The sequence below is a fragment of the Pseudomonas flexibilis genome (assembly GCF_000802425.1).
GTDB lineage: Bacteria > Pseudomonadota > Gammaproteobacteria > Pseudomonadales > Pseudomonadaceae > Serpens > Serpens flexibilis.
Map to the genome: position 1 here is coordinate 227,254 of NZ_JRUD01000007.1, position 55,978 is coordinate 283,231.

The window sequence follows — 55,978 nt, forward strand, 5'->3', positions numbered from 1 at the left end:
GGCGCACCTGGCCGAACGCCGCCAGCGCTTCGCCACCGACCCGCTGGGTAGGCGACTCGGGAGTGACCAGCTCGGGGTGTTCGGCCTCCAGGGCCTGGAGTTCGCGGAAAAGCCGGTCGTACTCCGCATCGGGAACCGTCGGCTCGTCGAGCACGTAGTAGCGGTAGTTGTGGGCGTCGATCTCGCTGCGCAGGGCGGCAAGACGTTCGGCGGCGGTCTGGGCGTCGGTCATTGAAGAGCCTCAAGCTGCACACGACAAGCCGCAAGCTCCAGGCTTACCGCGTGAGGCTTGCAGCTTGCAGCTGTCTTCAGCGTTGTTTGGTCAGGTGCCGGCGCTCGAAGTCGGTGATGCGCTGGCGGTAGTGTTCGATGGTCTGCGCGGTCATCACGCTGCGCTGGTCATCCTTGAGCTCACCGTCCAGCTCGTGGGCGAGCTTGCGGGCGGCGGCGATCATCACATCAAAGGCCTGCTTGGGATGGCGCGGCCCCGGCAGGCCGAGGAAGAAGCTCACCGCACGGGTGGTGAACAGGTCGATGTCATCCAGGTCGAAAGTGCCCGGCTTGACGCCGTTGGCCATGGAGAACAGCACTTCGCCGTGGCCGGCCATGCTCTCGTGGCGATGGAAGATGTCCATGTCGCCGAAGCGCAGGCCGCTTTCCAGGATGCTCTGCAGCAGCTCGGGACCCTTGAAGCCCTGCGGGTCACGGCAGACGACGTTGATCACCAGCAGTTCTTCCATCGGTGCGCCCCCGGACTCGCCGCGTTGCGCATAGGCGTCGCCTTCGTCCAGCGGGTTGAGCAGCGTCGGCACCGGCTCGTCGAACTCCAGATCACGCTGACGGGCACTCGCCCTGGCGCTGCGTGCTGTCGAGGGGGTGGCGCGACGCGGCAGGTCGCCCAGCGCGGGTTCGGCCGGGCGAACCACCCGGGCCGGGCCGAGCACTTCGCCATCGTCGCCGCCGTCAGCCAGGGAGTCGGCCAGACGACGGTCCAGCTTGAACTTCAGGGTGCCCTTGCCGCCGCGCATGCGCCGCCAGCCATCGAAGAGAATGCCGGCGATGACGATGATGCCGATGATGATCAGCCATTCCCGCAGACCAAAATCCATAAAAAACCATGACCTCTGAAGATGAAGAACGGGCATCCGGACGAGACCGCTTCGACAAGCTCCCTGCCGTCCGGTTTCCGGCCCGTGAATAAAAACGGTCGTTTGCTAACTGTCTGTTCCCGCTGGAGTTTCCGGCGGGGTGAAAAAGTGCCCATAAACTAGCATGGCATTCCGCCGTTTTGCACCGATCGGTTCCCCTTTCCCGCCAAAGCGCCGAGTGCCACTCAGGCCTCGGCCAGGGCCACGGCTTCCTCGACATCCACCGCCACCAGTCGCGAGCAGCCAGGCTCGTGCATGGTCACGCCCATCAGTTGATCGGCCATCTCCATGGCGATCTTGTTGTGGGTGATGTAGATGAACTGCACCTTCTCCGACATGTCCTTCACCAGCCGGGCGTAGCGGCCCACGTTGGCATCGTCCAGAGGGGCGTCCACCTCATCGAGCATGCAGAACGGCGCCGGATTGAGCTGGAAGATGGCGAACACCAGAGCCAGGGCGGTCAGCGCCTTCTCGCCGCCGGACAACAGATGGATGGTGCTGTTCTTCTTGCCCGGCGGCCGGGCCATGATCGCCACCCCTGTATCGAGTAGATCCTCCCCGGTTAGTTCCAGATAGGCGTGGCCACCCCCGAACACCTTGGGGAACAGCGTCTGCAGGCCGCTGTTGATCTGGTCGAAGGTGTCCTTGAAGCGGGTGCGGGTTTCCTTGTCGATCTTGCGGATGACGTTTTCCAGGGTGTCCAGCGCCTCCACCAGATCGTCGTTCTGCGCGTCCAGGTAGCGCTTGCGCTCGGACTGCTGCTGGTATTCGTCGATGGCCGCCAGGTTGATCGGCCCCAGCCGCTGAATGCGCCCCGCCAGCTGTTCCAGCGCCGCTTCCCAGGCGTTGTCGCTGGCGTCGTTCGGCAGCATGGACAGCACCGCGTGCAGCTCGTAGCCGTCTTCCTGCAGCTGATCCTGCAGCGCCTTGCTGCGCACGCTCAGGGTCTGCCAGTCGAGGCGCTGCTGCTCCATCTGCCCGCGCAGCAGTTGCGCCTGCTGCTCGGCCTGGCTACGGCGCTTCTCGGCGTCGCGCAGCTCGCGGTCGGCATCTTCCAGGGCCAGGCGGGCGTGCTGCAGTTCTTCTTCCACGGCCATGCGCTGGTCGAGCAGCTCTTCCAGCTTCATGCGCAGCTCTTCCAGCGGTGCCGCGCCCTCTTCCAGATTCAGCGACAGCTGTTCGCGGCGTTCCTGGGCACGCTCGAACTGCAGGCTCAGGCGTTCCAGCGCCTGGCGGGTGGATTCGTGCTGGGCGCGCAGCGAGCCGATGCGCACTGCTAGCTGGTGGGCGTGGTCCTTGTGGCGCGTGGCATCCTGGCGGGCACGTTCCAGCGACTCGCGCAGGGCCTCGCGCCTGGCGAGCAGCTCCTCGCGGCGACTGCCGTCCTGCTCCATGGCCTCCAGGGCATCCTGCAGATGCAGGCGGGCTTCGCCGAGCTGCTCCTGCTCGATGGCTGCCTGCTCGGTCGCCTCGACCAGTTCCTCATCCAGCCGGCGCCGGCGCAGGGCCAGTTGCTCCACCTTCGCCTGCTGGGCGGACAGCCGGGCCTTGAACTCGCCCAGGCGCCGCGTCTCGTCCTGGCTGCGGCGGCGCACCTGCTCGCGCTGCGACTCCAGCTCGCGTTGCTCGTCGCGCAACAGCTGCAGACGGGCGTCCAGGGTTTCCAGCTCGGCGGCGTGCTCGTCGCGCTCGGCCTGCAGCGCCTCCAGCTCCTGGGCGCGGGCCAGTACGCCGGATTCCGCTTCGCCGGCACGCCGCACGCGCAGGAAATGCCGGCCGACCCAGTAGCCGTCGCGACTGATCAGGCTCTCGCCATCCTGCAGGCGGGCGCGTTGCAGCAGCGCGTCGTCGAGGCTTTCCACCGGGCGCACGCGACCGAGCCAGGGCGCCAGATCGACCGGCGATTCCACCAGCTCCAGCAGGCTGCCCGGCAGGCGCGCGGCGTTATCGGCCGGGCTGAACAGGCGCAGCTCGCCCTGGCCGAAGGCGGACAGATTGCAGCCATCGAAATCTTCCAGCAGCACGGCCTGCAAGTCGGCGCCGAGCACGGTTTCCACCGCCAGCTCCCAGCCTGTACGCACCCGCAGGCCGTCGGCCAGCCGCGGCTGACGTTCCAGCAACTGGCTCTTCAGCCAGTCGGCGACGCCCTGGCCGGGGTTCAGCGCGGCCTGTTGCAAGGCTTCCAGCGAGGCGATGCGCCCGTTGAGGCGCTGCAGGTCGCCCTGCGCCTGCTGCTGGGCCTGGGTGGCCTGCTGCAGTTCATTGCGCAGCGCTTCCAGGCGCTCCTGCTGGGCGCCCTCTTCCAGGTGCAGCTCTTCCAGCTGCAGCTCGCTGGCGGCCAACTGTTCGTTCAGCTCGAGGATGGCGGCGTCCTGCGGATCGGCGGCCAGTTGGGCATGTTCGTCACGCAACCGGCGCTCGCGTTCGGCCAGACGTTCCAGGCTCTGTTCCAGTTGCACGATGCGCGCTTGCTGCACCTCGGCGGCGCGGCGCGGCTCGGCGCTCAGCTGGTTGAAGGCATCCCACTGCTCCTGCCAGCCGCGCATGCCCTCCTCGGCTTCCTCCAGCACGGCCTGCGCCTCCTCGGCGGACAGCAGACTGGCTTCCTGCTCGGGCTCGAGCATGGCCAGCTCTTCGGTCAGGGATTCCAGACGGGCACGGTCCTGCCCCAGGTGCTGTTCGGTTTCCTGGCGCTGCCGCTCGGCGTCGCGCAGATCGTCCTGCAACTGGCGCAGGCGCTGCTGGCCGTGGGTGATGCTCTGCTCGACCCGGGCGATGTCGCCGCCCACTGAATAGAAGCGCGCCTGTACCTGGTTGAAGCGTTCGGACAGTTCGTGGTGGCCGTCGCGCAAGCGTTCGATGCTGGCGTCGGCGTTGCGCTGCTCGGCGACCAGCGCCTCGAAGGCGACTTCCTGGTCGGCGATGATCTTTTCCCGCTGGCCGGCCTGTTCGTTCAGCGTCTGCCAGCGCATGGCGGTGAGCTGGGCCTTGAGCTCGCGTTCCTCGGCCTTGTAGGCCTGGTACTTCTCGGCGGCCTGGGCCTGGCGATGCAAGCGCTCGAGCTGGCGTTCCAGCTCCTCGCGCAGGTCGGACAGGCGTGCCAGGTTTTCCTGGGTGCGACGAATGCGGTTTTCGGTCTCGCGGCGGCGCTCCTTGTACTTGGAGATGCCCGCGGCTTCCTCGATGTAGTTGCGCAGGTCCTCGGGCTTGGCCTCGATCAGCTTGGAGATCATGCCCTGCTCGATGATCGAATAGCTGCGCGGCCCCAGGCCGGTGCCGAGGAAGATGTCGGTGATGTCGCGCCGGCGGCACTTCACGCCGTTGAGGAAGTAGGTGTTCTGGCTGTCGCGGGTCACCCGGCGGCGGATGGAGATTTCCGCGTAGGCGGCGTACTCGCCCACCAGGCTGCCGTCGGAGTTGTCGAAGATCAGCTCGATGCTGGCCTGGGTCACGGGTTTGCGGGTGTTGGAGCCGTTGAAGATGACGTCGGTCATCGACTCGCCGCGCAAGTTCTTCGCCGAGCTTTCGCCCATCACCCAGCGCACGGCGTCGATGATGTTCGACTTGCCGCAGCCATTGGGGCCGACCACCGCCGCCATGTTGCTGGGGAAGTGCACCGTGGTGGGATCGACGAAGGACTTGAAGCCGGCCAGCTTGATGCACTTCAGGCGCATGAACGTTCCCCGTTCGCGATAGCGGACCCCGCCCGGAGGCCGGAGGTGTGAGCCAGGGGGTGACGGCACCTGCGCCGGACCCGATCGTTCGACCCCTTCAACGTCATGGGTTTCCTTGTAGCTGGACTGCGCACTCGCGAAAGCAGCCCGGCGGACCTGAAACGACCCGGGCAGACGGCGGCGGCGACTCTGCAAAGCGGCGGAGTGTATCACAGGGCCAGCAGCGGAAAAGGTGACCTCCGCCGGCGGATCGCGCGGGTTGCAGCCGAATCGCGAGCCCTCCTCCAACCCCTGTTGAACCGAGATGCACGGAGGTTGCGGTCACTCTCCAAGCCGCACATCAGGGGTGGTATTAACCGACCACTCTTCCCATCCACCACCACTGGAGTATGCTCGCTCGCCCCTTCCCCCTCCCGCCGCTGCCTGCCACCCCTCTCCATGCCGACTTCCGCCGTTCCGTTCAGCCGCCCGACCGCCGTGCTGATCCTTGCCTGCCTGGCCTGCACCTTCGCCTCCAACCACATTGCAGCACGCCTGGCGTTCGACGCCGGTGCCGGTGTGCTGCTGGCGATCCTGTTCCGCTCCGGGCTGGCCCTGCTGGTGCTCACCACCCTGCTGCTGGTGCAGCGGCAACGCTGGCGGCTGCCCGCCGGCAGCGCAGGCTGGCAACTGTTGCTGGGCCTGCTGATCGCGGCGCAGAGCCTGTGCCTCTATTCGGCGGTGGCGCGTATTCCGGTCGCCCTGGCGCTGCTGGTGGCCAATGCCTTCCCGATCCTGCTGGCCCTGCTCACCTGGCTGCTGGGCGGGCCGGCGCCGGGCCGGCGCACACTTTTGTTGATGGGCGTGATCCTGTTCGGCCTGGTGCTGGCACTGAACGTGCCCGTGCTGCTGAGCGGCGCACCGGTGGACGGCGACTGGCTGCTGGGCGTGACCCTCGCCTTCTGCGGTGCCTGCGCCTTCGCCGGCGCGCTGTGGATCACCGACCACAAGCTCGGCGCGGTGCCTGGTGCGCTGCGCAGTCTGCTGACCATGCTGGTGGTGTTCCTGGCCACCGCGCTGATCGGTGCCGGCGGCCTGATGCCCGACGGGCTGACTCAACCCGCCAGCACCTCCGGCTGGTTCGCGCTGGCCGCCCTGGCGGTGCTGTATGGCAGCGCGTTCAGCCTGCTGTTCGTGCTGTTTCCGCGCCTGGACATGGCCCACAACACGCCGGTGCTGAACATCGAACCGGTGGCCAGCCTGCTGCTCGGCTGGCTGATCCTCGACCAGATGCTCGCCGGCATCCAGTTGCTGGGCGGCGCCCTGGTTCTGACCGGCATTGTGCTGTTGAGCCTGCGGCGCAGCTAAGCGCCGCCCGCCCCCGCACGGGGGTTGCGGATAACCACCAGGCGATATGTAGGGGTGGTATTAACTCGGCGCCCGGCAGCGACCTTCGGCCACTGGACGCACCCCGGCGCGGGGTCAACACTCTCTGGCAATTGCCGCCGTGCCGCAGAAGGAACCGCCGATGACCCCGTCGCACCCGCTGGAAACCCGCAACGAATTCATCGCCCGCCATGTCGGCCCGCGTGAAGCCGAACTCGGCGCCATGCTTGAGACGCTGGGGTACGCCTCGCTGGAGGCACTGACCGACGCCGTGGTGCCGCCCGGCATCCGCCTGGAGAAACCCTTGCCGCTGGACGAGGGATTGGGCGAGGCCGAGGCGCTGGCCGAGCTGCATGCGATCGCCACTCGCAACCGGGTGTTCACAAGTTGCATCGGCCAGGGCTACTACGGCACCCACACGCCGGCGCCAATCCTGCGTAACCTGCTGGAAAACCCCGCCTGGTACACCGCCTACACGCCCTATCAGCCGGAAATCTCCCAGGGTCGCCTGGAGGCGCTGCTGAATTTCCAGACCCTGGTCAGCGACCTCACCGGCCTGCCGGTGGCCAACGCCTCGCTGCTCGACGAAGCCACCGCTGCCGCCGAGGCCATGACCTTCTGCCGGCGCCTGTCGAAGAACCGCGCCAGCAACCGCTTCTTCGCCTCCCGCCGCTGCCATCCGCAGACCCTCGACCTGTTGCGCACGCGCGCCGCGCCGCTGGGCATCGAGGTGGTGGTGGATGACGAACTGGCCCTGGACGACCCGTCGACCTTCTTCGGCGCACTGCTGCAATACCCCGCCAGCCACGGCGATATCCATGACTACCGCGAGTGGATCGAGCGCCTGCACGCCGCCAATGCCCTGGTGGCGGTGGCCACCGACCTGCTGGCCCTGACTTTGCTCACCCCGCCCGGCGAGTTCGGCGCCGACGTGGCCATCGGCAGCGCCCAGCGCTTTGGCGTGCCGCTGGGCTTCGGCGGCCCCCATGCGGCCTTCTTCGCCACCCGCGAAGCCTTCAAGCGCGACATTCCCGGCCGCCTGGTCGGCGTGTCGGTAGACCGCCACGGCCAGCCGGCGCTGCGCCTGGCGATGCAGACCCGCGAGCAGCACATCCGCCGCGAGAAGGCCACCAGCAACATCTGCACCGCCCAGGTGCTGCTGGCCAACATGGCCAGCATGTACGCGGTCTACCACGGACCGCAGGGCCTGAAGGCCATCGCCCGACGGGTTCACCGGCTGACCGCCATCCTCGCTGCCGGCCTGCGCGAGCTGGGCCACAGCGTGGAGCAGCAGCACTTCTTCGACAGCCTCAGCCTGGCCAGCGGCGATGACACCGCCGTGCTGCTCGAGCGCGCCCGCGAGGAAGAGATCAACCTGCGCGAGATCGACGACCAGCATTTGGGCATCGCCCTGGACGAAACCAGCACGCCGGCGCTGGTGCAGCACCTGTGGGCGGTGTTCGCCCACGGCGGCCAGCGCCTGCCGGACTTTGCCGCACTGGCCGACACGCCGGACGCCCTGCCCGCCGGTCTGCTGCGCCACACGCCGTTCCTGGAACACCCGGTGTTCAACCGCTACCACTCGGAAACCGAGCTGATGCGCTACCTGCGACGTCTGGCCGACAAGGACCTGGCGCTGGACCGCGCCATGATCCCGCTGGGTTCCTGCACCATGAAGCTCAACGCCGCCAGCGAGATGCTGCCGATCACCTGGCGCGAGTTCACCGGCCTGCACCCCTTCGCCCCGGCCGAGCAGAGCGAGGGCTACCGGCAGCTCACCGCCGAGCTGGAGGCGCTGCTGTGCACGGTCAGCGGCTACGATGCCGTCTCTCTGCAGCCCAACGCCGGCTCCCAGGGCGAATACGCCGGCCTGCTGGCGATCCGCGCCTATCACCAGAGTCGCGGCGAGCCGCAGCGCGACCTGTGCCTGATTCCCGCCTCGGCCCACGGCACCAACCCGGCCACCGCCAGCATGGCCGGCATGCAGGTGCTGGTGGTGGCCTGCGACGCCAGCGGCAACGTGGACATCGACGACCTGCGCGCCAAGGCCGAGGCGCATCACCAGCGCCTCGCCGCGCTGATGATCACCTACCCCTCCACCCATGGCGTGTTCGAGGCAGGCATCCGCGAGATCTGCGAGATCGTCCACCAGCACGGCGGCCAGGTGTACATCGACGGCGCCAACCTCAACGCCATGGTCGGCCTGTGCGCGCCGGGGCGCTTCGGCGGCGACGTCTCGCACTTCAACCTGCACAAGACCTTCTGCATTCCGCACGGCGGTGGCGGTCCCGGTGTCGGTCCGATCGGCGTCAAGGCGCACCTGGCGCCCTTCCTGCCCGGACACCGTTGCCTGGAACGCCGCGACGGCGCGGTCAGCGCCTCACCCTACGGCAGCGCCAGCATCCTGCCGATCTCCTGGATGTACCTGAAGATGATGGGCGGCGAGGGCCTGACCCGCGCCTCCCAGGTGGCCATCCTCAACGCCAACTACATCGCCCGGCGCCTGGCGCCCCATTACCCGGTGCTCTACACCGGCAGCCACGGGCTGGTGGCCCACGAGTGCATCCTCGACCTGCGGCCGCTCAAGGACAGCAGCGGCATCAGCGTCGACGACGTGGCCAAGCGGCTGATCGACTTCGGTTTCCACGCGCCGACCATGTCCTTCCCGGTGCCCGGCACGCTGATGATCGAGCCCACCGAGAGCGAGTCGAAGGCCGAGCTGGACCGCTTCTGCGAGGCGATGATCCGCATCCGCGAGGAAATCGCCGCCGTCGAACGCGGCGACCTGGATGCCGAGGACAATCCCCTGAAGAACGCGCCGCACACCGCCGCCGAACTGGCCGGCGACTGGCCGCACCCCTACGAGCGCCGCCAGGCCGTCTACCCGGTGGCGCAGCTGGCGGAACACAAGTACTGGCCGCCGGTGGCGCGCGTCGACAACGCGTACGGCGACCGCAACCTGGTGTGCAGCTGCCCGCCGGTGGAGGCTTACCAGTAGCGTGGCCCTACACTGAAAACAGTCCCTTGCCCGGGTAACGTCCATGGCCCTCAGCGTGCTCGATCTGTTCAAGATCGGTATCGGTCCCTCCAGCTCGCATACCGTGGGGCCGATGCGCGCCGCCGCGCGCTTCGCCGAGGGGCTGCGTGACGACGGCCTGCTGGGCGCCACGGCGTCGCTGCAGGTCGAACTCTACGGCTCGCTGGGCGCCACCGGACGGGGCCACGGCACCGACAAGGCGGTGCTGCTCGGTCTGGAAGGCGAGCAGCCGGAACGCATCGACACCGCCAGCATTCCCGACCGGCTGGAGCACATCCGCAGCCGTGGCGAACTGCGCCTGCTGGGCGCTCACCCGCTGCCCTTCGACGAACGCGAACAGCTGAAATTCATCCGCAAGCCGCTGCCCTACCACCCCAACGGGCTGATCTTCCGCGCCTTCGACGCCAGTGGCCTGCAACTGCGCGAGCGCGCGTTCTACTCGGTGGGTGGCGGCTTCGTGGTGGATGAAAGCGCCGCCGGCGCCGGGCGCATCGTCGAGGACCGCACCGAGCTGCCCTACCCCTTCCACAGTGGCCGCGAGCTGATGGAACTCTGTGCCCGACACGCGCAGCCGATCAGCGCGCTGGTGGCCGCCAACGAGGCCGTCTGGCGATCCGACGCCGAGACCCGCACGGCGCTGCTGGAGATCTGGCAGGTGATGCAGGCCTGCGTGGCCGCCGGCTGTCGTCACGAGGGCATCCTGCCCGGGGGCCTCAAGGTGCGCCGCCGCGCCGCCGCCCTGTACCGTCAGCTCAGCGAGACCGCCGAGCCGCAGCTGCGCGACCCGCTCAACGCGCTGGACTGGGTGGACCTCTGGGCGCTGGCGGTCAACGAGGAAAACGCCGCCGGCGGCCGGGTGGTGACCGCACCCACCAATGGCGCAGCCGGCATCGTGCCGGCGGTGCTGCACTACTACATGCGCTTCGCCCAGTCGCCCAGCGAGGATGGCGTGGTGCGCTTCCTGCTCACCGCCGCCGCCATCGGCATGCTCTACAAGGAAAACGCCTCGATCTCCGGCGCCGAGGTGGGCTGCCAGGGCGAGGTCGGCGTGGCCTGCTCGATGGCCGCCGGCGCGCTGTGCGAGGTGCTCGGGGGCAGCCCGCAGCAGGTGGAGAACGCCGCCGAGATCGGCATGGAACACAACCTGGGCCTGACCTGCGACCCCGTGGGCGGGCTGGTGCAGATTCCCTGCATCGAACGCAACGCCATGGGCGCGGTCAAGGCGATCAACGCTGCGCGGCTGGCCTTGCGTGGCGACGGGCGCCATTACGTATCACTGGACAAGGTGATCGCCACCATGCGCCAGACCGGCGCCGACATGAAGAGCAAGTACAAGGAAACCGCCCGGGGCGGCCTGGCGGTGAACATCATCGAGTGTTGATGGCGCTCGGTGCGGGTTGCTGGGTGGTCAACGCACGCGTTGACCACCCTGAGTCCGGTTACGTGCCGTTACGTACCGTCCACCACGCCGTTACGCAGGGCGGTCGGCGCTTTCCCGGCCGCCGAATGCGCCTCGTGCAGGCCACCCTACTCAAGGAGAATCGCATGACCCTGGCTTACACCCCGCTGCACGCGCTGCATCAGGAACTCGGCGCCCGACTGGTGCCGTTCGCCGGCTACGAAATGCCGCTGCACTACCCCGCCGGCATCCTCAAGGAACACCTGCACACCCGCGCACAAGCCGGGCTGTTCGATGTCTCGCACATGGGGCAGATCGTGCTGCACGGCGCTCAGGCCGCCGCCGCGCTGGAAACCCTGGTACCGGTGGACATCCTCGATCTGCCGGTGGGCCAGCAGCGCTACGCGCTGTTTACCGATGAGAACGGCGGCATCCTCGACGACCTGATGGTGGCCAACCTGGGCGACCAGCGCCTGCTGCTGGTGGTCAACGCCGCCTGCAAGCAGCAGGACCTGGAACACCTGCAGCGCCACCTTTCCGAGCGCTGCATGATCGAGGCGCTATTCGACAGCCGCGCCCTGCTCGCCCTTCAGGGACCGCGGGCCGCCGCGGTGCTGAGCCGTCTGGCGCCGAGCGTGGCGGGCATGACCTTCATGCAGATCGCCCGCGTCGAGCTGCTCGGCCATGCCTGCTTCGTCAGCCGCTCGGGCTATACCGGCGAGGACGGTTTCGAGATCTCCGTGCCGGCCGCCCATGCCGAAGCGCTGGCACGCCGGCTACTGGACGAAGCGGAGGTGCAGCCCATCGGCCTGGGCGCCCGCGATTCGCTGCGCCTGGAAGCCGGCCTGTGCCTGTACGGCCATGACATGGACACCCAGACCACCCCGGTGGAGGCCAGCCTGAGCTGGGCGATCTCCAAGGCCCGCCGTCCGGATGGCGCACGCGCCGGCGGCTTCCCGGGCGCCGAGCGCATCTTCCAGCAACTGCGCGACGGCGTGGCGCAGCGGCGCGTCGGCCTGCTGCCGGCCGAACGCATTCCCGTGCGGGAAGGCACCCGGCTGGTGGATGATCAGGAACAGTCGATCGGTCGCATCACCAGCGGCGGCTTCGGCCCCAGCCTCGGCGCGCCCGTGGCGATGGGCTATGTGGAAAGCCACCTGGCGGGCCTGGGCACCTCCGTCCAGGCGCTGGTGCGCGGCAAGCCGGTGGCCATGACCGTCAGCAAGATGCCCTTCGTTGCGCCGCGCTATTACCGGGGTTGAAGGGAACATGCCCGCCACCAAACGGGCATGTCCGGCGTGCTACCCTCGCGCCTCGTCTTTTCAGAGCTGTTGTATATGAGCGTTACCCAAAGCCTCCTGCTGCTGGCGGGCATCATCCTGGCCAGCGCCTTCTTCTCCATCGCCGAAATCGCCCTGGCCGCCGCGCGCCCCCTGAAACTGCGCCAGCTGGTCGACGAGGGCAACCACAACGCGCAGCGCGTCATCCATGTGCAGACGGCGCCCGGCCATTACCTGACCGTGGTGCAGATCGGCATGAACGCCCTGGCGATCCTCGGCGGTATCGTCGGCCAGGGCTTCCTCACCCCGGTCTTCACCCGGCTGCTGGAAAACCACCTGGCGGCCGACCAGGCGGTCGCCATCGGCTTCACGGTTTCCTTCGTGCTCACCACCTCGCTGTTCATCGTCTTCACCGACCTGATTCCCAAGCAGGTGGCCATGGCGATTCCCGAGCGCCTGGCGACCCTGGTGATCGGCCCGATGCAGGTGCTCAACACCCTGTTCAAACCCCTGGTGGTGTTCTATGCGTGGGTGGTCAGCGGGCTGATCGCGCTGTTCAACCTGCCACGCCAGCGCGACGAAAGCGTCACCCCCGACGACATCCTCGCCCTGACCCAGGCCGGGGCCCTGTCCGGTTCGCTGGCCGCCAGCGAGCAGCAGGTGATCGAGAATGTCTTCGAGCTGGAGACCCGCACCCTGCCCAGCGCCATGGCGCACCGCGACGGCATCCTCTACTTCCTGCTGGACGACACCGAGGAGCACATCCGTACCCGCATCGCCAGCGAGCCCCACTCCCACTATCCGGTCTGCGATGGCGACATCGACCACATCGTCGGCTACGTGACCGTGAAGGAGCTGTTCCAGCGCGTGCTGAACAACCAGCCCATCGCCTTCAACGATCCGTCACTGGTGCACAAGCCGCTGGTGGTGCCGGACCGCCTGACCCTCGCGGAAATGCTCCGCCAGTTCCGCCAGACCGGCGAAACCTTCGCGCTGATCGTCAACGAATACAGCCTGGTGGTCGGGCTGATCACCCTCAAGGACGTGATGAGCATCGTCATGGGCGACCTGGTGTCGCCCTGGTACGAGGAGCAGATCGTGCGCCGCGACGACCACTCCTGGCTGATCGACGGCGTCACCGCCATGCAGGATGTGAAGCGCGCCCTGGACATCGACAGCACGCCCCACGAAGAGGAATATGAAACCCTCGCCGGCTTCCTGATGACCATGCTGCGCCGGGTGCCCAAGCGCACCGACAGCGTGACCTGGGGCGGCTACACCTTCGAGGTGGTCGACGTGGACAGCTACCGGATCGACCAGGTGCTGGTCACGCGGGCCGGCGACGGCCCCACAGCCGCCAAACCCCCTGTGGATAACCCTGTGGATCCGCGTGGATAACCGCTCTACTGCCGGGTCCGCCGCCACAGATGGCGGGCCCCTTCCAGCACCAATACCAGCACCGCTGCCCAGATCGGGATATAGGTGAGCCATTCGCCCGGCTGGATGCGCTCACCCAGCAGCAGCGACACCACCACCAGCAGCACCGGCTCCACATAACCGAGCAGGCCGAACAGGCCGAGTGTCAGGTAGCGGCTGGCCAGCAGGTAGCTGATCAGCGCCCAGGCGCTCAGCGCGCCCATCAGCGGCACCAGCAGGAACAGGCGCGGCGCCTCGGCGAAATGCCCCGGCAGCTGCCCGCCCGCCCAGGCGAACCACAGCGCCACCGGCAGCATCAGCAGCATGTCGAACAGCATGCCGCCCAGGTGATCGGTGCCCAGTCGCCGGCGCAGGGCGAAATAGGCTGGATAACCCAGCGCCACCAGCCAGGTTTCCCAGGCTAGCCCGCCGACATTCACCAGCTGGTTGCCCACCCCGAGCACAGCAAACAGCGTGGCCAGCTGCTGCAGGCGACTGAGGCGTTCGGCGAACAGCACGCGCCCGGTGAGGATCATGGTCAGCGGCAGCAGGAAGTAGCCGAGCGAGACATTCAGGCCGCGCCCCTGCATGGGCGCCCAGAGGAACAGCCAGAGCTGCACGCCGAACAGCGCGGCGCTGAGCATCAGCAGCGGCAGCAGCAACGGCCGACCCCGCAGCCGAGCGGCCAGCTCGCGCACGGCAGTCCAGTCACGGCCGAGCGCCATGAACAGCAGCAGGCAGGGCAAGGTCAGCAACACGCGCCAGCCGAACACCTCCTGGCCGCTGAGCGGCACCAGCAGGGTCGACAGGTAATAGAGCGCGGCGAACAGCACCGAGGCCGTGACGGACAGCAACACACCCCTGGACACGACAACTCCTCAACGAAAAAGGCGCCAGTGTGGCGAGGGCGCGCGGGCAAAGCCAGCCCCGAGAGACGCGCGGAGCGGGATCAGTGTGTCGTGGTCGCCGCCAGCCAGGTGCGCACTTCGTCCGGGGTCAGGCGCATGTCGCTGGAATCGACGCGCCGGTAGGTGTTGTTCAGCACGTCGCCATTCAGATAGACCGGCTTGAGCGCCGCCGGCGCTTCGGGGATACGCACGCGCAGCAGGGTCTTGCCGTCGATGCGCACCAGCTGCAGGTCATCCTCGCCCAGCAGGTTGACGCTCACCCGCGCGGGATTCTCCAGGCCGTCCAGCAGCTCGCGCAGCAGCCGCTGCGGCTCGGGTATGCCCGCCACGCTGAATCGGCCGTCATGCTCGCGCACGCCCAGCAGCACCACGCCGCCCTGGGTATTGGCGAACGCCGAATAGGTCGGCCAGAAATCGCGCGGCAGCTCGCCCTGCCCGTGGCGCCCCTGGGCCAGCTTGCACTCCAGGCGCACGCCCTCGGCGAGGGGACCGAGGGAATCCAGTTCGAGAATCGTGTCGTTCATGCCTGCCTGACCGGTTCCGGGGTCGTGCCGTGCAGCGTAACCCGAGCCGACGCGCGTGCGCACCCGACGGCGCAGCGCCGCGCCCTGTTACACTGCGCGCCTTTCCGCTGTTTTCGGGCCGCCGTCGTGACCACCGCTTTCAATTCCCTGCCGCTTTCCGCCGCCATGCTAGCCAACCTCAACGAGCTGGGCTACGCCGCCATGACGCCGATCCAGGCCCAGAGCCTGCCGCTGATCCTGCAAGGGCAGGACCTGATCGCCCAGGCCAAGACCGGCAGCGGCAAGACCGCCGCCTTCGGCATCGGCCTCTTGCACCCGCTCAACCCGCGCTACTTCGGCTGCCAGGCCCTGGTGCTCTGCCCCACCCGCGAGCTGGCCGACCAGGTGGCCAAGGAAATCCGCCGCCTGGCCCGCGCCGCCGACAACATCAAGGTGCTGACCCTGTGCGGCGGCATGCCCTTCGGCCCGCAGATCGGCTCGCTGGAGCACGGCGCCCACGTGGTGGTCGGCACGCCCGGCCGCATTCAGGAACACCTGGCCAAGGGCACCCTCAAGGTCGACGGCCTCAACACCCTGGTACTGGACGAAGCCGACCGCATGCTGGACATGGGCTTCATCGATGCCATCACCGCCATCATCGAACAGACCCCGCCGCGTCGGCAGACCCTGCTGTTCTCCGCCACCTACCCGGAAGGCATCGAACAACTGGCCGCGCGCTTCCTCAAGAAACCCGCCCGCGTGGAAGTGGAAAGCCAGCACGACAACGCGCAGATCGAGCAGCGCTTCTACGAAGTCGAAGCCAGCCAGCGCTACCAGGCGGTGGCCAAGGTGCTCGACCACCTGCTGCCCACCTCCACCATCGCCTTCTGCCAGACCAAGATCCAGTGCGACGAGCTGGTGGCCTTCCTCAAGGAACGCGGCCTGAGCGCCGCCGCCCTGCACGGCGACCTGGAACAGCGCGACCGCGACCAGGTGCTGACCCTGTTCGCCAACCGCAGCCTGAGCATTCTGGTGGCTACCGACGTGGCGGCGCGCGGCATCGACATCGCCGGCCTGGACCTGGTGATCAACGTCGAACTCAGCCGCGACCCTGAAGTGCACATCCACCGCATCGGCCGCAGCGGCCGCGCCGGCGAAAAAGGCTTGGCCGTGTCGCTGGTCGCCCCGTCCGAAGCCCAGCGCGCCAGCGCCATTGAGGAGCTGCAACAGCGCCCGCTGAACTGGAAGAACCTCGACAGCCTGAAGAACAACGCCACCGAACGCCTGCGCCCGCCGATGATCACCCTCAACATCGGCGGCGGCCGCAAGGACAAGGTGCGCCCCGGCGACATCCTCGGCGCCCTCACCGGCGACGCCGGCCTCACCGGCGACCAGGTCGGCAAGATCGCCCTGTTCGACAACCAGGCCTACGTGGCCGTGGAACGCAGCGTGGCGCATCAGGCGCTGTTGCGGTTGCAGGCGGGGAAGATCAAGGGGCGGAGTTTCAAGGTGCGGAGTTTGTAAGGGGGCAAAGCGGGCTCGCCAGCTGGCCATACGCAGGGCGAGCAGTATGCTGCAGTGCCCCTATCGTTAACGGCAGGAATCGACCAATAGCGGATACTATTTTCTTTTATTGGTGATCATCATATTTTCCTAAGCCCAGTTCAGAGTTTTAGCTGCAATGCTCGAGGCTGCCCATCTGTGCTGATGGTCAGCTATAGTCTCATATACAAATTATATTGAACGGACCATCAAATGCTTTCAAATGAGATCAAAGATGCTCAACGGCACGTCCGGACGGACGCGTATCAAATGTCAGTTGGTGAGATCGTCAGCATGTACGACGAACGCGAGATCATCATTGATCCTGAATTTCAGCGCTTGTTCCGATGGGATGTCGGTCAAAAGTCAAAACTGATCGAGTCACTACTGCTTGGAATTCCTTTGCCCTCCATCTTTGTATTTGAGACGGAAGACGGAAGCTGGGAGCTGATTGACGGCTTGCAGCGCGTTTCGACAATCCTCGAATTTATGGGGCGCCTGCGTGGTCCAGACGGGGAAATTAACCCACCGTCAGTCCTTGAAGCGACTAAGTATTTACCCTCGCTTCACAACGCCGTATGGGAAACTTCAGAATTAATTGATGTTCCGATGCAAGAGCAAAGGCCTATCGACAAGACCCAGCAGCTCGCCATCCGCAGAGGTCGGCTCGGAGTCGAAATCCTGAAGCGCCCAAGCGACGATCAGACCAAGTATGATCTGTTCCAGCGACTAAATGCCGGAGGCACTCAGGCGAATGCTCAGGAGCTTCGGAACTGCATCATGCTGATGATTAGTAAAGATTATTTCCGCGCGGTGAAAAACTCTGCTGAGCAGGATGCCTTCAAGCGTGTGGTATCGATCAGCGAAGAGCAGTCAGAAAGACAGCGGCATATGGAAATGGCCGTACGCTTTCTAGTCCATACGCAGGTGCCGTATGACGGTCGGCTTGACGTCGAGGAGTACATTGACGAAGGCATCGTAACCTTGGCGCAAGCTGGAAACCATGCGACTGCAGCCGACTTAATCAATCGGACTTTCCAGCTCTTAGATGAAGTCGCAGGAAACAACGCCCTTCGGCGCTTTCAAAATGGTGCTTATGTTGGAAAGGTTGGGCTAGTCGGTTTAGAGGCTATTGCCGTTGGTGTGGCCCGAAACCTCCCCGCGATCCTCGCATTAGGCCCTACTCCCTCAAAAACCTTCGTCAAGGAGAAAATCGAGAGTTTCTGGGAGCAACAGCAGGTTGCGGCATTCTCTTCTTCTGGGCTGCGCGGAACAACCCGCATTCAACGCACTGTACCATTCGGCGAGGAATGGTTCCGCCCATGAGCAAGCCTTATACGGAAGCCCATTTTTCTGCGCAAATTATTGAAGACCGTAACTGGCGCATCAAAGAGATATCGGACCTCAAAGCGGCGATCAGACGTGGCGACGAGGGCGTGCAGAGAGTTCTACTCAGAGCATTAATTGCCATCTGCTACGCTCATTGGGAAGGCTACATCAGGTTCTCTGCAAAGAAGTACTTAGAACATATCGCATTGAGAAAATTTCAGTATGGGGATCTCAACAGGCAATTTTTTCGGAACTACTTTCTGCCGCGACTGGCGGCTTTATCTACCACAAAAGCCAACATCGCAGACCGCTGCGACCTTGTTGATCAAATCCTGAACTCCGCAGACGTCCGTTTCACCCGTGTAAATGAGGACCTAATCAACACAAAATCCAATCTTAATTTTGAAGTCTTAACCGATATTTGCCTGGTATGTGGGTTGTCTGCAGAGATTTTTGCCGAAAAATGTACGTTCATAGACGTTATTCTCTTAAAGCGCCGAAATGCCATTGCTCATGGTGAAAGCACCTTAGTGGAGCTCAATGAGTTAGACGAGATAACGACTGAAACCATCGTCTTGATGCGGACTTTCGGCGATGCGCTGGAGAACCACGTCGTCCTGCAAACTTACAAAGCGATATAGGTATTTTCCCAACCCACAATCCGTAAATGAATACGCGAACGACTGGGCAAACTTGTAGGCCCCGATCAGCGAATCGGCAATCACGGCCAGCAACGCGCCGATCCATAGCAGGTCGGGCTTCTTCCACCGACAGGCCATAACAAAAAATGGGGACGGATTTATTTCCTATAGTTCCTTACCAAAAAAATACGAAAACATACAGCAGAAAAACAAAAAGGCCCATGAACCTTCTAAATACCGGATCTGCATCCGGTAACACCCTACCAGGAGCGATATGAATCACACCTCCCGCGAGGAACGCATACACCCCCCCTAGCAAACCAAAGCTGGACCGCCATAACCCCAAAGAAACTTCCCCAGTCGCCATAGAACTTAAAAGAATGCAAGACTGCCGCCATAACCAAAACAAGAAGAACGGCTTTTTTATTAACGGAAAGAAAATCAATCATCAGTGAAACACTTTTCCTTTGATTAATATTTAGATTAGGCGGTGTGACAATAGTGCCGCAATAGAAGATGCGGACTTAACAGCCATCACAGCCCAAAAATTACACTCACAGTTAGAAATAGAGTTAACCACTCGGCAACCCCCCATCTCATTCAACTCGCTATTTCCCTTATAACCCCTACCGCAATCAACACCTGCCCCGCAAAATAACAACTCACAATCACCGGAACTGCATACGCGAACGGCTGCGCAAACTTGTTGACCCCGATCAGCGAATCGGCAATCACGAACAGCATCGCACCGAGCCATAGCAGCCCCGGTTTGTCCTCAACCCGGCAGGCCATCAGGGCCATGACATAGAGGCACAGCAGGTAGATGGCGACAGGCAGCTGGTAGGCCCCGGCGGCGGGGACCAGCCACACGGCGAGTAGCAGGCTGTAGAGAGTGACGGGCAGCATCCGCCAGCGTAGCCAGGGCTTGCCTTTAGCCAGCACGGCGAAGCCGGCGACGAAAGCGAGCTGGTTGATCAGAAAGGCGCCCAGCGCCTGGATGAAGAGTCCGTCCCGGTCGCCGTAGTCGAGGAACAAGTCGCCAGCCGCTGCGGCAACAAAGCCCGCCCCCAGAAAGAAACCCGACTTGCCAGGATGGGCGCGCCAGGCAAGCACAGCGAAGATCAGCATGGGGATGGGCTTGAGCAGCCAGCTGAAGGGATAGGGTTTGAAGGGCAGCAGGACGAGGTAGATCAGCCCCAGTGCAACGGCCACGACAAAACAGCGGCGCTCGAAGGCGGACATGGTGGCTCCGGTGTTGTTCTTGTTGTGGGCGCAGACTCTCGTGTCGTGCGCAGCCCGTCAAGACAACCGCCGGCAGCTCCGGCCTGGCGAACCGGCGTTGCCGGCTCGGCCATCATCAACCCGCCGGAAAGATCAGGCTGAACCGTGTCCCGTCCGTATCACTGCGCACCTCTACCCGCCCGCCATGGGCCTGCATGATGGAGCGCACGATGGCCAGGCCCAGGCCGCCGGAGTCACCGGGCTGGTTGCGGGAGGGGTCGCAGCGGTAGAAGCGCTCGAACAGGTGCGGCAGGTGCTGGGGTGCAATCGGCTCGCCCTGGTTGTCGACGTGCAGGGTTAGCGCGCCGTTCTCACGGCTGCTGCTGATGACCACCGGCGTGTCGGCGGCCGCGTAGCGTAGGGCGTTGGCGATGAGGTTGGCCAGAGCGCGGCGCACCAGTTGCGGGTCGGCATGCAGTTCGCCGGCGGCCTGGTTGATCAGTTGGATGCCGCGCTCCTCGCCCATGCCTTCGAAGTAGTCGCAGAGCTGCGCGGCCAGCAGCTGCAGGTCGATGGCCTCGCGCTGGAGCGCCCCCTTGGACTGCTCGGTGCGCGCAAGGAACAGCATGCTGTCGATCATCCGCGCCAGGCGTTCGTATTCCTCCTGATTGGATGCCAGCAGGTTCTGGTATTCCTCCGCCGAGCGCACGCGGCCCAGCGCCTGCTGGGTCTGCCCCATGAGGTTGCTGAGTGGCGTGCGCATTTCATGGGCGAGGTCTTCGGAGAAGCGCGACAGCTGGGCGAAACCGGCTTCCAGGCGCGACAGCATCTGGTTGAGCGCCTGGCTGAGGGCGCTCAGTTCGCTCAGCTCCCTGAATTCGTCCAGCCGCAGGTGCAGATGCTGCACATCGATGGCGGCGGCGCGCGCGGCCAGCTGGCGCACGGGGCGCAGGCCGTGCTGGCTGACCAGCCAGCCCAGTACGAAGGCCAGCGCGGCGCCAAAGGACAGGGCGATCCACAGCTTGAGGCGATAGGCGCCGAGCATGTTTTCACGCTCGCTCAGCCGCTTGCCGGCGATCATGGTCAGGCGACGATCGCCACGGGTCACATCCAGCCAGGCCACGCGCAGCTCGCTGTCCGGCACGTCGCCCAGGCGCGCCTCCGGGGCGGGCGGCAACGCCGGCACCGGCACGCCGGTGGGGTTGATGCCGATCAGCAGCTCGCCGCGGGCGTTGATGATCCACAGCAGGTTGTCGCGATTGCCCAGCATGTTCTCGTAGAGATGCGGCTGGCTGCGCAGCGCCTCGATGCTGTCGCTGTCGTCGATCAGCGCGTGCATGCGCTGCAGGCGGCCGAGCAGTGCCTGGTCGTCGCGCCAGGCCACTTCGCGCTGCAGGGACTGGTAGAGGTAGAAGCCGATCACGCCCAGCAGCAGCACGCTGGCCAGGGCGAACATCAGCGCCAGGCGCAGGCTCAGGGAGCGGGGCCACAGCGTCATACCGGCACGTCCAGCATGTAGCCGATGCCCCGCACCGTGTGAATCAGTTTGAGCGGATAAGGGTCGTCGACCTTGGCGCGCAGGCGGCGGATGGCCACGTCCACCACGTTGGTGTCGCTGTCGAAGTTCATGTGCCAGACATGCGAGGCGATCTGCGCCCGCGACAGCACCTCGCCCTCGCGGCTGAGCAACAGGTGCAGCAGTGCGAATTCCTTGTTGGTGAGCAGGATGCGCTCGCCGTTGCGGGTGACCTTGCGGCGCAGGACATCCATGTGCAGGTCGGCGGCCTGGAACTGGTCGAGCTCGCGGGGCGGCCCGCGACGCAGCAGGGAACGTACCCGCGCCAGCAGTTCGGTGTAGGAGAACGGCTTGATCAGGTAATCATCGGCGCCCAGCTCCAGGCCCTTCACCCGGTCTTCCACGGCATCGCGCGCGGTGAGGAACAGCACCGGGGTCTGCTGCTTGCGGCGGATGATCTGCAGCAACTGCCAGCCATCCAGGCCGGGCAGCATGACATCGAGAATGATCAGGTCGAACTCGAATTCCTGGGCCAGGTGCTGGCCGTCCAGGCCATTGAGCGCCACGTCCACGTGGTAGCCGGACTCGCTCAGCCCCTTGCGCAGGTAATCCGCGGTCTTTACCTCGTCTTCCACCACCAGAATACGCATCGTCACCCTCCTGCTCAGGCGCGCAGCCTAAACAGATCCGCGCCGCAGGCCCATTACAAATCCGTAATTGGCGCGCAATGCGTCTGTGCGCAGGACCCGGGCACCATGGCCGGCATCTGCTCAACCGAGCCTTAACCGGGAGACCCGCATGTTGATTCGTAGTGCCACCCTGTCACTGATTGCCCTGGCCGTGGGCTCGACCGCCGCCTGGGCCGCCCCCAAGGATGTCGCGCAGCGCCCCGATGTCACCCTGGCGCTGGCCAATGCCCTGCTGACCGAAACCCTGGCCGTCTGCAAGGCCGAAGGCCGCAACGCCGTGGCGGCGGTGGTCGACCGCGGCGGCAACCTGGTTGCCGTGCAGCGGGCTGACAACGTCGGCCCGCACAACACCCTCGCCGCGCAGCGCAAGGCCTACACCGCGCTGTCCACCAAGACCCCGACCCGGATGCTGGCCGAGGGCGCGCGCAAGAACCCGGACGCCGCCAACCTCAACACCCTCAACGAGCTTCTGCTGCTGGGCGGCGGTGTGCCGCTGAAAGTGGGCAACGACGTGATCGGCGCCATCGGTGTGGCCGGCGCCGGCGGTGCGGACATGGATGAGGCCTGTGCCAACAAGGCCATCTCGAAAGTACTGACCCAAACCCTCTGACCTGGAGTTACCCGATGAATATGCTGAAAACCCTGTGTGCCGGTGCCGTCCTGAGCAGCCTGACCAGCGTCGCGCTGGCCGCCGGCAACCCGCTGAGCGTGCACGTCCTGAACCTGGAGAACGGCCTGCCGTCGCCTGACGTGAACGTGACCCTGGAAAAGCAGGACGGCAAGAACTGGAAGCTGCTCAACCAGGGCGACACCAACGAACAGGGCCGCATTCCTGCCCTGTTCCCGGAAGGCAAGTCGCTGGAAAAAGGCACCTACCGCGTTACTTTCAAGACCGGCGAGTGGTTCAAGGAGCACCAGACCGCCACCTTCTTCCCGGAAGTCCCGGTGATTTTCGAAGTGGACGGCACCGTGCCCCATTACCACATTCCGCTGCTGCTGAGCCCCTACGGTTTCTCCACCTACCGGGGCAACTGATTCGCGGCGGCTGAACTCCGAGCCGCGGCGTAGCGGGTGTCAACGGGCCGGGTCGTCCCCCCCGAACCGTGCCCGGTGACACCCATCCCAGCGAGGCATTCCGGCGAGTCCATGGGTAGCCCCCCTGCCCCGACTCATCACTGGAATGCCTCCATCTCATTTCGTCAGGCTGCGCGCAGGCGTCCGTGTCAGGCCTGGCGGACCTGCCGCTCCAGCTCGGCCTTGAGGGCCGGATCGAGCCTCAGTTGCCTGGCCAGCTCGTCGAGGTAGGCGCGCTCCATGAAGTGCTCCTCGTCCACCATCAGGACGCTGGCCAGGTACATCTCGCTGGCCATTTCCGGCGTACGGGCGGCACGGGCGACATCGGCCGGGTCGAGCGGCTGGTTCAGCTCGGCGTGCAGCCAGCGCTGCAGCTCGGGGTCGTTGTCCAGTTTGGCGAACTCACCTTCGATCAGCGCCGTCTCGCGTTCGTCCACATGCCCGTCTGCCTTGGCCGCCGCCACCAGGGCCTTGAGGATCGCCTGGCTGTGTTGTTCAGCCTGGGCCGGCGGCAGCCGGTCGAGGGTCTGCGGCTCGCGCTGCTGCGCCGCGCCCTGCTGAGCCTGCCAGTTGCCATAGGCCTTGTAGGCCAGCACCCCGAGCGCCGCCAGGCCGCCATAGGTCAGGGCCTTGCCGCCCAGCTTGCGCGCCTTCTTGTTGCCCAGCAGCAGGGCCATCGCGCCGCCAGCCAGGGCGCCGCCACCGGCGCCGGACAGCAGGCCGCCCAAGCCGTTGTTTGCGCCCGTGCTACCGGACAGCCCGCCGATTGCCGGTTTGCCGGTGAGGCTACCGCCCTGCTTCTGCAGCAGTTCCTGACCGGATTTGAGCAACTGGTCGAGTAAACCTCGGGTGTTCATCGCGCGTCCTCCGAAGAAAATGGCAGTCAGAGTAAAGCCTGAGCGCCACCGCGACGTGGTGCATTTGCGTCCGGATATTGCGTTCGAGCGGCTGTTATTCAGCGGGCATCCAGCTGGCCCAGCAGCTCGGGCAGCACCACCCCCGCCGCACCGACGAGCGAGAATTCCCGCGCACCGCCCTGACCGGAGGGCTGCGGGTTGATGTGCGCGACGGTCGCGCCAGCCTGCAGCGCCAGCAGCGGAATCGACGCCGCCGGTTGCACCACGCCGGAGGTGCCGATCGATAGCAGTACATCGCATTCTCCGGCCGCCTTGAAGGCAGCCCGCAAGGCGGCCTCCGGCAGCGCCTCGCCAAACCAGACCACGCCGGGGCGCACCTTGCCGTTGCAGTGCTGGCAGCGCGGTGGCTCCAGGCGGCGGCCTTCGGCGGGCTCCTCGGGCGTTGCGGTGAGGGCGTGGGGACGGGCACAGGCAAAGCAGCGCGTCGCATGCAGGCTGCCGTGCAGGTGGATGACGTCGCGACTGCCGGCACGCTCGTGCAGGTCGTCGACGTTCTGGGTGATCAGCGTCAGCTTCGGCACCCGCTCGGCCAGCGCGGCGATGGCGCGGTGCGCCGGGTTGGGCTGGGCCTGCAGCACCTTCATGCGGCGCCATTCGTACCAGCCCCAGACCAGCGCCGGATCACGCCGGAAGGCCGAAGGCGTGGCCAGCTCGGCGGGATCGAAGCGTTCCCACAGGCCGCTCAGGGCATCGCGGAAGGTGGGAATGCCGCTCTCGGCGGACACCCCGGCGCCGGTGAACACCACCAGGTGGCGGGCCTTGCGCAGGGCGGTGGAAAGCGCATCAGGGATCAGCATGTCAGGCTCCGGGCGGCCAACGGATCGCCGGGATTATCCATGGAGCGCGCGGCCTGTGTCTCACCGGTCAGGACGCGTCGTGGCGCCTGGACGGCGTGGCATAATGCGCGCCGCTTGTTTGGCAGGTCATTTCAGTAGGGCAACGATGCTGCAGAAGTTCGAAGTTATTGTCATCGGTGCCGGAGCGGCCGGTCTGATGTGCGCGGCCAACGCAGCCGCGCGTGGGCGCCAGGTGCTGGTGCTGGACCACGCCAACAAGGCCGGCAAGAAAATCCTCATGTCGGGCGGTGGCCGGTGCAACTTCACCAACTACTTTATTGCGCCCGACAAATACCTCAGCCATAACCCGCACTTCTGCAAATCGGCATTGAAGCGTTACACCCAGTGGGACTTCATCGCCCTGGTGGAACGCAACGGCATTGCCTACCACGAGAAGAAAGACGGCCAGCTGTTCTGCGACCACAAGGCCTCCGACATCCTCAACATGCTGCTGAGCGAATGCGAGCAGTACGGCGTGCAGATTCGCCTGGACACCGAGGTGACCCGCATCGAGTCCAGCAGCACGGCAGGCTGCCGTTTCCAGTTGCGCGCCGCCGGCCAGCAGCTGGGCTGCGAATCCCTGGTGATTGCCACCGGCGGCCCGTCGATTCCGACCCTGGGCGCCAGTGGCTTTGGCTATGAGCTCGCCCGTCAGTTCGGGCTGCCGGTGTACCCCACTCGCGCCGGCCTGGTGCCATTCACCATTACCGATCAGCACAAGGCGCTGTGCAGCGCGTTGAGCGGCACGGCGCTGCGGGTGGACGTCAGCGTGCCGGGCAAGAGCTTCACCGACGACATGCTGTTCACCCATCGCGGCTTGAGCGGTCCGGCGATGTTGCAGATTTCGTCGTACTGGGAAGAAGGCGATGCGCTGACCATCAACCTGCTGCCCGACCAGGATCTGGCCCAGAGCCTGCGCCAGGCACAGCATCAGCGGCCCAAGGTGCTGCTGCGCAACTGGCTGGCGGAGCTGACGACCCAGAAATTCGCCGAACATTGGCTGGCGTCGATGCCCTGGACCAATCACACCCTGGCGCAACTGAACGGCGCGGACATGGATGCCTTTGCCCAGGGCTTGCACGAGTGGGTGGTCAAGCCGTCCGGCACGGAAGGCTATCGCACCGCCGAGGTAGCCCTGGGCGGGGTGGATACCGATGTGCTGTCATCCAAGTCGATGGAGTGCAAGACGCTGCCGGGGCTGTTCTTCATCGGCGAAGTGGTCGACGTGACCGGCCATCTGGGCGGATTCAACTTCCAGTGGGCGTGGTCCAGCGCGGTGGCGGCGGCGGAGTTTGTCTGAGGGAGCGCGAAGCTTTTCGTGCGGGCCGACGCTAAAAGCTCGCGAATGAATTCGCTCCTACAGGTAATGCGCCGCCGCCATTTTGCAGCTGCCCGCGCTGGAAGCCATTGAACTGAACGCGGACTCGAACCGCGTTCGCCCCTGTATACTGCGCGCCCTTCGGCGCCTTGGCGCCCGTCGTTTTCCTTTTCAGTGTCAGTGCGGTCGTATCGTGGAAAAAACCCCAGCCTCCCAGCAGCCCTTGAGCCGTCGTTTCTCCATCGCGCCGATGATGGACTGGACTGATCGCCATTTCCGGTTCCTGGCCCGTCAGCTCTCGCGTCACACCCTGCTCTACACGGAGATGGTGACCACCGGCGCCCTGCTGAATGGCGATGCCCAGCGCTTCCTGCGCTATGACGAGTGCGAGCATCCATTGGCCCTGCAGCTGGGCGGCAGCAACCCGGCTGAGCTGGCGGCGTGCGCAAAGATGGCGGAAGCGGCGGGATACGACGAGGTGAACCTGAACGTGGGCTGCCCGAGCGATCGGGTGCAGAACAACCTGATCGGCGCCTGCCTGATGGCGCATCCGGCGCTGGTGGCCGAGTGCGTGAAGGCCATGCAGGACGCCGTGTCGATTCCGGTGACGGTCAAGCACCGCATCGGCATCAATGGCCGTGACAGCTACGCCGAGCTGTGCGATTTCGTCGGTCAGGTCAGCGAGGCCGGTTGCCGCAGCTTCACCGTGCATGCGCGCATCGCCATTCTCGAGGGCCTGTCGCCCAAGGAGAACCGCGAGGTGCCGCCGCTGCGTTATGACGTGGCCGCGCACTTGAAGCGGGACTTCCCCGATCTTGAGCTGGTGCTCAACGGCGGCATCAAGACGCTGGAGGCCTGCGAGGAGCACCTGCAGGTGTTCGACGGGGTGATGCTCGGCCGCGAGGCGTATCACAACGCCTACCTGCTGGCCGAGGTGGATCAGCGCCTGTTCGGCAGCACGGCGCCGGTGATCAGTCGCAGCGAGGCGCTGGCGCGCCTGCGCCCCTACATCGAACGGCATCTGGCCGAGGGCGGCGTGATGCACCATGTGACCCGTCATACGCTGGGTCTGGCCCAGGGTTTCCCCGGGGCGCGGCGTTTCCGGCAATTGCTGTCGGTGGACGTGCAAAAGACCGACGATCCATTGGGGCTGCTGGATCAGGCCATCGACGTGCTGGCCGGACGGTAAACCCCGCCGCTGTGCGTAGGGCGGTCGGCGTGGTACCGGCCGCCATTCGATGTTGGCATCTCGGTGGCCGAAAACGACGTCAACCACCCTACGCGCGCGTTACAGACCCAGTTCGTCCAGCGCCTCGTCGGCCTGGTCGAGAGCCAGCTCCGTGCTGTCGATCAGGTTGGAAACCTCTTCCACCGATGCCTCGCCAAGATCGACGGCCTTCAGCGCCGCCAGCAGCTCGTTCATGCGCTGGATGACGGCGGCGGCGCGATCGCGGTCTTCCTCGGCATGCTCCTCCTCGTCCGGCTGACGGAGATAGTTCTCGGCGTGACCCTTGGTTTCCTCGGCCGACTCGATCAGTTCGGCAATTTCGTTGCGGATGTCGTCCACCAGCGCCATGGGTTGTTCCCCGTTATTGAATAAGCCTTGATTAATGCGGGCGGCGGCGCAGGAATCAAGGGCAGCGATACAAAATGCCTGCTATCCATTGACCCGCGTCCTGGCGCGTCCCCGGGCCTCTGTTATCCTCCTGTGATTTTCCGTGCGGCGACCGCCGCGTCAGGGACGACGTTTCTTCAAGTCATCGCAGGTGCCCCATGCCTTCCAAGCTGGACCAGTTGAAAGCCTTCACCACCGTGGTTGCCGATACCGGCGACCTGGATGCCATCGCTCGCCTCAAGCCGGTGGACGCCACCACCAATCCGTCACTGCTGCTCAAGGCGGCCGCCCTGCCCCGCTATGCCGATCTGCTGCAGAACGCCACGCGGGCCGCTGGCGGCGATACCGGCCTGGCCTGCGACCATTTCGCCGTCGCGGTAGGCGGGGAGATCCTCAAGGTCATACCCGGGCGCATCTCCACCGAGGTGGATGCCCGCCTGTCCTTCGACAGCGAAGCCACCCAGCGCCGCGCCGAGCGCCTGATCGATCTCTACGATCGGGCCGGCATCGGCCGCGAGCGGGTACTGATCAAGGTCGCCGCGACCTGGGAAGGCATCCGCGCCGCCGAACGCCTGGAACAGTCCGGCATCCAGACCAACCTGACCCTGCTGTTTTCCTTCGCCCAGGCGGCGGCCTGCGCCGATGCGGGCGTGTACCTGATCTCCCCCTTCGTGGGGCGCATCTACGACTGGTACAAGAAGGCCGAGGGCCGCGATTACGTGGGCGCGGAAGATCCGGGCGTGCGCTCGGTGACGCGCATCTACGACTACTACAAGGCCAACGGCTACTCGACGGTGGTGATGGGCGCCAGCTTCCGCAACCTGGGGCAGATCGAGGCGCTGGCCGGCTGCGATCGCCTGACCATCAGCCCGGAGCTGCTGCAGAAGCTGTCCGAGGATGAAAGCCCGCTGCAGCGCCAGCTACAACCGGGCGCCGCCGGTGAACCCCGTCAGGTGCTGGATGAAAGCGCGTTCCGCTGGGCGCTGAACGAAGATGCCATGGCCACCGAGAAGCTGGCCGAGGGCATTCGCCTGTTTGCGCGGGATCAGGAGAAGCTGGAAGCCCTATTGCGCGGCTGAGGCCTGGGGTTTCGTAGGGTGGTCAAGGCGCAGCCTTGGCCACCCTTGAGGAGCGGGCACTCAAGGCCAGGCCGTGAGCGCCTTCGGCGGCCGGAAAGGCGCCGCCTCCCGGCAAAACGACAAAAGGCGATGCAACCGGCATCGCCTTTTTCATGCCCCGCCCGACTCAGCTGCGTTCCAGCGCCTCGACCAGATCGCGGAACGCCTGGCGGTTGGAGTCGTTGAGGCTCATCAGGATGCGGTGGGCTTCCAGCACCCGGTGGCGCACTTCCTCCTCGGAGACGTCCTGGCACGGCAGGTCGCGCAGGCTTTCCGGGGTGATCTGCGGCTGGTCGACGATGTTGAACACCTGATCGAACCCCATGGAGTGCAGCAGCCGGGTGATGTCCGGGTTGCGGGTCACCAGGGTGGGAAGCAGCCCGACCTTCTGCCGCGACAGGATCGACAGCTTGGCCAGCAGTCCGAGGGTGGTGCTGTCGATGCTGCGGGTGTCGATCAGGTCGATGACGATGCTCGAAAAGTTCGTCGCAGAGAAGATCTGTTCGATGGTGGAATCCAGCACGGAGCAGAGGGTCAGGCGTATCTCGCCGATGAACTTGAGTACGAAGGTGCCTTCCTGCTCGGCAAACTGGATCTTGCCGTTACTCATTCAAGATTCCTGCTCAGTACCAGGAGGGCGATGTCGTCCGGCATGTCGCCCAGTTCATTCAATCCAAAAGTCTGTCGCAGACCCTCCAGGGTTCCACCTGCCGCGCCAATCATCCTGGGCAACGCAGCCTCCTTTTCTTTGAGTGTCTCACCCGGCAAAAGATCGAGAATGCCGTCCGAGAGCAGCGTCAGGCTGAACGCCTCGGGCAGTTGGATCTCGCGGTCCTCGAAGGTGGCTTCCTCGAACAGCCCCACCGGCAGGCCGCGACCCTGCAGATATTCGGCCTGACCGTTCTGGTAAAGCACCGGTAGCGGAAGATGGCCACCGATACTGTAGGTCAGCCGATCGGTGGGCAGGTCGATGATCCCGCCCAGCATGGTCACGTGCTTGCCGAGCTTGAGGTTGATCAGGCCCCGATTGATGTGACCCAGCACGTCGGAGGGCTTGAACTCGGGCAGCTTGCCACCGCGCCGCGACTCGTAGAGCAGCCGCGTGGTCATGAACTTGAGCAGCACGGTGACGAACGCCGAGGAGGCGCCATGCCCGGAAACATCGGCCAGGTAGAAGGCGATGCGCCGGTCGTCGAGGCGAAAGTAGTCGACGAAGTCACCGGAGAGATACAGCGAAGGGATGATCTGGTGGGAGAAGCTGAAGCCGTCCGCCGTCCAAGGGGTGTCCGGCAGCAGGCTGATCTGCACCTGGCGGCCGGCGTCCTGGTCTTCCTGCAGCAGGTGCAGGCTGGCCTGCAGCTCGCGGTTGGTGGCCTCCAGCCTCTCGCTGTACACCGCGTTCTCGTGGCGCAGGCGCGCGCGATCCAGGGCCCGGCGGATGGAGTGCTCCAGCACCGCCAGGTCTTCCAGGGGTTTGATCAGGTAATCGGCGGCACCCAGGCGCAGGGCCTCGACCACGTCGTTCATCACGCCGGCCCCGGACACCACGATCACCGGAGCGGTATCGTTCAGCTCGCCGATGCGGCGGATCAGCTCCAGGCCGTCGATCTGCGGCATGCGCAGGTCGCAGATCACCAGGTCCGGGTGTTCCTGCTGGAAGATTTCCAGGCCCTGATGCCCGTTGCTGGCCTGCGCGACCGTGAATCCGCTGTCCTCCAGATAAGCCGCGAGGCTGGTTCGCACAGCCTCGTCGTCATCAATGATCAGCAGTTTGGCACTGGGATTGTGCATGGGATTTCCAGGCATACGGCGCCGGATGCGATGGACTGATTGGCCGGCGGAAGCACGGCGAAGTATAGGGAGTTCTCGACACGGCGCAGACGGTACTCCCATCCGACAGGCGATTCAAGCTTGCGGGCGTACGCCCAAAGGGCTATGGCCAGGCTCAGAAATCGTCCTCGATCATGCCGTCGCGCACCTTGAACTCGCGGTTCTGCAGGTACACGTTGCGCAGGAAGGTGTACTTGTCGCCCTGGATGAGGCGCTCGGCGTCCAGGAAGCTCGCCCGCGTATCCACTACATCCAGACCCAGCAACTGGTTGCGGGTACGCACGTGGTCCAGATGGGTATAGAGACCGTTGTAGCTGTCGGGGAAGCGGGCCAGGCCGTCGCGCACCGTGCTCGGCCCCAGGAACGGCAGCACCAGGTACGGCCCGCTGCCCAGCCCCCAGACGCCGAGGGTTTGGCCGAAGTCCTCGTCGTTGCGCTGCAGGCCCATCCGCGTGGCCACGTCGAAGAAACCCAGCAGCCCGAAGGTGGAGTTGAACAGCAGGCGCGCGGTATCCACGCCCGCCGCGTGCAGCTTGCCTTGCAGCAGGTTGTTGGTCAGGTTGCGCACCTCGCCCACATTGCTGAAGACATTGCCGATGCCGGTTTCCAGGAAGTCCGGCGTCACGGTGCGATACCCCTTGGCCAGCGGCTTCAGCGCATAGGTGTCCAAGGTCTCGTTGAAGGCGAACATCGAGCGGTTGAAGCCTTCCCATGGATCGTCCTCGTGAGCCTGCGCTGCCGCCTGTAATGGCAACGCCAGGACAGCACAGACCGCCAGGCAACGGACCGTCACTGACATGCCGACGGCGAAAACAGCCATTGCAGTACCTCCTCGAGATTCGTAGTGTGTCGCCCCCGCCAACCGGCGGAAACCCGATTCCAGACGCGCCGGAGCCGGCAAAGCGGCGAAGTATACGGCCAGTTCCCCACAGAGAGGCACCCCCATGTCCGCGTCCGACACCCCTCGCCTGCTGCACGCCTGCCGCATCCCGGTACGCTGGGGCGACATGGACAGCTACGGCCACGTCAACAACACCCGCTATGTGCAGTATCTGGAGGAGGCACGCATCGCCTGGTTTGCCAGTCTTTCCATGGACATCGACCATGGGCCGGAAGGTCCGGTGGTGCTGCAAGTGCAGCACACCTACCTGCGTCCCGTGGTCCATCCGGCCACGGTAGTCGTCGAGCTGTATGCCGGCGCGCTGGGTCGCAGCAGCCTGACCCTGGAACACCGCCTGTATACCGAGGCGGAGCCGGGCATCCTGTACGGGGAAGGCTTCTGCAAGCTGGTGTGGATCGAGCATGCGGCAAACCGTTCGGTGCCGGTGCCGCCCGGCCTGCGCGCGCTGTTAGCACCGCCTGTCTGAGACGCCCCCTCCGTCATCGAACCGTCACCGGGCAACTCTAGCCTGCTCCTCTCAAGCAAAGAGGAACCGCATGATGAGCGCCCGCCCACAGCTGTTTACCGCCGTGCTGTTCGGCCTGTCCGGATGTCTGGTCGACCATGGTGCATACGTGGTACGTCAAGCCCGGCAGCCGCTCCAGGCGCCACGCGTGAGCCTGGGCAACCTGGCCCTCAGCAGCCGCCTGGAACGGGCCGCCCGGGTGCAGGACTGGCAAGCCCAGGCCGACCTGCGCGAGCAGGCCCTGGCTCGAGCCCAGCCCACGCCGAATGCGCTGGCCACCCTGGAAACCCTGCACCGCCAGGGCGTGCCCTGCGCCTGGCTTGAGGAGTTGCCGGATACCGTCTGCCAGGCGCTGGCCTCGCGCCTGCCGGGCTGGCTGGCGGGATTTCCCGGCACCGAGACCCGCCCCTGGCCGGCGCCGGACGCCTGCTGGGAGGCGCTCAGCCAACTGAACATTCCGCACCTGGAAGGCAGCGTTCTGGTATGTAGCGATACACGCCTGCTGGAGGCCGGCCTGCGCGCCGGGCTCTGGACCATCGGCCTGGCGACCAGCGGCAGTCAGTGCGGGCTGAGCCTTTTGGACTGGCAGAGCCTGACGCCCTTGGAACAGAAGTCGCTACGTACCGTGGCCACCCTGGAGCTGTACCAGTTGGGTGCGCATTCGGTCATCGACGACCTGGGCGACCTGGCCAGCTGCCTGGCGGACCTGGCCAAGCGACGGGCCAAGGGTGAAAAACCCTGATACCCCGTGTCACAGGCGAACTGCCGGGCACTGCCTTATCTTTAGGGCAACGCCTGCCGTCCGGCGGGCGATGGACCAAGGGAGTACCGCCATGCCCGCACAGGAACTTCGCAAGCAGCTCGAACAGTTGCGCGACCAGCTCGAACAGACGCCACCGCTGGACGCCGACGAGCGCGGCGCCATTCAGGCGCTGATCGAGCAGATCGAAACCCAGTTGGCACTGCAGAGCCCGCCGCCTGCCGACGAGACGCTGGTGGACGGCATCAACCTGGCCGTGGAGCGTTTCGAGGTCAGCCACCCCACGCTGGCCGGCACCCTGCGCAACATCATGCAGAGTCTGGTCAGCATGGGTATCTGACGCCTACTGGCGCACCAGCCGGCGGTTGTCCACCTGCGGCGCCTCGCTGCTGCGGTAGGGATTGATGTCCAGCCCGCCGCGGCGCACGTAGCGCGCGTAGACGGTCAGCCGCCGCGGCTGCAGCAGGCGCTGCAGGTCCAGGAAGATGCGCTCCACGCACTGCTCGTGGAAGTCGCGATGCTGGCGGAAGCTGATCAGGTAGGCCAGCAGACTGGCCGGATCCAGCGCCGGGCCCTGGTAATCGACCACCACACTGCCCCAGTCCGGCTGGCCGGTGACCGGACAGTTGGACTTGAGCAGGTGGCTGTGCAGGCATTCCTCCACCTGGCGCTGCGGGTCGCAGCGCAACAGTTCCGGGCGCGGATGGTCGTAGCCAGTCACTTCAACGTCCAGGTCATCGATGCAACGGCCCGGCAAGCGGGCCACGCCCTCCTCGCCCACTTCATCCAGGCTGCGCACCCGCACGCCGACCGGCGCGCCGGCCACGGCCGACAGGTCGCGCCGCAGCGCTTCGCGCACCGCCTGCGCATCGGCGAACACCGTCTGGTTCAGCGAATTGAGGTAGAGCTTGAAGGACTTGGATTCGATGATGTTCGGCGAATCGGCCGGAATGGCGAACTCGCCGATGGCCACCACCGGCTTGCCGGACGGCAGCAGCCAGGACAGCTCGTAGCAGTTCCAGTAATCCACGCCCTGATAGGGCAGCTGGCCGGCCTGCAGCCCCAGCTCCGCCCACTTCGGCGCGCGCGGGATGGGGTACAGCAGCTCGGGGCTGTAGTGGTCGACGTACTCGCTGGACTTGCCCAGCGGCGAATGTTCGGCCGGATGCATGGCGTTACCTGACGAAAAACGGGCCGCGCAGTATAAGCGCGGCCACGCGGATCGGCACCGCCCGGCCGCTTACTGGCGCAGGCCGCGCCCGCTTTTCAGCAGGTGGATGCAGAACAGGTAGAGCACGGCGGTGGCCAGCAGCATGAAGCCGATGGCGGTGCCGATGTGGATGTCGGATACGCCGAGGATGCCGTAGCGGAAGGCATTCACCATGTGCAGGATCGGGTTGGCCAGCGAGACGCTCTGCCAGAACGGCGACAGCAGGTGGATCGAGTAGAACACCCCGCCCAGGTACGTCAGCGGCGTGAGCACGAAGGTGGGGATGATCGAGATGTCGTCGAAGCTACGCGCATAGGCGGCGTTGATGAAGCCGCCCAGAGCGAAGATGGTCGCCGCCAGCAGGATGACCAGGATCGTCACGCCCAGGTGGTGCACCTGCAGCTGGGTGAAGAACAGCGACAGCACGGTGACGATCAGTGCCACGCCCAGGCCGCGCAGCACGCCGCCGGCCACGTAGCCGACCAGGATGATGTGCGGCGACACCGGCGCCACCATCAGCTCCTCGATGTTGCGCTGGAACTTGCTGCCGAAGAAGCTCGACACCACGTTGCTGTAGGCGTTGGTGATCACCGACATCATGATCAGCCCCGGCACGATGAAGTCCATGTAGGGCAGGCCGTCCATCTCGCCGATGCGCGCGCCGATCAGGTTGCCGAAGATCACGAAATACAGCGCCATGGTGATGGCCGGCGGCAGCAGGGTTTGCGGCCAGATGCGCAGGAAGCGCCGCACTTCCCGGTAGACGATGGTGTGCAGGGCGATCAGGTTGGGACGCAGCTCGTTCATTTCGCCACCTTGCTCAGGTTCTTCTCCACCAGGGACACGAACAGTTCCTCCAGGCGATTGCTCTTGTTGCGTAGGCTCTGTACCTCGATGCCCTGCCGCTGTAGCTGGCCGAACAGGTTGGTGATGCCCTGTTCCTTCTCCACCTGCACCTCCAGGGTACGCCCGTCCAGCAGGCGCGCCGGGTAGCCGTCCAGCTCCGGCGCCAGCAGCTGCGCTTCCTTGAGGTCGAGCAAGAAGGTTTCCACGTGCAGCGACTGCAGCAGGCCGCGCATGCTGGTGTTCTCGACGATGCGCCCGTGATCAATGATCGCGATGTTGCGGCACAGCTGCTCGGCTTCCTCCAGGTAGTGGGTGGTGAGGATGATGGTCACCCCCTGGCGGTTCAGCTCGGTGATGAAGTTCCACATCGAGCGGCGCAGCTCGATGTCCACGCCGGCGGTGGGCTCGTCGAGGATCAGCAGGCGCGGCTGGTGGATCAGCGCGCGGGCGATCATCAGCCGGCGCTTCATGCCGCCGGAGAGCATGCGCGAGGGCACGTTGCGCTTGTCCCACAGGCCCAGCTGGGTCAGGTACTGCTCGGCGCGCTCCTTGGCCACCCGCATGGGGATGCCGTAGTAACCGGCCTGGGTGACGACGATGTCGAACACCTTCTCGAACTGGTTGAAGTTGAACTCCTGGGGCACCACGCCCAGGCAGCGCTTGAGGCCGACCGGGTCACGGTCCAGGTCGTGGCCGAACACCTGCACCGAACCCGAGGTCTTGGTCACCAGGGTGGAGAGAATGCCGATGGTGGTGGACTTGCCGGCGCCGTTGGGGCCGAGCAAGGCGAAGAAGTCGCCTTCGGCGACGTCCAGGTCGATGCCATGCAGGGCCTGGAAGCCATTGCCGTAGGTCTTGGTCAGCTGCCGGATGGACAGGGCGGAACTCATAGGAAGGCACGCACGCGTTTCTGGAAGAACCGGCACAGATGGGGGCGACAGTCGACAAATGCAAGACCGGTAGCATTCGGCGCGTCTGGAACGCCTATGCTGAACCGGACGCTTACCGACCCGGAGGACACCCATGCTCGCCGTCTGGCTACTCGTGCTGCTGTTCGGCATTCTGCTGCTCGCCCACCTGCGCCTGCCGGCGCTGACCAGCCTGATCATCGTGGCCGTATACCTGGTCGCCATGACGCTCACCGAGGTGGCCCCCGGCGGGCTGATGCTGATCCTCGCCCTGCTCTGGCTGGCGGTGGCCCTGCCGGTGCTGATGCCCGACCTGCGCCGGCGGCGCATCAGCGCACCCGCGCTGCAGTGGTTCCGCGGCGTGCTGCCGCCCATGTCGGACACCGAGCGCGACGCCATCGAGGCCGGCACCGTGTGGTGGGACGGCCAGCTGTTCAGCGGCCGCCCGGACTGGAACCAGCTGCTGGCCGTACCCGCGCCGCTCTTGACCGCAGAAGAGCAGGCCTTCGTCGACGGCCCCACCGAGCAGCTGTGCGCCATGGTCAGCGACTGGGACATCGGCCAGCGCATGGACCTGCCGCCGCAAGCCTGGGCCTTCATCAAGGAACAGGGGTTCTTCGGCCTGATCATCCCGCGCGAATACGGCGGCAAGGGCTTCTCCGCCCTCGCCCATTCGCAGATCGTCATGAAGCTGGCCACCCGCAGCGCCGACCTGGCCTCCACGGTGATGGTGCCCAACTCCCTTGGCCCGGCCGAACTGCTGCTGCATTACGGCACCGACGAACAGCGCCAGCGCTACCTGCCGCGCCTGGCGCGTGGCGAGGAAATCCCCTGCTTCGCCCTCACCGGCCCGCTGGCCGGCTCCGACGCCGGCGCCATGCCGGACAGCGGCGTCATCTGCCGCGGGCAATGGGAGGGCGAAGAAGTGCTCGGCCTGCGCCTGAATTGGGAGAAGCGCTATATCACCCTCGGCCCGGTGGCCACCCTGCTCGGCCTGGCCTTCAAGGCCTATGACCCGGACCATCTGCTGGGCGAACAGGACGAGCTGGGCATCACCCTGGCGCTGATCCCCACCAACCTGGCCGGCATCAACATCGGCAAGCGCCACCTGCCGCTGGGCGCGGCCTTCATGAACGGCCCGAATGCCGGCAAGGATGTGTTCGTGCCGCTGGACGCGATCATCGGCGGGCCGGCCATGCTCGGCAAAGGCTGGATGATGCTGATGAACTGCCTGTCGGTGGGTCGCTCCATCTCGCTGCCGGCGGTAGGCACCAGCGCGGCGAAGACCTGCGCCTACGCCAGCGGCCGTTACGCGCGCATCCGCGAACAGTTCAACGTGCCGCTTTCCGCCTTCGAGGGCATCCAGGCCCCGCTGGGACGCCTGGCCGGCAACGCCTGGCTGATGGATGCGGCGCGGGTACTCACCGCCCGCGCCGTGGACCTGGGCGAGAAGCCCTCGGTGCTCTCCGCCGTGCTCAAGTACCACCTCACCGAACGCGGCCGCGAATGCATCGCCCACGCCATGGATATCCACGGCGGCAAGGGCATCATCATGGGCCCCAACAACTACCTGGCCCGCGCCTGGCAGGGCGCGCCGATCTTCATCACCGTGGAAGGCGCCAACATCCTCTCGCGCAATCTGATGATCTTCGGCCAGGGCGCCATCCGCAGCCACCCCTACGTATTGAAGGAAATGGAACTGGCCGCTGCCGAGGACAGCGACGCCACCCTGGAAGCCTTCGACCGGGTGCTGCTGGAGCACACGGGCTTCGCGGTCAGCAACGCCGCCAGCGCCTTCCTGCTCGGCCTCACCGGCGGCCTGTTCAGCGCCGCGCCGGGACACGGCGTCAGTCGCCGCTATTTCCGCCACCTCAACCGCCTGGCCGCCGCCTTCGCGCTGATGGCCGACACCTCCATGCTGCTGCTCGGCGGCAGCCTCAAGCGCCGCGAGCGCCTGTCGGCGCGCCTGGGCGACGTTCTCAGCTACCTGTACCTGGGCTCGGCGGCACTCAAGCGCTTCCACGATCTCGGCCATCCCAGGGAACAGGAACCCCTGCTGCGCTGGGCGCTGGAGGAATCGCTACGCTGCGCCGAAACCGCCCTGGCGGAACTGCTGGACAACTTCCCCAACCGACCGCTGGCCATGCTGCTAAGGGTGCTGGTGTTCCCCCTCGGCCTGCGCCACAAGGGACCGTCGGATGCCCTGGAAGCCCAGCTGGCGGCGATGCTCGATGCGCCGCTGGCCGACCCGGCGCTGGCGCGGCTGCTGGACGGCGTCTACCTGCCGGAGGATGAATCCCAGGCGCTGGGCGCACTGGAGTATGCGTGGCGTCATGTGCAATCCAGCGAGGCGATCGGCAAGGTGCTGCAGCGCGCCGTGCGCGAAGGCCAGTTGCACCCCGCGCGGGGTGGCGACGTGCTTGAGACCGCAGTGGCCGACGGCGTGCTCAACGAGGCCCAGGCCCAGGCGCTGCGCGAGGCGGAAACGGCGCGCCGGCGCGTGATCGACGTGGACGCTTTCGCTCCGGAAGCCCTGCAACCCAGCGACGGCAAGGTGCGCTGAACGGCGTGTTTTTCAAGGCATGGCGCGGTGGGGGTATACTCCCGCGCCCTTTTGACAGACAGGTTTCCCATGGCCACTTCCTACCTCGACCACAACCTGGCCCTGCTCGCCCACCTGCGCAGCATCCTGATCGCCCTCGGCGAGGCCGAGCAGATTCCCGACGACAGCCATGCGCTGTTTCTCGAGCGCTTCGACGATCTGCTCGAATCCCTGCCGCACGTGCCTGAAGATCGCCCCCTCGGCCAGGACCTGATCTGCCAGGTATTCCACCGCTACCCGCAGGTGGCGCACCTGGTGCCGCGCGACCTGCTGTGGTTCTTCGGCGGAGATTGCCTGCACTACATGCCTGACGAGGAAATCGCCCTGTACCAGGAGCTGGACGAGCGCCGCTACGCCGCCGAGGAAGCCGGCGAGCCGTTCGACTGGAACATGGAAAAGCAGTTGCTGGCGCTGCCCGAGAACAGCCCCAAGCACTGAGCGGCGGCGCCACCTGTCTCCCCTCTCCCTTGACGGGAGAGGGGACGGGGGAGAGGGTGACAGGCTCCGCAACCCAACCCGTCTCAGGTATCCAGATGCCCGGCCAGGAACTGCGCCAGGCGGCGCTGCATCAGCGGACCCGGCGTGCCCAGGCAGGCGATGGGCGTGCCGGCCAGGCTGTCACGCCCTAGTTCGGACCCTTCACCACACAGCGCCAGCGGGCAATCCAGCGCCAGCACCAGTTTGCTCAACTGGCGGCGCAAGGCCTCGTCCGGGGGTAGCGTGGCATACAGCACCAGCGCGCGCGGGTGCACGGCCTGGCATACCAGGCTCAGCTCATCCAGTGGCTGCCCGAGCGGCAACAGGCGCACGGTGCCGGCATCGCCATTGAGCAGCAGGCCGGCGACCAGCAGCTCCAGCTCGCGGCACTGGCCGGGCAGCGCGGCCATCAGCAGTGCCTGCTCGCCCGGCCGGTGCGCCAGTTGCAGACGTTGCAGTACCCGGGCGCGCAGGAAGGCGTCGAGGAAGAGCCAGCGACTGGTCTGGCCGAACGCCTCGCCGCGCGCCAGCTCGCGCCACAGCGGCAGCAGGATGTCCTCGAACACCACCGACAGCGGGTAGGTGGAAAACACCTGGCCGTACAGCTGTTCCAGGCGCGACTCGTCGAAATCGGCCAGGGCCTCGCGCAGGCGCGCCTGCCACTCGCCCCACTCCCCGGCCCGGGGCTCGACCACTGCCGCCGCCTGGGCCCGGCTGTTCGCGCCGCGTTCCAGCAGTTGCGCGACCTTGCTGACCGCCACGCCGCGCTCGGTCCAGGTGAGGATGCTGCGGATTGCCTCGACATCGGCCGGCGAATACAGGCGATGACCACCCTCGGTGCGCAACGGCTGGATCAGCCCATAGCGGCGCTCCCAGGCGCGCAGGGTGACCGGATTGACGCCGGTCAGGCGCACCACCTCGCGGATGGGCAGCAGCTGCGCTTCGGCGTCGGGCGTGATGGCGTTGGAGAGTTCGTTCATGACGGAACCAGGGCTGGTCGGATGCGCGGCATTCTATCAAAGGCATCGACGGGGTAACCGTTGCTAACAACCCGGAAAAAGCAGAGGGTTCCTTCCTCGGTTGGTTGCTCTAGAATGCCGCGAAAACCTGCGGAACCCGCCCCCATGATCAACGCCAAACTGCTCCAACTGGTCATCGAAGCCTCCAACGACGGCATCGTGGTTGCCGAACAGGAAGGCGATGACAACATCCTCATCTATGCCAACCCGGCCTTCGAGCGCCTGACCGGCTACGCGGTGGACGACATCCTCTATCAGGACTGCCGTTTCCTGCAGTCCGGCGACCGCGACCAGCCAGGCCTGCAGGCGATCCGCGAGGCGATCCGCGCCAACCAGCCGTGCCGGCAGATCATCCGCAACTACCGCAAGGATGGCACGCCGTTCTGGAATGAACTGTCGATCACCCCGGTGTTCAACGAGGCCGACCAGCTCACCTACTTCATCGGCATCCAGAAGGACGTCAGCGTCGAGGTCGAGGCCTCCGAGCGGGTCCGCCAGCTGGAAGCCGAAGTCGCCGAGCTGAAGCGCCAACTGGCTGAGCGCCACGCCTGAAACACCCCGCCCCGCCGGGTGATGAAGATCATCAAGCCCCCGCCCACCCGGCCGTAGGCCAGCCTCAGAGTTCCATGGGCGCCTGGCGACACAGCTCGGCCAGCGCCGCCACCCAGGTCTCGTGGTCGTTCAGGCAGGGCACCAGGCGCAGTTCCTCGCCACCGGCGGCGAGAAACTGTTCGCGGCCGCGGTCGCCAATTTCCTCCAGCGTCTCGATGCAATCGGCGACGAACGCCGGGCACATCACCAGCAGCTTCTTCACCCCACGCGCTGCCAGCTCGTCCAGGCGTGCCTCGGTATAGGGCTCGATCCACTTGGCCCGCCCCAGCCGCGACTGAAAGGCCACCGACCACTGCTCGGGGGCCAGCCCGGCCAGCCGAGCGAAGCCCTCGGCGGTTTTCAGGCATTGCGCGCGATAGCACGTGGCAAGCACCGCGCCCTCTGCCCGCTGGCAGCAATCGGCGCTTTTCAGGCAATGACTGCCCGAGGGGTCGCGCTTGTGCAGATGGCGCTCGGGCAACCCATGAAAGCTCAACAGCAGGTGGTCGAAGCCCTCGTCCAGATAGGGCCTGGCGCTGGTGGTCAGCGCCTGCAGGTACAGCGGCTGATCGTAGAACGGCGGCAGGATCGACAGCCGCAGCCGCAGGCCGTGGCGACGGATCACCCGCCGCGCCTCCTCGATGACCGTCGTCACGGTGCTGTCGGCGAACTGCGGATAGAGCGGCGCCAGGGTTACCCGCTCACAGCCCTGGTCAGCCAGGCGACGCAGCACTCGCTCGATGGACGGCTCGCCATAACGCATGGCCAGTTCCACCGGCCCCTGCCAGTGCGCATGCATCGCCTGCTGCAAACGGCGACTGATTTCCACCAGCGGCGAACCCTCCGGCCACCAGATCGACGCATAGGCCTCGGCGGACTGCGCCGGCCGACGCAGCAGGATCAACGACACCAGCAGACGCCGCAGCGGCCATGGCAGATCGATCACATGAGGGTCCATCAGAAACTGGTTGAGGTAGCGGCGCACATCGGCCACATCGGTGGAGGCCGGTGAACCGAGGTTCACCAGCACGAGAGCGTGATCGGTCATGCAATGTTCCTGTAGCCGAGAGAAAAGAGGCGCGGCAGCGCAGGGAGCACAGGCCGGCGTTCGCCGTGCGCACACACCCGCCGCAACGGCCGGAGATTCTTGTACACAATCGAACACTTGTACAGCTTTTAAGCTCGGGCTAGCCTGTTGGCATTACCCAGGAGGTTGCCCATGCAGAACAATCCGATTGCCATCATCGGCAGCGGCATCGCCGGTCTTGCCGCCGCGCGCACCCTGGCCGAGACAGGACGTGCCGTACAGCTGTTCGACAAGAGCCGTGGCAGCGGCGGCCGGCTGGCCAGCAAGCGCAGTAGCATCGGCGATCTGGATATCGGCGCGCCGTATTTCACTGCCCGCGACGCGCACTTTCAGGCGGCCGTCGCCCAGTGGCAGGCCGCCGGCTGGGTCGCCCCCTGGACACCTGCGCTATACCGCCACCAGGACGGGCACCTGCTGCGTGTCGACAACGACACGCAGCGCTGGGTCGGCACCCCGCGCATGAGCGCCCTGACCCGAGCTCTGCTGGGTGATCTGCCGGTACGCTTCAACTGTCGAGTAACCGAGGTCGCGGCAAGCGCCGGCCACTGGCATCTGCTCGACACGGACGGTAACCGCCACGGACCCTTCGGCCAGGTGATCGTCGCCGTACCGGCGCCCCAGGCCAGCGCCCTGCTCGGCGCGGCACCGAGCCTGGCGGCGCGCGCCGCCAGCGTATCGATGCACCCCACCTGGACCGTTGCGCTGGGTTTCCGCCAGCCCTTGCCCAGCGCCGTTGAAGCCTGTTTCGTGCGCGGCGCGCCGCTGGACTGGCTCGCCCGCACGTCCAGCAAACCCGGCCGCGACAGCGGCATGGACAGCTGGGTGCTGCATGCCGACAGCGCCTGGAGCGAACGGCACCGTGAGCTGCCCGCCACCCAGGTCATCGCCCGCCTCTACGATGCGTTCGCCGCCACCATCGACTGTCCGCTGCCGCCCTCCGACTTCAGCCTCGCCCACCGCTGGATCTATGCCCGGCCTGCCCAGCCGCTGAGCCCGGGCGTGCTGGCGGACCCGGAGGCCGGTCTGTATGCGTGCGGCGACTGGTGCCGGTCGGGACGCGTCGAAGACGCCTGGCTGAGCGGCCGGGACGCGGCGCTGCAGCTGCTGGAGCGCTCATGAACCGTTTCAATCCCCGCAAGCTCAGGCTGTCCAAGTGGACCGCCTGCCAGCCGGAGAACCGCGAAAAGCATTTTCTGGTCACCGAGCTGATCTGTGACGAGGACGGCACACCGCTGCAGATCGACTTGCAGGCGGTATACAGCGGGCGCACGCAGCGCCTCGACTGGCGCGAGCTTCGCGACAGTCGGCGGTGGACCATCGGCTGGCGATGATCGGCCGGTATTGCGTCGCCGCGCACACCACTAACCGCGATAGTGATACACAACGCCGTCTCGTACAGCTTTTGACCGAGCAAGGGAAACAGCAACCGGGACCTAGGCCAACGCTCCTGATTCCCCTCCTCCTCGGCGCTCATCTGCGCGCCGGCCGCTTGCCCTTCGTGTACAAGTTTCCCCAACCCAAGGCCAATATTTGCTGACCATATGGCCTATAGCCATTTCTCACTTGTACATGTACAGCTTTTTGTATAACTTTTGCCGCATTCACAGGTGGAGCGTTTCTCTCCGCCCCGCGCGTGCGGTTCGGCGTTCATCCGCACCTTCCCCGCCCTCCCCAGGAGTCATGCGATGTTCATGCGTAACCGCACTCTGCAACAGGCCCTGCATGCAAGCCAGACACAACAGGCCGAGCTGGCCGCGGAACGCGCCGCCGTCCACGAGGCTCTGGCAATCGTCACCCTGAGTCCAAACGGCGAGATCCTGGATGCCAACCCGCGTTATCTGGAAACGCTCGGCTACGCGCCGGGCACCCTGCGCGACCGCCCGCTACGCAGCCTGCTGCACCCCGTCTATGCACAGGGGCAGGCCTTCACCCGACTGTGGCAGGAGGTCCGCCAGGGCCGGAACAGCCAAGCCTTGCTGCCCTATCAGACCCGCGACGGCCAGCCCCGCTGGCTGGACGTCTGCCATGTGGCGCTGCGCGATGCGGACGGCCGGGTGCAGCGCATCCTGCAGCTGGCCAGCGATGTCACGGCACGCACCCGCGAGGCGCAGTCGGCCAGTAACGTGCTGCAAGCCGCCAGCCGCTCCATGGCCATCATCGAATTCGACCTGCAAGGCCAGGTGGTGAACGCCAACGAGAACTTCCTGCAGCTGATGGGCTATCGCCTGGACGCCCTGCGCGGCCAGCACCATCGCCTTTTCTGCGAAGCCGAGGAGGTGCAGAGCGAGGCCTACCGCACCTTCTGGAGCCGACTGCAGCGCGGCGAGTTCCAGTCCGGACTGTTCCGCCGGCGCGACAGCCGGGGCGCCACCGTGTGGCTGCAGGCCACCTACAACCCGCTGTACGACGAACATGGCCAACTGTACGGGGTGATCAAGTTCGCCAGTGATCTGACCCGCCGGGTGGAACAGCGACAGGCGGAATCCCAGGCGGCGCGGCTTGCCTTCGAAACCTCCCGACAGACCGACCAGCACGCCCGCGAGGGCGCTGCGGTGGTGCAGCAGACCGTCGGCGTGGTGCAAAGCATCGCCGATGAACTGCAGCAGGTGGCGCGCAGCATCGCCGCGCTGAGTCAGCAGTCCGAGGAGATCGGCAGCATTGTCGATGCCATTCGCGGCATCGCCGAACAGACCAACCTGCTGGCCCTCAACGCGGCCATCGAGGCGGCCCGCGCCGGGGCCCAGGGTCGCGGCTTCGCCGTGGTCGCCGACGAGGTGCGCAACCTGGCGCGGCGCACCAGCGAAGCGACGGTGGCCATCGGCGAAGTGGTGAACAAGAACCGCGAGCTGGCCCGGCAGGCGGTGAGCAGCATGCAGGCCGGCACCCAGAAAGCCGAACAGGGCGTGGGCCTGGCCAACCAGGCTGGCACGGTGATCCTCGATATCCAGCACGGCGCCCAGAAAGTCGTCGACGCGGTGGGACAGTTCGCCCAGACCCTCGATCAGCGCCAGTGACCCGGCGCCGATCCGCTGCGGCCGGCGTCAGGGCGCCGGCCAGTTCACCTGCGGCAGCGCCTCGAAGGCCGGCCGGGCAAACAGGTAGCCCTGGAACAGATGAATACCCAGCGCCTGCAACTGGCGCAGCTCGCCAGGGGTTTCGATGCCCTCGGCGATCACCTCGATCCCCAGTACCCGGCACACGCCGAGAATCCCCTGCACGATGGCCTGGCGCACCGGGTCGGTATCGATGCCCCGCACCAGCGCCATGTCCAACTTGATGATGTCGGGCTGGAACTCGGCCAGCAGGTTGAGCCCGGAATAGCCGGCGCCGAAGTCGTCGATGGCGGTCATGAATTTCTGCCGCTGGTACTCGTCGATGATCTCCTTCAGGTGGGCCTTGTCCACCAGCTGCTCGCTTTCGGTGATCTCGAAGATGATCCGCTCGGTGGGAAAGCCGAAGCGCCGCGCCGCCGCCAGGGTGGCGCGGATGCAGGTGGCCGCCCGGTAGACCGCGTTGGGCAGGAAATTGATGCTCAGCCGGCAGGGCATACCCAGCCGGGCGGCCAGCTCGACGGCCTTGACCCGGCAGGCCTGGTCGAAGGCGTAGCGGTTCTGGTCGTTGACCCGGGCGAGCACGCTGGCCGCCCCGCTGCCGTCGGTGCCGCGCACCAGCGCCTCGTAGGCATACAGGCTGCGGTCACGCAGGTCGATGATGGGCTGGAAGGCCATGCTGAAATCGAAATCCAGGGCCTGACCGTCCCGGCAGGAGGCGCAGGGAGGGAGGGATGGCTGTTCGCTCATGCGATGAGAGTCCGAAGGGGTGGTAGGGAGAAAAGAGAAAACGGAGAAACGGGCCGCCGCTCAGTCCGTCGGCCAGACGCATTGTCGGGCGCGACCCTGGCGCTTGGCCGCGTAAAGCGCCTGGTCGGCGTGGCGCAGCAGCGTGGTAATGGCATCGCCGGGCCGGCGGCTATACAGGCCCGCGCTGAAATTGATGCGCAGCCCCGGCGCGGAAAAACGCAGTGACTGGCACGCCTCGCGCAAGCGGTCAAGCAGACGGCTGGCGCCGTCGCAGTCGCTTTCCGGCAGGACCAGCAGGAACTCCTCACCGCCGATGCGCCCGGCGCAGTCGCTGTCGCGGGACAGGGTCTTGAGCAGGCGGGCGAAGGCAACCAGCACCTCATCGCCGACCACGTGGCCGTGCCGGTCGTTGACCCCCTTGAAGTCGTCCAGGTCGATCATCGCCACCACCAGCGGCCGCTGGTAGCGGTTCGCGGCACGCAACAGCCGCTGCAACACCTCCAGGGTGCGCCGGCGGTTGTACAGGCCGGTCAGGCTGTCGGCCGCGGCCATGCGCGCCAGCACCCGGTTGCGCTCCTGCAGTTCGCGCTCGCGCGCCTTGCGCGCGCCGATGTCGACCAGCACAACCAGCACCCGCCGATCGCCAGCGTCCGCGTCGAGGCGGCAGGCTTCGAGCAGCATCGCCCGGGCGTGGCCCTGTCCGTCCAGCAGCACGCATTCTCCCTGCAGCACCCCGCCCTGCTCGATCAGCTGCCGATGGCCACGCACAAGAGCCAGACGCATGCCATGAGGCAGCAGCGGGCCGAAGGCCTGACCGATCAACTGCTCGGGGCGGAAACCCAGCGAACCCAGCAGCCCGGGACTGACCTGCAGGATGCAACCCCGCTCATCGAGCACACACATGCCCAGCGGCACGGAGTCGACGAAGCGCTCCCGTGTGGGCGTCGGCGCCACCAGCCCGTCAGGCGTCGTCACGATCGTGCCCGACCCAGATCAACTGCGAGACATCGATGCCCAGCTTGGCCGCGTGCGCCAGCAGGCGCTCGCGGACGCCCGCCGGCAGCTGCTTGTCGCGGGCCAGGATCCACAGGTAATCGCGGTTTGGCCCCATCACCAGAGCCCAACGGTAATCCTGCTGATCCAGCGCCACCAGGTGATAGCCGCCATAGAACGGCCCGAAGAAGGACACCTTCAGCGAGCCGACATTCTCCGCACCGATGAAGCGCGCCGTACCGACCGCCTCCTGCCAGCGGCGGCGCTTCTCGTCATAGCCCCGGTTGATGACTTCGACGCTGCCATCCGGGCGCTGGCGGTAACGGGCGTTGACGTTGCTCAGGCCACGCTCGAAGGAATGATCCAGGCGGGCGATTTCGTACCAGGTGCCCAGATAACGCGGCAGCTCGAACGGGCTGACCACGGCAACGCCTTTGGGCGGCGCATAAGAACAGCCGACCAGACCGAGTAGCGGAAGCAGCAGCAAGGCAGCAAGCGCGGAGCGAAGAAGCATGGCGTTCTCCTGGAACAGCGGGGCGGCGAAAACTGTACAACAAAGTTATACAGAAAGTTTGACATGTACAACAAAAACCTTATTCTGAGATCAAATCTGTACAAGTCACACCACGCTGTACATGTATGAGGTTCCCCATGACCACGTCCCTCGGCACTCTCAAGATCGGCATCAGCGCCTGCCTGCTCGGCCAGCCAGTGCGCTTCAACGGTGGCCACAAGGAGTCGCGCCTGTGCAGCGAGGTGCTGGCGCGGCATTTCCAGTTCGTGCCGGTGTGCCCGGAAGTGGCCATCGGCCTGGGCACCCCGCGCCAGGCGATTCGCCTGGTGGGCGAACCCGAGCAGCCTCGCGCGGTGGGTTCGCGCAACGCCGCCCTGGATGTCAGCGATGCCCTGGGCGCCTACGGCCGGCAGGTGGCCGCCGAGGCGGATGAATTGTGCGGCTTCATCCTCATGCAGAAGTCGCCGTCCTGCGGCATGGAGCGGGTCAAGGTCTACCGCGACGACGGCCAGCCCGCCGCAGCCACCGGACGCGGATTGTTCGCCGCCGCACTGATGGACGCCCGCCCGGACCTGCCGGTGGAAGAAGACGGCCGTCTCAACGACCCGGTGTTGCGCGAGAACTTCATCAGCCGCGTCTACGTCTACGCCGCCTGGCAGCGCCTGCTGCGCGGCGGACTGAGCCGCCGCGCGCTGTACGACTTCCACGCCCGCTACAAGTACCAGCTGATGGCTACCAGCCGCGCGCAGTACCGGGACCTTGGCCGGATGCTGGCGGAAAACCGCGAGCCGCTGGAGACCTTCGCCCCGCGCTACTTCAGCGCCCTGATGACGGCGCTGCGCCGACCCGCCAGCCGCGGCAGCCACAGCAACGTGCTGCAGCACCTGAGCGGCTACCTCAAGCGCAGCCTGAGCACCCATGACCGCCAGGAGATGCAGGAGCTCATCGAGCGCTACCGCCAGGGACAGATCCCGCTCGTGGTGCCGCTGACCCTGCTCAAGCACCACCTGCGTCACCACCCGGACGGTTACCTGGCGGACCAGGCCTACCTGCAGCCGCATCCCGAAGACCTCAGCCTGCGCAACACCCTGTGACCATGAACGAGACCCTCGACCTCCCAGGCAGCGCCTCCGAGCTGCTGCCGATCCGCGACGTGGCCCGGCTGACCGGCGTCAACCCGGTCACCCTGCGCGCCTGGGAACGCCGCTACGGGCTGATCCTGCCGCAGCGCACCCCCAAAGGCCATCGGCTGTACTCCCACGCGCAGGTCGAGCAGATCCGCCAGGTGCTCGACTGGCTGGAGCGTGGCGTGGCGGTGGGCCAGGTCAAGGGGCTGCTGGATGCACAGCGTCCGGCCAAGCCTCTGGAAGACACCTCCTGGCAGGAACGGCGCAACCAGTTGCAAAGCTGCATCGAGGAGCTGGCCGAGCGCGCCCTGGACGACTGCTTCAACCGCGCCATGGCGCTCTATCCCGCCACCACCCTGTGCCGGCACCTGCTGTTGCCGCTGCTCGATGGCCTGCGCCGGCGCTGGCGCCAGCCCGGCGCGCAGCTGGAGCAGGTGTTCTTCCTGTCCTGGCTGCGCAGCAAGCTGGGCGCGCGCCTGTATCACTGCAACCGCCAGCACGGCGGCGCGCCGCTGCTGATGCTCAACCTGGGCGAGCAGCCCATGGAGCCGGACCTGTGGCTGTGCGCCTGGCTGGCCAGCGACGCCGAGTGCCCGGTGCAGGTGCTCGATTGGCCGGTGCCGCCGCCGCAGCTGGCGGTCGCGGTACACCAGTTGAATCCTCGCGCAGTGCTGCTGTGCGGCGACCAGCCGCTCGGTCTTCCCCGGCTGCGCCAACTGCTGAACGACATCGCCTGCCCCCGGCTGCTCTGCGGTCCGGCGGTGGCCATTCATCCGGATGCCCTGCAGGAACTGGGCAACCTGCACGTGTCGGGCGATCCGCTGGAGGCCCTGGGACAGCTGCACCACCTGGGTCTGCTCGGTGGAGGTGCACCATGCGCCAGTTGATCTGGCTGCGCAGCGACCTGCGCGTGCATGACAACCGCGCCCTGCACGCCGCCCTGGCGGCCGGGCCGACCCTGGCGGTCTACCTGATCACCCCCGGCCAGTGGTGTGCCCATGACGACGCACCCTGCAAGATCGACTTCTGGCTGCGCAACCTGACGGAGCTGCGCCTGCAGCTGAACGCCCTCAACGTGCCGCTGCTGATCCGCCAGGCCGAACGCTGGGACGCCGCGCCCGCCGTACTGGCCGAGCTGTGCCAGACGCACGGTATCGGCTGCGTGCAGGTCAACGACGAGTACGGGCTGCACGAAGCGGCCCGCGACCAGGCGGTGGCCGACCGGCTGGCCGCCCAGGGCGTCGGCTTCCAGCGCCATCTGGACCAGCTGCTGTTCCAGCCCGGCAGCCTGCTGACCCGCTCCGGCGGCTACTTCAAGGTGTTCAGCCAGTTCCGCAAGGTCGCCCATGCGCGCCTGCACGACGCCCTGCCCGACTGCCTGCCGCGTCCCCAGCCGCAGGCGCCGCTGGCGGTCGAGGGCGATTCGCTGCCCGACAGCGTGGCCGGCTTCGCACGGCCGAACGAAACACTGCGCCAGCTGTGGCCGGCCGGCGAAGGCCACGCCCTCGACCGCCTGCAGCGCTTCGTCGATGAACACCTGGCCGACTACGACCGCTGCCGCGACCTGCCCGCCCTGCCCGGCACCAGCCAGCTGTCGCCCTACCTGGCAGCCGGCGTGCTGTCGCCCCGGCAATGCCTGCACGCCGCGCTGCGCGCCAACCAGGGCGAGTTCGCCAGCGGCCAGCCGGGCGCGGTGGCCTGGATCAACGAGCTGCTGTGGCGCGAGTTCTACAAGCACGTGCTGGTCGGCTTTCCCCGCGTCTCCCGGCACCGCGCCTTCCGCCCGGAAACCGAGGCGCTGCCCTGGCGCGATGCTCCAGAGGAGCTGGCAGCCTGGCAGGCCGGGCGTACCGGCTTTCCGTTGATCGATGCCGCCATGCGCCAGCTCGCCGCCACCGGCTGGATGCACAACCGCCTGCGCATGCTGGTGGCCATGTTCCTCAGCAAGAACCTGCTGATCGACTGGCGCGCCGGCGAGCGCTTCTTCATGGCCCAGCTGATCGACGGCGACCTGGCCGCCAACAACGGCGGCTGGCAGTGGAGCGCCTCCACCGGCACCGACGCGGTGCCCTATTTCCGCCTGTTCAACCCGATCAGCCAGTCGCGCCGCTTCGATCCGGACGGGCGCTTCATCCGCCACTGGCTGCCGGAACTGGCGCACCTGGACAACCGCGCCATCCACGAACCCGCCGCCCTCGGCGGCCTGTTTGGCGCACCGAATTACCCGCGTCCGCTGGTGGACCTCGCCGCCAGCCGCGCCCGGGCGCTGGCCGCGTTCCGCGACCTGCCATCACGGGAGACCGACCATGAGTGACTTCCTGCCCCTCTTCGCCAGACGCTTCGCCGCCCTCGACGCCGGCAGCCTCGACCGCCTGGGCCAGCTGTACACCGAGGACATCCGCTTCCAGGACCCGCTGCACCGGGTGGAGGGGCTGGCCGCGCTGCGCGATTACTTCGCCGCGCTGTACGCCAATGTGCAGGACCTGCAGTTCGACTTCCACGGCTTCGAGCAGAGCGCCGCCGGCGCCGGCTACCTGCGCTGGACCATGCGCTACCGCCACCCGCGCCTGCGCGGCGGCGCGCCGATCGAGGTGGACGGCTGTTCCTACCTGCGCTGGTCCCAGGGCCGCGTGTACCTGCATCGCGACTACTTCGACGCCGGGGCGTTGCTCTACGAGCACTTGCCAGTGCTCGGCACGCTGATCGGCTGGCTGAAACGGAGGCTGTCATGAAACGTATCTGGCTGACCGGCGCCAGCAGCGGCATCGGGGCCGCGCTGGCCGAACAACTGCTGGTCCGGGGACACCGGCTGGCGCTCAGCGCCCGGCGCACGGAGCCGCTGGAACAGCTGGCGGCACGCTGGCCGGGACAGGTACTGGTGGTCCCCGGCGACCTGGGCGACGCCGAACAGGTGCCGGCCATCGGCGCACGCATCGCCGAGGAATGGGGCGCGCTGGACCAGGTGATCCTCAATGCCGGCACCTGCGAATACCTGGAAGTACGCCGCTTCGAGGCGGCGCTGATCGAACGGGTGATGCGCGCCAACGTGCTGTCGGTGGCCTACTGCCTGGAAGCCGCGCTGCCCTTGCTGCGCCGCGGCGAATGCCCGCACCTGGTGGCGGTCGGCAGCTCGGTGACCTGGCTGGCGTTGCCGCGCGCCGAGGCCTACGGCGCCTCCAAGGCGGCGCTGCGCTACCTGTGCGAATCGCTGCGCGTCGACCTGGCCGCCGAGGGCATCGACGTCACCCTGGTCAGCCCCGGGTTCGTCGACACCCCGCTGACCCGCCAGAACGATTTCCCCATGCCCCTGCGCTGGCCGGTGGACAAGGCCGCCCGCCACATCGCCGCGCGCCTGGACCGCCGGCCCCTGGAGATCGCCTTCCCGGCGCCGTTCATCGCCACGCTGCGCCTGCTCGCCCTGTTACCCCAACGCCTGCAGCTTGCCCTGGGCAAGCGCATGGCCCGCACCGCCACGGAAGATCGCACCCCATGAATATCGCACTGATCGGCAGCGGCATCGCCGGCCTGACCGCCGCCCACCTGCTCAGCCGCCGCCATAGCGTCACCCTGTTCGAGGCCGACACCCGGCTCGGCGGCCACACCCACACCGTGGATGTCACGGTGGACGGCCGCCGCTACGCCATCGACACCGGGTTCATCGTCTACAACGACTGGACCTACCCGAACTTCATCCGCCTGCTCGACCAGCTCGGCGTGGCCTCGCGGCCGACCGAGATGAGCTTCTCGGTGCGCGATCCGCGCAGCGACCTGGAGTACAACGGCCACAACCTCAACAGCCTGTTCGCCCAGCGGCGCAACCTGGTGTCGCCGGGCTTCTGGGGCATGTTGCGCGACATCCTGCGCTTCAACAAACAGGCACTGCAGGACCTCGAACAGCAGCGCATCCCCGCCGACATGACCCTTTGCGACTACCTGCGCCGCAATGGCTACGGCGCGCGCTTCATCGACCACTACATCGTGCCCATGGGCTCGGCGATCTGGTCCATGTCACTGGCCGCCATGCTGGACTTCCCGCTGCAGTTCTTCGTGCGCTTCTGCAAGAACCACGGGCTGCTGTCGGTCAACGATCGGCCGCAATGGCGGGTGATCGAAGGCGGTTCGCGCAGCTACATCGAACCGCTGAGCGCGGGCTTTGCCGAAGGCATTCGCCTGAACTGCCCGGTGCAACGCGTCGAGCGCGACGCCGACGGCGTGACCGTGCACAGCGCCGCCGGGCGCGAGCGCTTCGACAAGGTGGTGTTCGCCTGCCACAGCGACCAGGCCCTGGCGCTGCTTGCCGACCCCAGCGAGGCCGAGCGCGAGATTCTCGGCGCGCTGCGCTACGCCGACAACGACGTGGTGCTGCACACCGACACCCGCCTGCTGCCGGCGCGGCGCCTGGCCTGGGCGAGCTGGAACTATCGCCTGGGCGGGCCGGCCGACAAGCCGGCCGCCGTCACCTACAACATGAACATCCTGCAGGGCATCGACAGCGACACCACCTTCTGCGTCAGCCTCAACCAGACCGCCGCCATCGACCCGGCGCGCATCCTCGCCCGCTTCACCTACGCCCACCCCCAGTACAGCCTCGCCGGACTGGCCGCCCAGGAGCGCTGGCGGGAACTGCTCGGCGAGCGGCACAGCTACTACTGCGGCGCCTACTGGGCCAACGGCTTCCATGAGGACGGCGTGGTCAGCGCCCTGCGCGTGGCCGCCGCGTTCGGGGAGGCGCTGTGAACAGCGCGCTCTACCATGGCTGGGTCAGCCACCGGCGCTTCAGCCCGCGCGCGCATGCCTTCCGCTACCGCATCGGCATGCTCTACCTGGACCTCGACGAGCAAGAGCAGGTGCTCGGCCTGTCGCCGCTGGCCGGGCGCTCGCGCCTCGCGCCCTTCGCCTTCCGCGAAACCGATCACCTGCCCGAACACACCCGCCACGGCGAACGGCTGATCGACGCGGTGCGCGAGCGGGTCGAGGCGGCGCTCGGCCACCGCCCGCAGGGTCGCGTCTGCCTGCTCACCCAGCCGCGCAGCTGGGGCCTGGCGTTCAACCCGCTGAGCGTCTTCTTCTGCCACGAGGCCGACGGCCGCCTGGCGGCGATCCTCTGCGAGGTGAGCAATACGCCGTGGCGCGAGCGCTACTACTACGTCCTCCCGGCCGGCGAGGGCGAGCTGCGCCACCGCGTGCCGAAGAGCTTCCACGTCTCGCCGTTCCTGCCTCGCGACCTCGAGTACCGCATGCGCTTCTCGCGCCCGGACGAGCGCCTGCTCGTCCACATGGAGGACTGGCGCGGCGAGGAAAAACTCTTCGAGGCCGGCCTCGGCCTGCGCCGCGAGCCCCTCGACCACGCCAGCCTGCACCGCCACCTGCTGGCCTTTCCCTGGATGACCGGCAAGACGCTGCTGGGCATTTACTGGCAGGCGCTGCGCCTGCTGATCAAGCGCACGCCGATCTTCGATCACCAATCCGCTCTCGGTGACCAGCGCACCGCCCGACAGGAGTCCGCCCATGAAAAGCCCTGACCTGACTTCCCCGCGCAACGGCCTGCTGGCCAACGGCCTGGGGGCCGGCCTGCTGAAACGCGGACTGCTGCGCCAGCTCGCGCACCTGCGCCACGGCCAGCTGACCCTGGTCGAGGCCGGCGAGCGCCAGCTGTTCGGCCAACCCGATGCCCACCTGCGGGCGGAAATCCAGGTGCACGACGAGGCGTTCTGGCCGATGGTGGCCGGCAACGGCTCGATCGGCGCTGGCGAAGCCTACATGCAGGGTTACTGGAGCAGCCCGGACCTCACCGCGGTGATCCGCCTGTTCGTCGTCAACCTGGACGTGCTGGACGGTCTGGAGGGTGGTCTGGCGCGTCTCGGCCGCCCGCTGCTGCACGGCCTGCACTGGCTGAACCGCAACACCCGCCGGGGCTCACGCAAGAACATCGCCGCCCACTACGACCTGGGCAATGCGCTGTTCGAGCAACTGCTCGATTCGACCATGATGTACTCGGCGGCCATGTTCCGCAGTGCCGAGGACAGCCTGGAACAGGCGCAGCTCTACAAGCTGCAGCGCATCTGCGAGAAGCTCGACCTGCAGCCCGACGACCACCTGCTGGAGATCGGCACCGGCTGGGGCAGCATGGCGCTGTACGCGGCCAGCCACTATGGCTGCCGGGTGACTACCACCACCCTGTCGCGCGAGCAGTACGAGTACACCCGCCAGCGCATCGAGGCCCAGGGCCTGCAGGATCGCATCACCCTGCTGCTCCAGGACTATCGCGACCTCGAGGGCCAGTACGACAAGCTGGTGTCCATCGAGATGATCGAGGCGGTCGGCCACCGCTACCTGCCGACCTACTTCCGCCAGTGCGCGCGGCTGCTCAAGGACGACGGCCTGATGCTGCTGCAGAGCATCACCATCCGCGACCAGCGCTATGAACAGGCCAAGGGCTCGGTGGACTTCATCCAGCGCTACATCTTCCCGGGCGGCGCCCTGCCCTCGCTGCAGGTGCTGCTGGAGAACGTCGGCCGCGACACCGACCTGAACCTGCACCACATGGAGGACTTCGGCCTGCACTACGCGCGCACCCTGCACCTGTGGCACGACAACCTGCGCCGCGCCCGCCACAGCCTGGAACAGCTGGGCTACGACGAGCAGTTCTACCGGCTCTGGGAGTTCTACCTGTGCTACTGCGAGGGCGGCTTCTTGGAGCGCAGCATCGGCGCCGCGCAACTGCTGCTGGCCAAGCCCGCCGCGCGTCCCGAGCCGCTGCTGGCGCGGGGGTTCTGATGCCGCTGGCGCACGTGCTGGTCAATGCCGGGCTGTTCCAGCTCGGCTGGTTCGCCTGCGTGCTGGGCGCGCAGCGGCCCTGGCTGCTGCTGGTCGCCGTCGCCTGCCTGCTGGTGCACCTGCTGTGGATCGCGCCGACGCGCGGCGAATGGCGCCTGGTTGCACTGACCATGCTGGCCGGCTGGCTGCTGGACAGCGCGTTGCTCAACCTGGGGCTGTTCGACTTCGGCGCTGGCGCCCCGGTCGCGCCGCTGTGGCTGGCGCTGCTCTGGGCGCTGTTCGCCACCACGCTGCGCCATTGCCTGGCCTGGACGGCGCGCCCCTGGTGGCGGGCCAGCCTGCTGGGTGCGGTTGGCGGGCCGCTGTCCTACCTGGCCGGCGCCGAGTTGGCCGGTGTTGGCCTGCCGTGGGGCCTGCTGCCGAGTCTGCTGGTGCTGGCGGGGGTGTGGGCGGTGGTGATGCCCTTGTTGCATGGGCTGGCACGACTGCCGGTGGTGGCCAACGCGGGGCGTTGACCACCCTACGGGAGGTGACGGTGCGGGCCGGGAGTCAGGCGTCGTCGCGGTCCTGGCGCACCCAGATCAGCTCCGAGACGTCGAAGCCCAGCAGCGCCGCCTGGCGCACCAGGTACTCCTGGATCTTGGGGTCGAGCTGCTTGTCGCGGGAGAGGATCCACAGGTAATCCCGATCGGCGCCCGCCACCAGGGCCCAGCTGTAGTTCACCTGGTCCAGCGCCACCAGGTGATAACCACCCGCAAAGGGGCCGAAGAAGGAGACCTTCAGCGAGCCGACGTTCTCCGAGCCGATGAACTGGGCTTCACCTTCCGCCTCTTCGTACTCGCCCTTGTTGTCGTTGTAGCCCCGGTTGAGGACCTTCACTTCGCCGTCCGGCCACAGGCTGTAGGTGGCGGTCACGTTGGAAAGTCCGCGTTCGAAACGGTGATCCAGCCGGGCGATCTCGTACCACTTGCCCAGGTAGCGCTCGATCTGGAACGGCGCGACCGGCGTGATGCCGTCGGGGGGCGATGTGGAGCAGCCGGTCAGGCCGAGCAGTGCAACCAACAGCATTCCAACCAGCAGACTTCCCGAACGATGACGCGTCATGGGGGTGTTCTCCTTGGTAGTAGCGATGCGGCGGGGACGCCGAAACCGGTAGACCATGGTGCCGGTGGCAGGTTGCGCCCGAGCCGTGCCAGCGCCTGGCGGCCGGATAAACGTCGTGCCTGGGCCGGACAGACCTTCGGGGAAGCCGCATCGGCGGCCGGAAAAGCGCCGACCGCCCTATCGGTCCGACGCGGCTTGCGCCTGCCGCCGCGTCCGGGGCGATACGCCGCTCCAGAAGGTAGGGCGGACAACGCTTTACCTGTCCGCCGCTGCGCGCCGGGCCGGGCCGGGCCTGGAGAGGCGGATAAAACAACGATGTCCGCCCTACCGCTGCGCACCAGTGCCAGGGCTTAGGGTGGCGGACAAAAAAACAACGTTGTC

Annotated in this window: 53 protein-coding genes and 2 pseudogenes (1 of these 55 cut by a window edge); 32 read left to right on the top strand and 23 right to left on the bottom strand. The window is 66.5% G+C overall.

The genetic code is table 11. The annotated features are described in order from the left end of the window. The 3 genes from ligA to smc form a co-directional block, all read right to left on the bottom strand. On the bottom strand, positions 1-232 hold the start of the coding sequence (gene ligA / locus SF06_RS06195; RefSeq protein WP_039560323.1) for an NAD-dependent DNA ligase LigA. It extends 2,132 nt beyond the left edge of the window; only the first 232 of its 2,364 coding nucleotides appear in the window; its start codon is at positions 230-232; the stop codon falls past the left edge of the window. A 76-nt stretch (positions 233-308) separates the two neighbouring features. Further along, a complete protein-coding gene (gene zipA / locus SF06_RS06200; RefSeq protein ID WP_039560324.1) occupies positions 309-1,109 on the bottom strand; it encodes a cell division protein ZipA in 801 nt (266 codons plus the stop codon). Positions 1,110-1,333: 224 nt separating this feature from the next. Then, positions 1,334-4,822, bottom strand: a complete 3,489-nt coding sequence (gene smc, locus SF06_RS06205) for a chromosome segregation protein SMC (RefSeq protein WP_039560325.1) — start codon at positions 4,820-4,822, stop codon at positions 1,334-1,336. A 438-nt stretch (positions 4,823-5,260) separates the two neighbouring features. Here smc and SF06_RS06210 point away from each other — a divergent pair, with 438 nt between their 5' ends. The 5 genes from SF06_RS06210 (at position 5,261) to paeA (ending at position 13,301) form a co-directional block, all read left to right on the top strand. Continuing rightward, positions 5,261-6,169 carry an EamA family transporter gene (locus SF06_RS06210; RefSeq protein ID WP_039560326.1) on the top strand — a complete coding sequence of 303 codons (909 nt, stop codon included), beginning with the start codon at positions 5,261-5,263 and terminating at the stop codon, positions 6,167-6,169. Between the two features lie 160 nt (positions 6,170-6,329). Beyond that, positions 6,330-9,185 carry an aminomethyl-transferring glycine dehydrogenase gene (gcvP, locus tag SF06_RS06215; RefSeq protein WP_039560327.1) on the top strand — a complete coding sequence of 952 codons (2,856 nt, stop codon included), beginning with the start codon at positions 6,330-6,332 and terminating at the stop codon, positions 9,183-9,185. A gap of 43 nt (positions 9,186-9,228) precedes the next feature. After that, complete coding sequence (locus SF06_RS06220; RefSeq protein ID WP_039560328.1) at positions 9,229-10,605, top strand: L-serine ammonia-lyase; 1,377 nt, start codon at positions 9,229-9,231, stop codon at positions 10,603-10,605. A gap of 164 nt (positions 10,606-10,769) precedes the next feature. Further along, complete coding sequence (gene gcvT / locus SF06_RS06225; protein WP_039560329.1) at positions 10,770-11,885, top strand: glycine cleavage system aminomethyltransferase GcvT; 1,116 nt, start codon at positions 10,770-10,772, stop codon at positions 11,883-11,885. A gap of 75 nt (positions 11,886-11,960) precedes the next feature. Continuing rightward, positions 11,961-13,301, top strand: a complete 1,341-nt coding sequence (gene paeA, locus SF06_RS06230; RefSeq protein WP_039560330.1) for a polyamine export protein PaeA — start codon at positions 11,961-11,963, stop codon at positions 13,299-13,301. A 5-nt stretch (positions 13,302-13,306) separates the two neighbouring features. Here paeA and rarD read toward each other — a convergent pair whose 3' ends face one another. Both rarD and SF06_RS06240 read right to left on the bottom strand, forming a co-directional pair. After that, the gene (gene rarD, locus SF06_RS06235; RefSeq protein ID WP_039560331.1) at positions 13,307-14,188 is read right to left on the bottom strand and encodes an EamA family transporter RarD; all 882 of its coding nucleotides are present in this window, start codon (positions 14,186-14,188) and stop codon (positions 13,307-13,309) included. An 80-nt stretch (positions 14,189-14,268) separates the two neighbouring features. Further along, a complete protein-coding gene (locus SF06_RS06240; protein ID WP_039560332.1) occupies positions 14,269-14,751 on the bottom strand; it encodes an AlbA family DNA-binding domain-containing protein in 483 nt (160 codons plus the stop codon). Positions 14,752-14,916: 165 nt separating this feature from the next. Between SF06_RS06240 and dbpA the strand changes: the two genes are divergently transcribed. From dbpA to SF06_RS06255, 3 genes are all read left to right on the top strand, one after another. Next, positions 14,917-16,254, top strand: coding sequence for an ATP-dependent RNA helicase DbpA (gene dbpA, locus SF06_RS06245; RefSeq protein ID WP_052199738.1), 1,338 nt, complete (start codon positions 14,917-14,919; stop codon positions 16,252-16,254). A 312-nt stretch (positions 16,255-16,566) separates the two neighbouring features. Beyond that, positions 16,567-17,598, top strand: coding sequence for a DUF262 domain-containing protein (locus SF06_RS06250; RefSeq protein ID WP_211253768.1), 1,032 nt, complete (start codon positions 16,567-16,569; stop codon positions 17,596-17,598). Then, positions 17,595-18,242: an MAE_28990/MAE_18760 family HEPN-like nuclease gene (locus SF06_RS06255; protein ID WP_039560335.1), complete on the top strand. Its 648-nt coding sequence runs from the start codon at positions 17,595-17,597 to the stop codon at positions 18,240-18,242. The genes SF06_RS06250 and SF06_RS06255 overlap by 4 nt, the downstream gene beginning before the upstream one ends. A gap of 600 nt (positions 18,243-18,842) precedes the next feature. Here the strand turns inward: SF06_RS06255 and SF06_RS06260 are convergent. The 3 genes from SF06_RS06260 to SF06_RS06270 form a co-directional block, all read right to left on the bottom strand. Continuing rightward, positions 18,843-19,484 carry a lysoplasmalogenase gene (locus tag SF06_RS06260; RefSeq protein ID WP_039560336.1) on the bottom strand — a complete coding sequence of 214 codons (642 nt, stop codon included), beginning with the start codon at positions 19,482-19,484 and terminating at the stop codon, positions 18,843-18,845. 115 nt (positions 19,485-19,599) lie between these two features. Then, the gene (locus SF06_RS06265) at positions 19,600-20,961 is read right to left on the bottom strand and encodes a heavy metal sensor histidine kinase (RefSeq protein ID WP_039560337.1); all 1,362 of its coding nucleotides are present in this window, start codon (positions 20,959-20,961) and stop codon (positions 19,600-19,602) included. Further along, a complete protein-coding gene (locus SF06_RS06270; protein WP_039560338.1) occupies positions 20,958-21,629 on the bottom strand; it encodes a heavy metal response regulator transcription factor in 672 nt (223 codons plus the stop codon). The genes SF06_RS06265 and SF06_RS06270 overlap by 4 nt, the downstream gene beginning before the upstream one ends. 148 nt (positions 21,630-21,777) lie before the next feature. On the opposite strand from SF06_RS06270, the gene SF06_RS06275 reads away from it, so the two are divergent. Together SF06_RS06275 and uraH are read left to right on the top strand one after the other, a co-directional pair. Next, positions 21,778-22,278: a GlcG/HbpS family heme-binding protein gene (locus SF06_RS06275; protein ID WP_039560339.1), complete on the top strand. Its 501-nt coding sequence runs from the start codon at positions 21,778-21,780 to the stop codon at positions 22,276-22,278. Between the two features lie 14 nt (positions 22,279-22,292). Continuing rightward, positions 22,293-22,703: a hydroxyisourate hydrolase gene (uraH, locus tag SF06_RS06280; protein WP_039560340.1), complete on the top strand. Its 411-nt coding sequence runs from the start codon at positions 22,293-22,295 to the stop codon at positions 22,701-22,703. 188 nt (positions 22,704-22,891) lie between these two features. Here uraH and SF06_RS06285 read toward each other — a convergent pair whose 3' ends face one another. Both SF06_RS06285 and SF06_RS06290 read right to left on the bottom strand, forming a co-directional pair. Next, entirely contained in the window at positions 22,892-23,599 is a 708-nt protein-coding gene (locus SF06_RS06285) for a tellurite resistance TerB family protein (protein WP_039560341.1), read from the bottom strand. Between the two features lie 98 nt (positions 23,600-23,697). Next, the gene (locus SF06_RS06290) at positions 23,698-24,453 is read right to left on the bottom strand and encodes an SIR2 family NAD-dependent protein deacylase (protein ID WP_039560385.1); all 756 of its coding nucleotides are present in this window, start codon (positions 24,451-24,453) and stop codon (positions 23,698-23,700) included. 151 nt (positions 24,454-24,604) lie between these two features. Here SF06_RS06290 and SF06_RS06295 point away from each other — a divergent pair, with 151 nt between their 5' ends. Next, on the top strand, positions 24,605-25,795 hold the full coding sequence (locus SF06_RS06295) for a BaiN/RdsA family NAD(P)/FAD-dependent oxidoreductase (protein ID WP_039560386.1): 1,191 nt from the start codon (positions 24,605-24,607) through the stop codon (positions 25,793-25,795). 208 nt (positions 25,796-26,003) lie between these two features. After that, a complete protein-coding gene (dusA, locus tag SF06_RS06300) occupies positions 26,004-27,002 on the top strand; it encodes a tRNA dihydrouridine(20/20a) synthase DusA (RefSeq protein ID WP_267882106.1) in 999 nt (332 codons plus the stop codon). 99 nt (positions 27,003-27,101) lie between these two features. Here dusA and SF06_RS06305 read toward each other — a convergent pair whose 3' ends face one another. After that, positions 27,102-27,389, bottom strand: a complete 288-nt coding sequence (locus SF06_RS06305; protein WP_027590278.1) for a hypothetical protein — start codon at positions 27,387-27,389, stop codon at positions 27,102-27,104. A gap of 197 nt (positions 27,390-27,586) precedes the next feature. On the opposite strand from SF06_RS06305, the gene tal reads away from it, so the two are divergent. After that, the gene (gene tal / locus SF06_RS06310; protein WP_027590277.1) at positions 27,587-28,507 is read left to right on the top strand and encodes a transaldolase; all 921 of its coding nucleotides are present in this window, start codon (positions 27,587-27,589) and stop codon (positions 28,505-28,507) included. Positions 28,508-28,673: 166 nt separating this feature from the next. Here tal and rssC read toward each other — a convergent pair whose 3' ends face one another. The 3 genes from rssC to SF06_RS06325 all read right to left on the bottom strand — a co-directional run bounded on the left by rssC (position 28,674) and on the right by SF06_RS06325 (position 31,196). Beyond that, complete coding sequence (gene rssC / locus SF06_RS06315; protein WP_027590276.1) at positions 28,674-29,156, bottom strand: anti-sigma factor antagonist RssC; 483 nt, start codon at positions 29,154-29,156, stop codon at positions 28,674-28,676. Beyond that, positions 29,153-30,337 (bottom strand): two-component system response regulator RssB, encoded by a 1,185-nt coding sequence (rssB, locus tag SF06_RS06320; protein ID WP_027590275.1) that lies wholly within the window; start codon positions 30,335-30,337, stop codon positions 29,153-29,155. The genes rssC and rssB overlap by 4 nt, the downstream gene beginning before the upstream one ends. Before the next feature lie 154 nt (positions 30,338-30,491). Further along, a complete protein-coding gene (locus tag SF06_RS06325; protein WP_051587399.1) occupies positions 30,492-31,196 on the bottom strand; it encodes an MlaA family lipoprotein in 705 nt (234 codons plus the stop codon). A gap of 124 nt (positions 31,197-31,320) precedes the next feature. Between SF06_RS06325 and SF06_RS06330 the strand changes: the two genes are divergently transcribed. The 3 genes from SF06_RS06330 to SF06_RS06340 all read left to right on the top strand — a co-directional run bounded on the left by SF06_RS06330 (position 31,321) and on the right by SF06_RS06340 (position 32,882). Continuing rightward, positions 31,321-31,743: an acyl-CoA thioesterase gene (locus tag SF06_RS06330; RefSeq protein ID WP_037008754.1), complete on the top strand. Its 423-nt coding sequence runs from the start codon at positions 31,321-31,323 to the stop codon at positions 31,741-31,743. Positions 31,744-31,813: 70 nt separating this feature from the next. Then, positions 31,814-32,524, top strand: coding sequence for an HAD superfamily inactivated hydrolase PcrP (gene pcrP / locus SF06_RS06335; RefSeq protein ID WP_039560342.1), 711 nt, complete (start codon positions 31,814-31,816; stop codon positions 32,522-32,524). 91 nt (positions 32,525-32,615) lie between these two features. Next, positions 32,616-32,882, top strand: a complete 267-nt coding sequence (locus SF06_RS06340) for a DUF4404 family protein (RefSeq protein ID WP_027590271.1) — start codon at positions 32,616-32,618, stop codon at positions 32,880-32,882. A 3-nt stretch (positions 32,883-32,885) separates the two neighbouring features. Here SF06_RS06340 and queF read toward each other — a convergent pair whose 3' ends face one another. The 3 genes from queF to SF06_RS06355 form a co-directional block, all read right to left on the bottom strand. Next, a complete protein-coding gene (gene queF / locus SF06_RS06345; protein WP_039560343.1) occupies positions 32,886-33,713 on the bottom strand; it encodes an NADPH-dependent 7-cyano-7-deazaguanine reductase QueF in 828 nt (275 codons plus the stop codon). 69 nt (positions 33,714-33,782) lie between these two features. Beyond that, positions 33,783-34,559 (bottom strand): ABC transporter permease, encoded by a 777-nt coding sequence (locus tag SF06_RS06350; protein WP_027590269.1) that lies wholly within the window; start codon positions 34,557-34,559, stop codon positions 33,783-33,785. After that, the gene (locus SF06_RS06355; protein WP_027590268.1) at positions 34,556-35,488 is read right to left on the bottom strand and encodes an ABC transporter ATP-binding protein; all 933 of its coding nucleotides are present in this window, start codon (positions 35,486-35,488) and stop codon (positions 34,556-34,558) included. The genes SF06_RS06350 and SF06_RS06355 overlap by 4 nt, the downstream gene beginning before the upstream one ends. Before the next feature lie 133 nt (positions 35,489-35,621). On the opposite strand from SF06_RS06355, the gene SF06_RS06360 reads away from it, so the two are divergent. Together SF06_RS06360 and SF06_RS06365 are read left to right on the top strand one after the other, a co-directional pair. Continuing rightward, entirely contained in the window at positions 35,622-38,069 is a 2,448-nt protein-coding gene (locus SF06_RS06360) for an acyl-CoA dehydrogenase (RefSeq protein ID WP_039560344.1), read from the top strand. Positions 38,070-38,138: 69 nt separating this feature from the next. Beyond that, on the top strand, positions 38,139-38,546 hold the full coding sequence (locus SF06_RS06365; protein ID WP_027590266.1) for a PA2817 family protein: 408 nt from the start codon (positions 38,139-38,141) through the stop codon (positions 38,544-38,546). An 83-nt stretch (positions 38,547-38,629) separates the two neighbouring features. On the opposite strand, the gene SF06_RS06370 is transcribed toward SF06_RS06365, so the two are convergent. Next, positions 38,630-39,565, bottom strand: coding sequence for a MerR family transcriptional regulator (locus tag SF06_RS06370; protein WP_039560345.1), 936 nt, complete (start codon positions 39,563-39,565; stop codon positions 38,630-38,632). A gap of 144 nt (positions 39,566-39,709) precedes the next feature. On the opposite strand from SF06_RS06370, the gene SF06_RS06375 reads away from it, so the two are divergent. Beyond that, on the top strand, positions 39,710-40,156 hold the full coding sequence (locus SF06_RS06375; protein ID WP_039560346.1) for a PAS sensor domain-containing protein: 447 nt from the start codon (positions 39,710-39,712) through the stop codon (positions 40,154-40,156). 64 nt (positions 40,157-40,220) lie between these two features. Here the strand turns inward: SF06_RS06375 and hemH are convergent, their stop codons facing one another. After that, positions 40,221-41,243 (bottom strand): ferrochelatase, encoded by a 1,023-nt coding sequence (gene hemH, locus SF06_RS06380; RefSeq protein ID WP_039560347.1) that lies wholly within the window; start codon positions 41,241-41,243, stop codon positions 40,221-40,223. Between the two features lie 171 nt (positions 41,244-41,414). On the opposite strand from hemH, the gene SF06_RS06385 reads away from it, so the two are divergent. The 4 genes and pseudogenes from SF06_RS06385 to SF06_RS18970 form a co-directional block, all read left to right on the top strand. Then, positions 41,415-42,401 (top strand): NAD(P)/FAD-dependent oxidoreductase, encoded by a 987-nt coding sequence (locus tag SF06_RS06385; protein ID WP_039560348.1) that lies wholly within the window; start codon positions 41,415-41,417, stop codon positions 42,399-42,401. Continuing rightward, positions 42,398-42,613, top strand: coding sequence for a TIGR02450 family Trp-rich protein (locus tag SF06_RS06390; RefSeq protein WP_027590261.1), 216 nt, complete (start codon positions 42,398-42,400; stop codon positions 42,611-42,613). Before SF06_RS06385 ends, SF06_RS06390 begins: the two co-directional genes overlap by 4 nt. A 360-nt stretch (positions 42,614-42,973) precedes the next feature. After that, positions 42,974-43,750 (top strand): annotated as a pseudogene (locus SF06_RS18965) (PAS domain-containing protein); the annotation flags it as partial. Positions 43,751-43,852: 102 nt separating this feature from the next. After that, positions 43,853-44,296, top strand: a pseudogene (locus SF06_RS18970) (methyl-accepting chemotaxis protein); the annotation flags it as partial. A 27-nt stretch (positions 44,297-44,323) separates the two neighbouring features. Here SF06_RS18970 and SF06_RS06400 read toward each other — a convergent pair. From SF06_RS06400 to SF06_RS06410, 3 genes are read right to left on the bottom strand one after another with little or no spacing between them, the layout of a single operon-like run. Then, positions 44,324-45,082 carry an EAL domain-containing protein gene (locus SF06_RS06400; RefSeq protein WP_027590259.1) on the bottom strand — a complete coding sequence of 253 codons (759 nt, stop codon included), beginning with the start codon at positions 45,080-45,082 and terminating at the stop codon, positions 44,324-44,326. Between the two features lie 60 nt (positions 45,083-45,142). Continuing rightward, positions 45,143-46,057 carry a GGDEF domain-containing protein gene (locus tag SF06_RS17705; protein ID WP_139326680.1) on the bottom strand — a complete coding sequence of 305 codons (915 nt, stop codon included), beginning with the start codon at positions 46,055-46,057 and terminating at the stop codon, positions 45,143-45,145. After that, positions 46,044-46,589 (bottom strand): lipocalin family protein, encoded by a 546-nt coding sequence (locus tag SF06_RS06410; RefSeq protein ID WP_039560350.1) that lies wholly within the window; start codon positions 46,587-46,589, stop codon positions 46,044-46,046. Before SF06_RS06410 ends, SF06_RS17705 begins: the two co-directional genes overlap by 14 nt. Positions 46,590-46,726: 137 nt before the next feature. Here SF06_RS06410 and SF06_RS06415 point away from each other — a divergent pair, with 137 nt between their 5' ends. Genes SF06_RS06415 through SF06_RS06455 form a run of 9 tightly spaced genes read left to right on the top strand, consistent with a single transcriptional unit; the run spans position 46,727 to position 55,008 of the window. Beyond that, positions 46,727-47,683, top strand: a complete 957-nt coding sequence (locus SF06_RS06415; RefSeq protein WP_039560351.1) for a YbgA family protein — start codon at positions 46,727-46,729, stop codon at positions 47,681-47,683. 2 nt (positions 47,684-47,685) lie between these two features. Next, the gene (locus SF06_RS06420; RefSeq protein WP_039560352.1) at positions 47,686-48,603 is read left to right on the top strand and encodes a MerR family transcriptional regulator; all 918 of its coding nucleotides are present in this window, start codon (positions 47,686-47,688) and stop codon (positions 48,601-48,603) included. Continuing rightward, on the top strand, positions 48,591-50,030 hold the full coding sequence (gene phrB, locus SF06_RS06425) for a deoxyribodipyrimidine photo-lyase (RefSeq protein ID WP_039560353.1): 1,440 nt from the start codon (positions 48,591-48,593) through the stop codon (positions 50,028-50,030). The genes SF06_RS06420 and phrB overlap by 13 nt, the downstream gene beginning before the upstream one ends. Beyond that, positions 50,023-50,448, top strand: coding sequence for a nuclear transport factor 2 family protein (locus SF06_RS06430; protein ID WP_027590254.1), 426 nt, complete (start codon positions 50,023-50,025; stop codon positions 50,446-50,448). The genes phrB and SF06_RS06430 overlap by 8 nt, the downstream gene beginning before the upstream one ends. Then, complete coding sequence (locus SF06_RS06435) at positions 50,445-51,209, top strand: SDR family NAD(P)-dependent oxidoreductase (protein WP_039560354.1); 765 nt, start codon at positions 50,445-50,447, stop codon at positions 51,207-51,209. Before SF06_RS06430 ends, SF06_RS06435 begins: the two co-directional genes overlap by 4 nt. After that, positions 51,206-52,453 carry an NAD(P)/FAD-dependent oxidoreductase gene (locus SF06_RS06440; RefSeq protein WP_039560355.1) on the top strand — a complete coding sequence of 416 codons (1,248 nt, stop codon included), beginning with the start codon at positions 51,206-51,208 and terminating at the stop codon, positions 52,451-52,453. The genes SF06_RS06435 and SF06_RS06440 overlap by 4 nt, the downstream gene beginning before the upstream one ends. Further along, on the top strand, positions 52,450-53,238 hold the full coding sequence (locus tag SF06_RS06445) for a DUF1365 domain-containing protein (RefSeq protein WP_039560356.1): 789 nt from the start codon (positions 52,450-52,452) through the stop codon (positions 53,236-53,238). The genes SF06_RS06440 and SF06_RS06445 overlap by 4 nt, the downstream gene beginning before the upstream one ends. Then, entirely contained in the window at positions 53,225-54,493 is a 1,269-nt protein-coding gene (locus SF06_RS06450) for an SAM-dependent methyltransferase (RefSeq protein WP_039560357.1), read from the top strand. The genes SF06_RS06445 and SF06_RS06450 overlap by 14 nt, the downstream gene beginning before the upstream one ends. Next, a complete protein-coding gene (locus SF06_RS06455; protein WP_039560358.1) occupies positions 54,493-55,008 on the top strand; it encodes a DUF2878 domain-containing protein in 516 nt (171 codons plus the stop codon). The genes SF06_RS06450 and SF06_RS06455 overlap by 1 nt, the downstream gene beginning before the upstream one ends. Positions 55,009-55,042: 34 nt before the next feature. Here the strand turns inward: SF06_RS06455 and SF06_RS06460 are convergent, their stop codons facing one another. After that, positions 55,043-55,597, bottom strand: coding sequence for a lipocalin family protein (locus SF06_RS06460; protein WP_039560359.1), 555 nt, complete (start codon positions 55,595-55,597; stop codon positions 55,043-55,045). Positions 55,598-55,978: the final 381 nt, after the last annotated feature.

Bases quoted from the DNA above. Each gene is read 5' to 3' on its own strand.
- zipA (WP_039560324.1), bottom strand. From the start codon at position 1,109: ATGGATTTTGGTCTGCGGGAATGGCTGATCATCATCGGCATCATCGTC.
- smc (WP_039560325.1), bottom strand. From the start codon at position 4,822: ATGCGCCTGAAGTGCATCAAGCTGGCCGGCTTCAAGTCCTTCGTCGAT.
- SF06_RS06210 (WP_039560326.1), top strand. From the start codon at position 5,261: ATGCCGACTTCCGCCGTTCCGTTCAGCCGCCCGACCGCCGTGCTGATC.
- gcvP (WP_039560327.1), top strand. From the start codon at position 6,330: ATGACCCCGTCGCACCCGCTGGAAACCCGCAACGAATTCATCGCCCGC.
- SF06_RS06220 (WP_039560328.1), top strand. From the start codon at position 9,229: ATGGCCCTCAGCGTGCTCGATCTGTTCAAGATCGGTATCGGTCCCTCC.
- gcvT (WP_039560329.1), top strand. From the start codon at position 10,770: ATGACCCTGGCTTACACCCCGCTGCACGCGCTGCATCAGGAACTCGGC.
- paeA (WP_039560330.1), top strand. From the start codon at position 11,961: ATGAGCGTTACCCAAAGCCTCCTGCTGCTGGCGGGCATCATCCTGGCC.
- SF06_RS06240 (WP_039560332.1), bottom strand. From the start codon at position 14,751: ATGAACGACACGATTCTCGAACTGGATTCCCTCGGTCCCCTCGCCGAG.
- dbpA (WP_052199738.1), top strand. From the start codon at position 14,917: ATGCTAGCCAACCTCAACGAGCTGGGCTACGCCGCCATGACGCCGATC.
- SF06_RS06250 (WP_211253768.1), top strand. From the start codon at position 16,567: ATGTACGACGAACGCGAGATCATCATTGATCCTGAATTTCAGCGCTTG.
- SF06_RS06255 (WP_039560335.1), top strand. From the start codon at position 17,595: ATGAGCAAGCCTTATACGGAAGCCCATTTTTCTGCGCAAATTATTGAA.
- SF06_RS06260 (WP_039560336.1), bottom strand. From the start codon at position 19,484: ATGTCCGCCTTCGAGCGCCGCTGTTTTGTCGTGGCCGTTGCACTGGGG.
- SF06_RS06265 (WP_039560337.1), bottom strand. From the start codon at position 20,961: ATGACGCTGTGGCCCCGCTCCCTGAGCCTGCGCCTGGCGCTGATGTTC.
- SF06_RS06270 (WP_039560338.1), bottom strand. From the start codon at position 21,629: ATGCGTATTCTGGTGGTGGAAGACGAGGTAAAGACCGCGGATTACCTG.
- SF06_RS06275 (WP_039560339.1), top strand. From the start codon at position 21,778: ATGTTGATTCGTAGTGCCACCCTGTCACTGATTGCCCTGGCCGTGGGC.
- uraH (WP_039560340.1), top strand. From the start codon at position 22,293: ATGAATATGCTGAAAACCCTGTGTGCCGGTGCCGTCCTGAGCAGCCTG.
- SF06_RS06285 (WP_039560341.1), bottom strand. From the start codon at position 23,599: ATGAACACCCGAGGTTTACTCGACCAGTTGCTCAAATCCGGTCAGGAA.
- SF06_RS06305 (WP_027590278.1), bottom strand. From the start codon at position 27,389: ATGGCGCTGGTGGACGACATCCGCAACGAAATTGCCGAACTGATCGAG.
- tal (WP_027590277.1), top strand. From the start codon at position 27,587: ATGCCTTCCAAGCTGGACCAGTTGAAAGCCTTCACCACCGTGGTTGCC.
- rssC (WP_027590276.1), bottom strand. From the start codon at position 29,156: ATGAGTAACGGCAAGATCCAGTTTGCCGAGCAGGAAGGCACCTTCGTA.
- rssB (WP_027590275.1), bottom strand. From the start codon at position 30,337: ATGCACAATCCCAGTGCCAAACTGCTGATCATTGATGACGACGAGGCT.
- SF06_RS06325 (WP_051587399.1), bottom strand. From the start codon at position 31,196: ATGGCTGTTTTCGCCGTCGGCATGTCAGTGACGGTCCGTTGCCTGGCG.
- SF06_RS06330 (WP_037008754.1), top strand. From the start codon at position 31,321: ATGTCCGCGTCCGACACCCCTCGCCTGCTGCACGCCTGCCGCATCCCG.
- pcrP (WP_039560342.1), top strand. From the start codon at position 31,814: ATGATGAGCGCCCGCCCACAGCTGTTTACCGCCGTGCTGTTCGGCCTG.
- SF06_RS06340 (WP_027590271.1), top strand. From the start codon at position 32,616: ATGCCCGCACAGGAACTTCGCAAGCAGCTCGAACAGTTGCGCGACCAG.
- queF (WP_039560343.1), bottom strand. From the start codon at position 33,713: ATGCATCCGGCCGAACATTCGCCGCTGGGCAAGTCCAGCGAGTACGTC.
- SF06_RS06350 (WP_027590269.1), bottom strand. From the start codon at position 34,559: ATGAACGAGCTGCGTCCCAACCTGATCGCCCTGCACACCATCGTCTAC.
- SF06_RS06355 (WP_027590268.1), bottom strand. From the start codon at position 35,488: ATGAGTTCCGCCCTGTCCATCCGGCAGCTGACCAAGACCTACGGCAAT.
- SF06_RS06360 (WP_039560344.1), top strand. From the start codon at position 35,622: ATGCTCGCCGTCTGGCTACTCGTGCTGCTGTTCGGCATTCTGCTGCTC.
- SF06_RS06365 (WP_027590266.1), top strand. From the start codon at position 38,139: ATGGCCACTTCCTACCTCGACCACAACCTGGCCCTGCTCGCCCACCTG.
- SF06_RS06370 (WP_039560345.1), bottom strand. From the start codon at position 39,565: ATGAACGAACTCTCCAACGCCATCACGCCCGACGCCGAAGCGCAGCTG.
- SF06_RS06375 (WP_039560346.1), top strand. From the start codon at position 39,710: ATGATCAACGCCAAACTGCTCCAACTGGTCATCGAAGCCTCCAACGAC.
- hemH (WP_039560347.1), bottom strand. From the start codon at position 41,243: ATGACCGATCACGCTCTCGTGCTGGTGAACCTCGGTTCACCGGCCTCC.
- SF06_RS06385 (WP_039560348.1), top strand. From the start codon at position 41,415: ATGCAGAACAATCCGATTGCCATCATCGGCAGCGGCATCGCCGGTCTT.
- SF06_RS06390 (WP_027590261.1), top strand. From the start codon at position 42,398: ATGAACCGTTTCAATCCCCGCAAGCTCAGGCTGTCCAAGTGGACCGCC.
- SF06_RS06400 (WP_027590259.1), bottom strand. From the start codon at position 45,082: ATGAGCGAACAGCCATCCCTCCCTCCCTGCGCCTCCTGCCGGGACGGT.
- SF06_RS06410 (WP_039560350.1), bottom strand. From the start codon at position 46,589: ATGCTTCTTCGCTCCGCGCTTGCTGCCTTGCTGCTGCTTCCGCTACTC.
- SF06_RS06415 (WP_039560351.1), top strand. From the start codon at position 46,727: ATGACCACGTCCCTCGGCACTCTCAAGATCGGCATCAGCGCCTGCCTG.
- SF06_RS06420 (WP_039560352.1), top strand. From the start codon at position 47,686: ATGAACGAGACCCTCGACCTCCCAGGCAGCGCCTCCGAGCTGCTGCCG.
- phrB (WP_039560353.1), top strand. From the start codon at position 48,591: ATGCGCCAGTTGATCTGGCTGCGCAGCGACCTGCGCGTGCATGACAAC.
- SF06_RS06430 (WP_027590254.1), top strand. From the start codon at position 50,023: ATGAGTGACTTCCTGCCCCTCTTCGCCAGACGCTTCGCCGCCCTCGAC.
- SF06_RS06435 (WP_039560354.1), top strand. From the start codon at position 50,445: ATGAAACGTATCTGGCTGACCGGCGCCAGCAGCGGCATCGGGGCCGCG.
- SF06_RS06440 (WP_039560355.1), top strand. From the start codon at position 51,206: ATGAATATCGCACTGATCGGCAGCGGCATCGCCGGCCTGACCGCCGCC.
- SF06_RS06450 (WP_039560357.1), top strand. From the start codon at position 53,225: ATGAAAAGCCCTGACCTGACTTCCCCGCGCAACGGCCTGCTGGCCAAC.
- SF06_RS06455 (WP_039560358.1), top strand. From the start codon at position 54,493: ATGCCGCTGGCGCACGTGCTGGTCAATGCCGGGCTGTTCCAGCTCGGC.
- SF06_RS06460 (WP_039560359.1), bottom strand. From the start codon at position 55,597: ATGACGCGTCATCGTTCGGGAAGTCTGCTGGTTGGAATGCTGTTGGTT.